Raw genomic sequence first — 57,671 nt, 5'->3', positions numbered from 1 at the left:
GGCAGCGTCCCGCCGAGGTTCCTCGTAGGATCTTTGGAGCGGCAGCTTGCCCGAGTAGCGTCCATGGTACCAGCAGAAACGTCTTGGAGGACGCGGGTAAGTGGAATGCCCTGAAAACGATAGCTTTGCGTGCGGAACCGTCGGGCGGAAGACGGAAAAGCGAAATCCGGCGGGGAGGGAAGGCCGGGTTTCGCTCGAGAGATGGTTGAAGTTGGTGCTCCTCTGGGACGGACGGCGCCTCAGAGGAGCATGAGCCAGGGCGCTAGCTGCGGGCAGCGTGGCGACCCGCGTGACGGCCGAAGGTAACCGAACGGCCAGCCGCGTTGCCAGCGGCATTGCCCAGATAGGTAATGCCCAGATAGCAGCCAGAATTGTCGCCGGCAGCATAGAGGCCGGGAACCACGTTCAGATCTTCATCGAGCACCTGCATGTCCTCGTTGATGACCAGGCCGTCCATGGTGTGCGAGCCCTGCTGGGCAAAGCGCGCGGCGTAGAAGGGGGGCTCGTCGATCTTCGACATACGATAGGCCATTTTGCCGAAGTCCTCGTCAACGCCTTTCTCCGTCAGCTCGTTGTAGCGATCCACCGTGGCCACGAGCTTGTCCGCAGGGACGCCGATCTTCTCGGCCAGCTCCTCAATGGTGTCGGCGCTTACAATAAGGCCGCTTTCAATCTGGGGAGCCATGATCTCTTCCACCATGTCGACGGTGAACAGGGGCGCCAAGCCGTTGTCGTAGGGGAAGTAGCGGTGCGCGCCGTAGACGTTGAACTGCTCGGCATCTTCTTTCCACGAGGCGTCGAACACCTGGATGGCGGTGTGGCCCGGCTGATACTGCAGGGCGTGGCCCAGGGTGTCGAAGAAGGAAGACTCGTTCATAAAGCGCTCGCCGTTGAGGTTGACGCGAAGGTAGGGCAGCGGGCCCAGCCAGAACGTCTCGGCAGTGTCGTGTGCTTCGGCAACGGTCTTGTCCGGCGGAACGAGGCCCTGCTCCCACGAGCTGACGCTGTGAGCGGGATCCATGGCGCCGCCAGCCCACAAGCCGGCCTTGATGCCGTCACCGTTCGTGCCCGGCCAAGTCCAGTTGTAGACGGTCACCTTTTCGATATCGGGCTGAATGGCGGCCATCATGTCGGGGTTGCCCAGGTAGCCGCCACAGCACAGGATGACGCCCTTCGCGGCATTGAACTGCACGTAATCGCCGTCGGCGTTCTGAGCAATAACGCCCGTCACGCGGCCATCCTCTTTGATGCACTTGATAAGCTTGGTTTCCCAGCGGCAGTCGACGCCGATGCTCTCGGCATAGGGGTTCAAGATGTACTGGCCGTTGTTCTCGGTACTGCCCATCTCAATGCCTTCGGTGCCCCAGTCCACGCCGACGCAGCAGCTGAAGCTGCGCTCTTGGCCGGCCGGAGGATTCACCAGCTGGTGCTTCATCTTGTAGCCGGCTTCCTCAATGCGGTCGGCGTACCAGTCCAGGGTCTCGCCGCTCTCATTTACCCACACGTTGAACAGACGCTGGTTGGAAAAGCCCGAGGCCTGCTGCCACATATACTGCAGCATCTCGGTGGGGTCGAGCGGGGAGTTGTTCTCCTTCTGGATGCGGGTGTTGTAGGCGGCAAGGTCGTCGCGCACGCCGCTGCCCGAGTCCTTCGCAAACTGCTCGAGCATGACGGTCTTCGCACCCTCCTCGGCCGCGGCGCAGGCAGCGAACAGGCCCGAGCAGCCACCGCCGCACACCACAACATCGGCGTCGACCACTTCTACAATGGCGTCCGCGGCAATGTCGGGCTCGGGCTCAAGCCAGCCATTCGAGCCCGTAGAGGCCAGATTGTCGGCGTCCTTCACTTCGTCGGTGGACGCGGCGGTTCCCTGGGGTGCGCAAGCGGACAGCGCTCCCAGGCTGGCGGCACCAATGGCGCCGAGGCCTGCCGTTTTCAGAAACGAGCGACGCGTAGGATTGAACTGCATTTCCATGGTGTTCCCTTCCCTCCGGTTCTTGGCGATGCTTTTTGCATCTGCCGTCATCCTAGGCGGGAGGAAAGGGTCGGATCTAACCCCAAAGTGCACCATTCGGAGGGGTGGGCATCATCTGGTACAAAATGGGTAAGAAGCTACTCCAAGGCTCTGATCAGGAATTTTTCGAACTCTCTTGCTGTACGAGAGTGAGAAGTTCCTGTTTCGAATGAACGCCCAACTTCTCATACACATGGGCGATATGTTTGCGTACGGTGTTAGTGCTCACGAAGAGCTCCTCGCTGATAAACGTAGAGCTGCGCCCTTGGGCCATAAGGCTAAACACTTCGCGTTCCCGGGGCGTCAGACCGTGGTCCTCGGCCAGACGAGTCACGCTTTCCGCAATGAGTTCCTCCAAGGCCCGACGACTTCCTTGAGGCTCCAAAGCGAGCGCGTCATCTTGCTCGGCAGGGCCTTGGACGCTGTTGAGCTCTTGGGGGCTGGCCAAGCGCCCTTGCGAAGCACGGCCGATTTCGTCGGCGGGGTTTCCCCAGAAGAAGCGGTTAAGGTGCGGCTCGGTTAGCAGCCAGATAGAGGCGATCACGCACGCCACCGATAGAAGTGATCCAAAGAGCGAAATCGGCAGCCCGAAGCTCGCCAGTATCACGTCGTCGGCGTTCAAGGCTATGCCCAGGAGGGAGCACAGGCGCATGAGGAGGTAATAGCCGCCGAACAGGCGCAAATGATTCGTGCGCGAATAGGAGGCCAAGTCGGCCAAAGCCAGGAAGGTAACGAATTCGAAGAGGCTGAAGGCAATGGTGCAGACGGCCCGCGGCGCCAGCGCGCTCACGCCCAGGAGCGCCATAAGGAAGAAGCCCACCAGCACCAAGGTGTCGACGCTTCGGAAGGCGGTGGCATAGGACGTCCCGCGGCCGAAAAGCACTACCAGGCCGAAAAGCAGCGCCGCGGCGAAGTGAGTAAGGAAGGTGAACGAGACGAAGGCGGTGGGGCTAATAGAAGGATAGAACGCCAGGGGGTTGAGGAACGAAACCCCCACACAGATGATGCCCACGCCCACGAGAACGGAGGCGGATGGAGAGAAAGGGCGTTGGAACGAGGTGGTGCCGGGGGCAGGATCCTGCTCTGCTTGTTGCCAGTGAAGCCTTTCGGCGCCGGCCGCGCAGCCCACGCCTGCCACGGCGGTGATGCCGGCAAGCATCCAGCTGAGCGTCGAGGACAGGGTAAAGATAGGGGCGCATGCCGATTGGATGAGCACCGCAGCGAACACGACTAAGCCGAGTGTGCGTGGCGGCAGTTCGGCAAGAATCTCGAGATTGATGACCTTGAGCAGAAACGACGCGAGTGAGAGCAGGACAAAACCCAGGGCAAACAAGGCGGCGGCGCCCTCGGCGCCGCCTGCTACGGCAATCACGGCGCCAAGAAGCGCGATAACCATCAGGGCGATAAGCAGGGTTTTTCGTTGCAAAAGAGACTTGATGCGAGGACCGAGGGCTAGGAGAACTCCCGCAAAGACGGCTTGCGAGGCCAGCAGAAGCAAATAGCTGCTCAGGGCCTCATTTCCCCACGAGAAGAGCTGGTAGCCCAATAGCTCTTCAGTAGTAATGGCACACACAAGACTGGCCATGGCTAGCCAGGTGAGGGGGCTGAAGAGAGCTCGGTCTCTGGTAGGCGCTGATGAAGGCATAGTGGCTCGACTCCTCGGAAGCGGCGCACGCTGGCAGTGGGCCAATCGGCGAGGTTGGCGTGTCTATTGTAGCGAAGCTTCGCTCGTTTGGCCGCATTTGATCCGTTTTGGAGCCAACCTACTCTCCGTCCAGCTGCTTTCAGGGGGACGGCGTTTCGAAATGGAAAAACAAAGCCCGCGGGGCAAGTGCGTCGCACCGCTTCCTCTATAATTGAGGGCAAGTTGCCGTAGAGCCGGCGCTTAAAAGAAACCATTGCGGCCGAGGAAGGAAGCAACCATGGCTGATATTCATTTCGGAACCGACGGCTGGCGCGCCATTATCGGGGAGGACTTCACCCCCGACAACCTCAATAGAGTCATTGACGCCGCCGCTCGCGTGTTCAAGGAGGACGCCGTGGCTGCGGGTCGCGATGCCGATCATCCGGGCACGCTCATTGTCGGTCATGACTGCCGCCAAGACGCCCATGCCTATGCCCAGCTGGCCGCTCAGGTGGCCGCGGGTCATGGCTTCAACGTGCTGCTGACGGAAGATTATTGCCCCACCCCCACGCTGTGCTGGTCGGTGGCTCACAACGACGATGCGGTGGGAGGCATCATGCTTACCAGCTCCCACAACGCTGCGGAGTACCTGGGCGTGAAGCTGCGCATGGCCGATGGCGGTGCCAGCCCGGCCGAGTTCACCGATCGCGTGGAGGCGGTGCTCCCGTCTCAGCCCACGGACATCCTCGGCCCCTTCACCGAGGTCGATCTCATGACCGACTACCTGGCCGCCTTGCGCAAGTTGGTGGATGTCGAGGCCATTCGCGCCGCGAACCTGCGCGTAGTGGTCGATCCGCTCTACGGTGCCGGCCGCTTGTATCTGGCGGGGCTTCTGCGCGACATGGGCGTGGAGGTGTGCGAAATAGACAATGCCGAAGACCCCACCTTTGACGGGCTGCACCCCGAACCCATCCAGCCCTGGGTCGACCGCGGCTTGGCGAAGGTGAAGGAACTTGGCTACGACGCCCTGTTCGTGAACGACGGCGATGCCGACCGCATTGCCGCCGGCGACTCCCAGGGCAACTTCGTGAATCCCCATCGCATCATTACGTTGCTTACCAAGCACATGGTCGACCGCGGCGAAACCGGCCGCGTGGTGTCCACGGTCACGGCCTCGGCCATGCTCGACCGTATGTGTCGTAAGCTGGGGCTGGAGCTGGTCAGTACGCCCGTCGGCTTCAAGTGGATCTATGCCGAAATGGAAAAGGGCGGCGTCATGATCGGTGGCGAGGAATCGGGCGGCATCGGCCTGCCGGGGCACGTGAAGGAGCGCGACGGCCTGCTCATGGCCCTGCTGCTCACCGAGTGCATGGCGCAGTCGGGCAAGGATCTGGGCACCTTGGTGGAAGACATGCTCGAAGAGGTGGGTCGCATGGAGTTCGCCCGTCGCGGCCTCTCTATCACACCGGAGCAGATGGCCCGCTTCCGCGCCGAGACCGTGCCCACGTTCATGGTCGAGGAAATCGGCGGCAAGCGCGTGCTGGACGTCGATCGACGCGACGGCGTGAAGCTGTTGCTGGAAGGCGACGCTTGGGTGATGATGCGCCCCAGCGGCACCGAGCCCTTGGTGCGCGTCTACGCCGAAGCGGCTACCACCGAGGAAGTGGAGCAGCTGCTGGACGCCGCCGAGCAGGTGGTCACCAGCCTGTAGGCCGCCGCTATACCAGCTTCTTAAGAAGTGCCCACGCCCGCTGCTTGTCGGCGGGCGTTTTCATGAGCGCCTCGAAATCCTCGAAGGCCACCACTGTGCGCCCCAGCACGCGGTTCTTGTCGTTCAAAGCCACGGGTAGCCGGTAGGCCGTGGAAACCAGTTCAGCAGCGAAAGCGTCGACCACCACCAGGGCCACGGGATCGAGCCCCTCCACGATGGTGCGCACGTCTTCGGCGCCCAGGGCACCCTCGGGAGTTTCGATAACAGCCACGGCCAGAGGCGCTTCGCCGAACTCCAAGGAGGCGGCAGATTTTTCCAGGGCCGTGAGGGCCTCCGTGCTCAGGGGCTTCTCGGTTACCACCAGCAAGGTGGAAGCTGGCGTGCCGGTCAGGTGCGACTCGTACAGGGTGAGCACCGACTCGCCCGTCACCTCAAACATGTTACTTTTCACGGAATAAATCACACCCTATCTTGCACCGGAAGGCGGTTCGGGTTAAAACATCCTTACTAATATAGTAGCAAACCTGAGGAGGCATCCCATGTGCACCAACGGAGTGAACACCGGTCAGTTGGAAATGATGATCGACCAGATTGACGACCATATCAAGCTTGAGCGTCGCTGGGCCCACAACTTGGCGCACACCGCAGCCGACGCGGGTTTTGCCACGGTGGGCGAGAAGCTTCACGCCGTTCAGCATCTGCTCGACGACGTGCGCGCTGCCCTCGACGAGGCCAAGGATGCCATCGACGACGATGCCGTGGACGCCACGGGAGTGACCGTTGAGCTCGTGTAAGCCGCGCCCTTCCAGCAACGATCTGGTGCGTTTCTCGGTGGCCATGCCCGAGGGGCTGCTCATCGAGTTCGATCAGCTGGTAGCACGCCGCGGTTTGGCGAAGAACCGCAGCGAGGTCGTGCGCGATTTAGTGCGCGACGCACTGGTTGAAGAAGAGTGCGCCACGCCGGGCTCGCTGGTCATGGGCACGCTCACCATTGTCTACGACCATCATTCCAACGATTTGCAGGAAAAGCTGCACACCATTCAGCACGACTACTTCGACACCATTATCTCCACCATGCATGTGCACGTGGACGAGCACATGTGCTTGGAGGTGGTGGTCATGCGCGGAGAAACGGGCCTCGTGCAAAGTGTGGCCAACCTCATCTTGGGCACCAAGGGCGTGAAGAACGGCAAGCTGGTGCTTACCACCACGGGAAGGTTCATGTAAATCCTCGAGGCGGAGCCGGCGGGCATGCCGATTCGCTCAAACAGTCCTCGCTTGGTGAAACAGCCCACTGGGCTGTTTCAGTCGCTGCGGAACTCGCTCGGTCGGCACACCCGCCGTCTCCTTCGCGGGTTTGTGCTGGTTATAACAAGGAAGGTTCATGTAATGGCAGATGAGAAGGTAATGCTCGGCCATGGTTCGGGCGGCTCGATGATGAAGCGCATCATCGACGAGGTGTTCTTCGAGGCCTATGGTAGCGACGAGCTGCTGCGGGGCGACGATGCCGCGGTGCTGCCCCCGCTGGCTCCCGACGAGCGCTTGGCCTATTCGACGGACAGCTTCGTGGTGACGCCGCATTTCTTCCCCGGCGGCGATATCGGCCGCTTGGCCGTGTGCGGTACGGTGAACGATGTGGCCACTTCGGGTGCCCGTCCGCTCTACCTCTCCTGCGCCTTCGTCTTGGAAGAGGGCTTTCCCATGGACGATCTGCGCCGCATCTGCGCCTCCATGGCCGAGGCGGCCAAAGAAGCCGGCGTGCGTTTCGTCACGGGCGACACCAAGGTGGTGAATCGCGGCCATGGCGACGGCATCTATATCAATACCAGCGGCGTGGGTGCCGTGCCCGAGGGCGTGAACTTGGGCGGCGCGCAGATTCAGCCGGGGGATGTGGTGCTGGTCACCGGCACGCTGGGCGACCACGGCATCACTATCATGAGCTGCCGTGAGGGCTTGAACTTCTCGGCGGACATTGAAAGCGATGCGGCGCCGCTCAATCATCTTATCGCTGCGGTGCTGGAGGCGGCTCCGCACACGCGCTGCTTCCGCGACCCCACGCGCGGCGGTCTGGCTTCCACGCTCAACGAGCTGGCTGCTCAATCGAACACCGACATCACCATCGAGGAAGACGCGGTGCCCGTGCGCGACGCCGTGCTCGGTGCCTGCGAGATGCTGGGCTACGACGTGATGCAGGTGGCCAACGAGGGCAAGATGGTGTGTGTCGTGCCGGCCGATGAGGCTGAAGCGGCCTTGGCGGCCATGCATGAAAGTCCTTATGGCGTCGAGGCGGCGATCATCGGCACCGTGGCGGCGGCCGACGAGACCCGCGGCCCCAAAGTGTTCCTGCGCACCGCCTTCGGCAGTACGCGCATCCTGGACATGCTCGTCGGTGAACAACTGCCGCGCATCTGCTAGCTATCGCTTATCAAGCAATCCTTGGTTTTTGACAAGCCCTCCCCTCGCTCTTTCGAAGACGATGGGAGGGTTCTTTTTTGGGAAAGATGAGGCTTTCATACTAAAGTAGTGATGCTTTGACCTGGAAAATCATTACTAAAGGAGGTTGGTAGCGGCTGTTGCCGAATCCCATACTTTGCTCGAAGCCTTGTTGCGTGAGCACGCAAGAGGCGAAAGAAAGACAAGATGAAAGGGATGGGATAAACGTGGAAAGCAAACTGAATCGTCGTGATTTTCTCAAGGGAGGCCTTGCTCTTGGCGTGGCTGGAATGGCGAGCGGTGCGTTAGCGGGATGCAGTCCCCAGGCTCCCACAGCTGGACAGACCTCTTCTCCGGCAAATGATTCGTCTCTTATGACGCTTGATAAGTTCGAAACCGAAAAATGGTCGTTCGAAATTCCTCCTGAACCCATTGCCGATAGTGACATTGCGGAAACCATCGAGTCTGAGGTGGTTGTTGTGGGCGGTGGTATGTCGGGCATGTGCTGTGGCTGCTCAGCCTCAATGGCAGGCGCCGACGTAGTTGTTGTTACGGCAAGCTCCAAGCCCATCGGACGCGGAGGATCGAACAACGCTATTGGCTCGAAATACCAAAAAGAGATGGGCGTCGACTACGATCCCCAAAAAGCGCAGGAGATCGTCAAGGTGGAGCAGTTGATCAATAGCTTCAACTTGGACACCAAAAAGTGGGCTACGTGGGTTAACCGCTCCGCTGAGTTCATGGACTGGCAAATTGACATTATGGCCGAAGTGGGGCTTAAGCCTTGCTTGGAGAATGCCTATGTGGACCCCGATGGAATCACTTCTTGTCCTCCGTCCGCACATAATTTCTGGAACGAGGAGACTCCGAACGGTGCTTTGGAGGGTGCTCCCCAGCAGGCAGCAGGCTATGCGAGCAAAATTGAGTCAACTGGCGGCACGATCTATTACAGCACCAAGGCTCTTCAGCTGGTTCGAGACGATGACGGGAAGGGACGCGTCTCCGCCGTTATAGCCCAGGACAAGGATGGTAAGTACATAAAGTATGTTGGCACGAAGGCCATTGTGCTTGCTACGGGAGACTTTTCGAAAGATCGTGACATGATGGCTCGATACTCCCCCGAAGCCTATGAGATTTTCAAGGATAAGATCACCTGGGACAACATTGATTACGATGCGGGCCTTGTCTATGACGGACTGTATCCCGGCGACGGACACAAGATGGCTTTGTGGGTTGGGGCCGCTTGGCAAAAGAACACTACCTGCTTCTGCAATATGCACATTTGGCCCACCTGGCCTAACCCCGAAGGCTTGGACAGCTTTTTCGGCATCAACATGGACATTTATGGCGAAAGATTCATGAACGAGGATTCCAACATCGCGCATATTCTCAATGTTGTACGCCATCGACCCCAGGAGAAGATCTTCTACGTGTGGGATGCGGACTATGCGAACATCCGCGACGAATGGAATCTTGGCAGCTGCTACAAAAATGTGAACGGCATCCCGTCAACGCCTGCCTCGGCTATGCCGGAAATGTGGGATGGCAACGTTGAGCAGGGAACCATGATCAAGGCTGACACCATTGAAGATCTTCTGGCTCAATGGGACGATATCGACCAAGAAACGGCAAAGAAAACCATCGAGAACTGGAATCGTTATTGCGAACAAGGCTACGATGAGGAATTCCAGGACGTGGAAAGCATTCTGGTTCCTGTTAAGACCCCGCCGTTTTATGGCGCGAAGACAACGCCTACGGACTACACCTTCCTTACGGTGCTCGGTGGTCCGCGCACCAACAGCAAGCTGCAAATTTGCGATGAGAACGATGAGCCCATCGAAGGTCTTTATTGCGTAGGCAGTATGATCGGCGACTTCTATGGTTCGATCTATTCGTTCTACGTGCCGGGATTGAATCTTGGCTCGGTGTGCGGGGCCCTTCCGTATGTTCTTGGCCGACAGCTGGCAGGCGTAGAGTAGGTTTCTTTCCTAGGGCCATCAGTAGCGTACTCCCTCCCTGCGCTATGATGGAAGGCAAGGACGTTGGGCCGTCAGACGGCCCAACGTCCTTAATGAGAGGGGGATGGCGTGTCCGATAAGCGCAGGGTGTCATATTTCGATACTACCTCGGTGGCGGCGATGGTAGGATTCGGGCTGTATTGGGCGTGGATTGACCTGACGCTTTTTAGCAGTCCGCTAACGTTTGGGGGCGTCGATCAGTCGATTTTGTTCTCTCGCTATTCTTCCCTGGTGTGCCTTCCTTTTGCGATTGCGTTCTTTGCGATTGTGCTGAACTTTTGCCAAGACTTTGGAGCTCGGTCCTTGCGGCAGCGTCTCATTGTAGGAGCGATTTCTTTGGCTGGAGCGAGTGGGAGTTTGCTTCTTGCGTGGGGAGCTCAGCAGAGCGAGGCCCTCTTTGGTGTTGGGCTGGCCATCAATGGGCTGACCATGGGTGCCATGACGCTTGTGTGGGCCGAGGTGTACGCGCGCGATGGTCAAAATCGGGGAAGCGTATGGGTGCCCGGCTCTATTGCTTTCTCCTGTGTGGTCTATCTGATTGTTATGAACCTTACGGGTGGTCTCCGTGTTGCGGTTCTCGGAGCGATGCCCCTTCTTAGCATGGGGGCTGCCTGGGTGTTGTCTCATCAGGAAGAGGACAATCCAGATTCCGTAAATCGAGCGGCAGAGTACGATCTGATGGATCCGGTACCTCGAGGGTTGTTGGCCTCGGTGCTTCCATGGCGGTTCGCGTTGCTGCTGGTGAGCTACAGTGCATATTTTGGCGTGATAATGTTTCTCTACGCTACGCCAGGAGCTAGTGCGAGCGGAGGAAGTGACGGTGCTCGATTTCTTGCGCGAGGTGCTACCTGCCTGCTTTTCTTCGTGGGCATGAGTGTGTTCGGCTGGAAACCGCGCATTGCCTACAAGGCGTCAATCTTGGTTATTATCGCGGGGTTTCTGTTTCTCCCGTTTCTCTTCAATGGCTACGGATATGTGATTGAGATAATCGCGCATATTGGCTACGGCTGTTTTGATTGCATGATTTGGGCCGTGCTGTTTGGCCTTGTCAAGAGCCAACGCGCATCGACAACAGTTGTAACAGGGCTGGTGCGCATTTTGACCGCGGCGGGTACGTTCGTGGCGGCTCTTGCGGTTATTGCTCTCACGGTGTCTGTCAGTCTTACCGCCGAGCAGATGACGGCACTTTCCTCTTCGCTGGTTTATCTTATTGTTATTATTTTGATGCTGGTGCTTAACGACGGGCGCCCTGATGCCCTTTGGGGAGCCCTTGACGAGGCTGAGCCTTCTCGCGAGGAGAGTCGCAGCTGGGCTATGGTAGAAGAGTTTGGCGTGAGGCATGGCTTGAGCGATCGAGAGCGTGAGGTGCTTCATCCTCTCGTGCAGGGGAGGAGCATGCCGGTGATTGCCGAGGGGTTGAGCATTTCGTTAAATACCGTCAAAAGCCACGTTCGCCATATTTATCAAAAAGTTGCGGTCGGCAACAAGCAGGAGCTCATCGATCGACTTGAGGAAGAAGCCCCGGGGCGCTGATCGCGCATCTGCTAGGTACCGTTTACCGGCGGATTGGGCAGGGGTGAAAGCGGGTGGATGCCGCCCCCTGAAAAATTCTTCATTCCTGCTTGCGCGGCGATGCTTTCATGGTATCTTGCGCAATGTAGTTGGAGGGGCCCTGCGCCTACCGCTTCATTAGACGAGGAAATCATACCGAGAACAAAGGAGCTTCCCATGTCTCATCCGGTAATCGAAGCTGACGAGTGCATTGGCTGCGGCATCTGCGTCGACGCCTGCCCCCAGGAAGTGCTCGAGGTTGTGAACGGCGTTGCCGAGTCCGTCAACGACGAGGCCTGCATCGCCTGCGGCGACTGCGTCGAGGAGTGCCCCATGGGCGCCATCCCCGAGATCGTCGAGGACTAACCAGTCTCTCAGCTTATGGTGCACCCTCGCTTCGGCGGGGGTGCTTTTTTATGGCTTCAGGCGGCTTTCAGCTTGGACAAGCTTTTCTGAAGAATTCGTCGCCACCATGCCTTAAGAGGGGGCCAACCCCTACACTACTGCGAGTACCTCACGCCGCTATTGGTGGCATCTCAATCTTGAACAGGGACTTTGTGCCCGAAGGAGCATTCATGACTGAAGAAAAGACAAACACACAAGAAGCGGCAACCCCGGAGACCGCTGCGCCTGAGCCCCGTTCTACGGGGGCGGTTTGGGGCCTTATCGCTGGCGCTTTCGTCCTCATGTTGGTGTTGTGCCTGGGCACTACGCTTGGCATTTCGGCCTTGATGGGGCCCGATCAAGCTGCGGTGAACTCCGAGGTGGAGGCCGAGTCGCCCGACGCGGCCAACGACGGCGCCACGGCTACGGTGGACGCCAACGCCGTTGCTGCTACGGTGAACGGGCAGAACATTATGGAGCAGGACATCACGGACTACATTGCCGGCTTCCGCCAGGATTCCGGCCTGGAAACCGACGAAGCTTGGGGAGAGTGGCTGGCTGCCTATGGGTACACGCCGGAAACCGCCCGTCAGGATATTCTCGACAGCTTTGTCTACGAGCAGCTGTACAACCTGGCTGCCCAGGAGTTCAATATCGAGGTAACGCAGGACGACATCGACAGCGCGCTGGCCGAGTTGAAGTCCATGTACGAATCTGACGAGGAGTACGAGGAGGATCTGGCCGCCTACGGCATGACCGAGGAGTCCTATATCCAAGACAGCCTCATCCCCATGCTCCTTGAGCAGAAGATCATGGAAGTGGCTTTGGGCGACCAGATCACCGAAGACCAGGACGGCACCCTCTTCATGGCGTGGCTCGAGGATTACAAGCAGCAGAAGGGCGTGACCGAGAATCCCATGCCCCAGGGTCTGCCCTACGACATCGACATGACGCCCTATCAGAGCGCGGCTGAGGATGGCTTCAGCCTTGGCGACGGAAGCGACTACACCATCGAGGGCGCCGACGCCGGCACGGACGATATGGTGTATCTGGACGAGGACGGCAATGTGATCGACCTTGACGAGCTGGAGCTCGAGGAAGACGGCGACGCTGAATAGAAGATATTCTTCCAGCTACGTACTCAAGCTTCCTGAGGGCGCTCTCACCAGAGGGCGCCCTTTTTGTTTGGGATGGAGGCTAGCGAGTGTGATTGAAAGAGAGCGAACAGGTGTTCTCCATAGTTTCTTCATTCATGAGTATAAAGGTACTAAATGACCTGATGATGGCAAAGTTTTTCTCCTTTCGCCCAGGTAACGGCTCGTTTTTCTCGCTGTTACAAGCTCTCCGTGCTGTCAGGATTCTTGAGTGCGGGGGCCTAAAGTGCTCCCTGGTGACTCTCTATCATCTAAGGCTATGCAGATAACTTGACAGCCATAGACTTAGATTTTATACTGTCATCCAACATCAGCACTATGCAAGTAATTCTGTGAAAGCGAGGCAGTACACAATGAGCAAGATTCTTGGCATTGACTTGGGCACCACGAACTCCGCCATGGCCGTCATGGAGGGCTCCGAGCCCGAAATCCTGGTGAACGCCGAGGGCGACCGCACCACCCCGTCCGTCGAGGGCTTCCGCAAGGACGGCGAGCGCGTGGTAGGCAAGGCCGCAAAGAACCAGGCCGTCACCAACCCTGAGAACACCGTTTCCTCCGTCAAGCGCTTCATCGGCCGCTCCTTCGACGAAACCCCCGAAGAGCAGAAGACCGTGTCCTACAAGGTGCAGAAGGGCAAGGACGGACGCGCCGTCATCGACATTGACGGCAAGGACTACACCCCCGAGGAAATCTCCGCTATGGTTCTTCAGAAGCTGAAGACCGACGCCGAGAAGCAGGTGGGCGAGCCCATCACCCAGGCGGTCATCACCGTCCCGGCCTACTTCAACGACGCTCAGCGTCAGGCCACCAAGGACGCTGGCAAGATCGCCGGCCTCGAGGTTCTGCGTATCATCAACGAGCCTACTGCTGCGGCTCTGGCCTACGGCCTTGACAAGGTTGACCACGACGAGAAGATCCTCGTCTTCGACCTGGGCGGCGGCACCTTCGACGTGTCCGTGCTTGAGCTGGGCGACGGCGTGTTCGAGGTAGCCTCCACCGCTGGCGACAACCACCTGGGCGGCGACGACTGGGACCAGCGCATCATCGACTGGATGGCCGACAAGTTCCTGGCCGAGAACGGCATCGACCTGCGCAAGGACCCCATGGCCCTGCAGCGTTTGAAGGAAGCCGCTGAGAAGGCCAAGATGGAGCTTTCCTCCACCAGCCAGACCAACATCAACCTGCCCTTCATCACCGCTGACGCCTCTGGCCCGAAGCACCTCGACCTCACGCTCACCCGCGCTGAGTTCGAGCGCATCACGAAGGACCTGCTGGACCGCTGCAAGAAGCCGGTCGAGCAGGCGCTGAAGGATGCCGGCCTGAAGATGGGCGAGGTCGACGAGGTTATCCTGGTCGGCGGCTCCACCCGTATGCCGGCCGTGCAGGAGCTGGTGAAGCAGCTCACGGGCAAGGCCCCGAACATGTCCGTGAACCCGGACGAGGTAGTGGCCATGGGCGCTGCCGTTCAGGGCGGCGTGCTTGCCGGCGACGTGCAGGGCATCCTGCTGCTTGACGTTACCCCGTTGTCCCTGGGCGTTGAGACCATGGGCGGCGTGATGACCAAGATGATCGAGCGCAACACCACCATTCCTACCCGCAAGACGGAAATCTACTCCACGGCGGCCGACAACCAGACCTCCGTTGAGGTGCACGTCCTGCAGGGCGAGCGCGAGATGGCCGCGGGCAACAAGACGCTCGGCCGCTTCCAGCTTACCGGCATCCCGGCTGCTCGCCGTGGCGTGCCGCAGATCGAGGTTACCTTCGACATCGACGCCAACGGCATCGTGAACGTGTCCGCTAAGGACCTGGGCACGGGCAAGCAGCAGCAGATCACCATCTCCGGCTCCACCGCCCTGTCCGACGACGAAGTCGATCGCATGGTGAAGGACGCCGAGCAGCACGCCGAAGAGGATGCCGCTCGCAAGGAAGAAGCCGAGGTGCGCAACAACGCCGACGCTCTGGTGAACGCCACCCAGCAGACGCTGGATGAGTTGGGCGACAAGGTGCCGGCCGACGCCAAGACCCAGGCCGAGGAGGCCATCGCCGAGACCAAGAGCGCTCTTGAGGGCACCGATCTCGATGCCATCAAGGCTGCTACCGAGAAGATCCAGCAGGCCGGCTACAAGCTCGCCGAGGTTGTGTACTCCACCGAGGGTGCCGCCGCGGGTGCTCAGGCCGCCGCTGCCGAGACGGCTCCGGCCGATGACACCATCGAGGCCGACTACGAGGTAGTCGACGACGAGAACGAAGGGAAGTAAGAACGATGACGACGCCCGATAAGGACAAAGTCGCCTCTTCTACCCCCGCCGATATGGAGGCTGCCGCTCAGGCGGCGGCCTCCGTGGCCGCCAGCGAAGGCGCGCACGACGCTGAAGTGGTCGCCGACGCCGAGGTCATCGAGGCCAACGAGGCCGGCCAGCTTGACGACGAACTCGAGCGCGCCGCCGCCGACGCGGTAGCCGGCGTCATCGAGGAGTCCGAAGTGGTGGCCGCCGCCAAGGCCGAGGCTGCCGACTGGCAGGACAAGTACGTGCGTCTCCATGCCGAATGGGACACCTACCGCCGCCGCATGGGCGAGCAGCGCGAGGCCGAGAAGGCCCGCGCCACCGAAAAGCTCATGGAGAGCCTGCTGCCGGTGCTGGACGATTTCGTCCGCACGGTGGACTACGCCGAGCAGAACGGCGAGACCGGTTTGCTCGGCGGCGTGAAGGCCGTGCAGACGAAGCTGGTCGACACGCTGGCCAAGGGCGGCCTTCAGGTCATCGATCCGGCCGGCGAGGCCTTCGACGCCTTGGCTTGCCAAGCCGTGGGAACCGTGGACGACCCCAGCGTTCCCGACGAGACGGTCTCCCAAGTGTACCAACTGGGATACCGCATGGGCGACAAGGTGCTCAGGCCCGCCATGGTAACCATTACCACGGGCGGCCCGAAGCGGGAGAAGCCTGAGGACACGGAAGAGTAAGACTGATCGGGGGCGCACTTTCATGGTGCGCCCTTGTATTCGATAGATGAAAAGTAACGGAGGTGGAACGAATGGCGTCCACGCCTGATTATTACAAAACGCTAGGCGTTCCGCGCACCGCCACGGCCGACGAGATCAAGAAGGCGTTTCGTAAGTTGGCCCGCAAGCATCACCCCGACGCCGGTGGTGATGAGGCCAAGTTCAAGGAGCTCAACGAAGCCTACGAGGTGTTGAGCGACGACAAGAAGCGCGAGCTTTACGACCAGTACGGCACCGCGAACGAAAACCAGATTCCCCATGGATGGGGCGGTGGCCAGGGCTTCAACGTCGAGGACATCTTCGGCGGAGGCGGCGGCTACGGCGGTGGCGGCTTCGGCGGCAGCTGGGCCGACATTCTGGAGAGCATTCGCCACGGCGAAGGTGCGTTTGGAAGCAACTGGGACTTCGGCGGCGGCTTCGGCGGTCAGCCCCAGCCCCGCAAGGGCCAGGATATGAACGTCACGCTCAACGTCACGTTCGACGAGGCCTTCAACGGCACGGAGAAGAAGATCACCGTGCGCATTCCCGGCAAGAGCGAGGCCGATACCCATACGGTGAAGGTGCCCGCCGGTGCTGTGGACGGCGGCCGCGTGCGCCTGAAGGGCCAGGGTGCCCCGGGCGACAACGGCGGTGCTGCGGGCGATCTGCTCATCACCACGAAGATCGACGCCCACCCCTACTTCAGCCGCGAAAAGGCCGATGTGGTAGTGGAGCTGCCGGTGAACGTGGCCGAGGCCGCCCTGGGCGCCTCGGTAGTGGTGCCCACGCCCGACGGCAAGAAAATCAAGGTGAAGGTGCCCGCCGGCACCCAAGATGGCAAGGTACTTACCATCAAGGGCAAGGGCGCGCCCGATCTGAAGAACAAGGGGCAGAACGGCAACCTGAAGATCATCGTCAAAGTTGACGTGCCCACCGACATGAACGACGAGCAGAGAAAGGCCATGGAGGACTTCCTCGCAGCCAGTGAGGAGGAGAAGCGCCCATGGCAATAGACGATAGGAACCGGCCCCTGTACATGATCAGCATTGCTGCGGAGCTGGCCGGCGTGCATCCTCAAACCCTGCGCTCCTACGAGCAAAAGGGCCTGGTCACGCCCCAGCGCACCGGCGGTAACACCCGCATGTACTCCCAGGCCGACATCGATCGGCTCAACCTGATCAACGAGCTTACCAGCGAGGGCATCAACCTCGCCGGCGTCACCCGCATCCTTGATCTGGAGGGCCGACTGAACGACCGCGAGGCCGAAGTGGAAGATTTGCACGCCCGCGTGCGCCGCTTGGCCGATCGCGTCCGAGAACTGGAAACCCGCGCGACCATCGGGGCCATCGTCCACGTAGCCCCCACCCGTCGCTTACCATAAGGAGACATATATGAGACTAGACAAGTTGGCGGTGACGGCGCAAGAGGCATTTCAGGCCGCCATGGGCGTGGCCGGCGATGCCGACGCCGCCGTCATCGAGCCCATTCACTTGCTGAAGGCGCTGCTCGATTCCGACGAGAACAATCTTGCCGCCATCATCAAGCGCATCGGCGCCGATCCGGTCTGGCTGTCGCAGAACGTCAGCGACGAGATTGCCAAGATGCCGAAGCAGACTGGCGCCACCCCCATGGCCATTCCCGGCCAAGACCTTATCAAGGTCATCGATAACTCGGTGAAGATCGCCGAGAAGCTGGGCGACTCCTACGCCACCAGCGAGCACCTGCTCATCGCCCTGTCCGAGGACAAGGGCGCTGCGGGTCGCATCCTTACCACGGCCGGCGTTACCCGCAAGAACATCGAGGCGGCCTACGAGAGCCTGCGCGGCGACACCCGCGTTACCTCGCAGACCGACAAGACGGAGTTCGAGGCGCTGGAGCAGTACGGCGAGAACCTTACCCAGAAGGCCCGCGAGGGCAAGCTGGATCCGGTCATCGGCCGTAACGAGGAAATTCGCCGTACCATCCAGGTGCTGTCCCGCCGCACCAAGAACAACCCGGTGCTCATCGGCGAGCCTGGTACTGGTAAGACGGCCATCGTGGAGGGGCTGGCCCAGCGCATCGTGGCCGGCGACGTGCCCTCCAGCCTGAAGGACCGCGAGATTGTCTCGCTGGATCTGGGCGCCATGATGGCCGGCGCGAAGTACCGCGGCGAGTTCGAGGACCGCTTGAAGAACGTGCTGCGCGAGGTGAAGGAAGCCAACGGCAATATCATTCTGTTCATCGACGAGCTGCACACCATCGTGGGTGCCGGTGCCGGCGGCGATTCGTCGCTCGATGCGGGCAACATGCTGAAGCCGGCTCTGGCCCGTGGCGAGCTGCGAGCCATTGGCGCCACCACGCTGGACGAGTACCGCAAGTACATCGAGAAGGACGCCGCTCTGGAGCGCCGCTTCCAGACGGTTATGGTCAGCGAGCCCACCGTTGAGGACACCATCGCCATCCTGCGTGGTCTTAAGGAAAAGTACGAGATTCACCACGGCGTGCGCATCACCGACGGTGCCATCGTCAGCGCGGCCGAGTTGTCCGATCGCTACATCACCGACCGCTTCCTGCCCGACAAGGCCATCGACCTCATGGACGAGGCGGCCAGCCGCCTGCGCATCGAGATCGACTCCATGCCGGAAGAGGTGGACGCCGCCGAGCGCAAGCTCATCCAGATGCAAATCGAGGAGCAGGCGCTCATGAAGGAGTCCGACGACGCCTCCAAGGAGCGTCTGGAGAAGCTGCGCCACGACATTGCCGCGGCTCAGGAGTCCCTCGACGCCCAGAAGGCCGAGTGGCAGAACGAGAAGGACGCCATCGTCGATGTGCAGAACCTCAAGGCCGAGCTGGAAAGCGCTCAGCTTGACGAGGAGCGCGCCACCCGCGAGGGCAACCTGCAGCTGGCTTCCGAGATTCGCTACTCGCGCATTCCGGGCCTGCAGCAGCAGCTGCACGCCGCCGAGGAAGCCGTGAAGCTGAAGCAGCAGGACGGCGCCATCCTGAAAGAGGAAGTCTCCGAGGAGGAGATTGCCTCCGTGGTGGCCGCCTGGACCGGCATTCCCGTGGCCAAGATGATGCAGGGCGAGATGGAAAAGCTCGTCGACCTGGAGGAAGTCCTGAAGGGTCGCGTCATCGGCCAGGACGAGGCTGTGGGCGTGGTGGCCGGTGCTATTCGCCGCAACCGCGCGGGTCTGTCCGACCCGAACCGCCCCATTGGCTCGTTCCTGTTCCTGGGTCCCACCGGCGTGGGCAAGACCGAGTTGGCAAAGACGCTGGCCGAGTACTTGTTCGATTCCGAGAAGGCCATGGTGCGCATCGACATGTCCGAGTACATGGAGAAGTTCTCCGTGCAGCGCCTGATTGGAGCGCCTCCGGGATACGTAGGCTACGACGAGGGCGGTCAGCTGACCGAGGCCGTGCGCCGCAACCCCTACTGCGTGGTGCTGCTCGACGAGATGGAGAAGGCTCACCCCGACGTCTTCAACATCTTGCTGCAGGTGCTCGATGACGGTCGTCTGACCGACGGTCAGGGCCGCGTGGTGAACTTCAAGAACACCATCATCATCATGACGTCCAACATCGGCTCGCAGATCATCCGCGAGCACGCCGCCGAGGGCCGCGCCTTCGACGAGGCCGAGGCCACGGGTGGCGAGACCATGGGCGAAATGGCCGAGAAGATGATGAACATGACGCCGGAGCAGGCCGCCAAGCGCATGCAGGAGTTCACGAACAAGATCCAGGACGCCCTGTCCGCCACGTTCCGTCCCGAGTTCCTGAACCGTATCGACGACGTGATCACCTTCAACGAGTTGTCCATTTCGGCCATCGAGCCTATCGTGGACCTGCAGCTCGAGGAAGTGCGCGACCGCCTGCAGGCACGTCGCATCACGCTGGACGTTACCCCGGCGGCCATGGAGCACTTGGCCATCGACGGCTACGATCCGGTCTACGGCGCCCGTCCGCTCAAGCGCCTCATCCAGCGCGAAGTGGTGGATCGCATTGCCGAGAAGGTCATCAACGGCCAGCTGCATGATCGCAGCCACGTGCTCATCGATCTGGATGCGGAAGGCAACTACACCGCCCGCATCGAGAACTCCATGAGCCTGAACGATGCCGACTACGATGCGCTGCTGAACGGCGCCCCTCATGAGGGTCAGAGCCCGAACGGCCATGACCTCTTGGAGGATCTGGACACGCTGAGCAATGGCGACCTGGGAGAGGATCCCATCGCCTAGTTGGCCATCACCTGACATACCCACTTTCACAGAAAGCGCCCGGGAGCCAAGCCCGGGCGCTTTTGTTTAGACAATCTTCGTCTTGTCTAGTTGGGCCATGAACCAGTTGTTGAGGCGGATGACGGGGCGGCGCAGGACGAGCCCCAGGATGAGGGACGGGATAAGGAAGGCGCTGAGCAGGCCGAGGCTGACGGCGAAGTGGTTGCCGTAGATGCCGGCCATGGCTCCTTGGAAGGCTTCCATGGAGTGGGCGAAGGGGAGCCACGGGTAGATGGCCTGGAACCAGGGGGCCGACATTTGCACGGGCATGAGGCCGCCGGCGCCACCCAGCTGCAGCACCAGCCCGATAATGGCGATGGCCTTGCCGATGTTGCCGAAGGACACCGTGAGCGTGTACACCAGATTGGTGAAGACCAAAGAGGTCAGGCAGCAGGCCAGCAGGTAGAGCCAGAAGTGCTGGCACTCTACGCCCAGGAAGAAGACGTTGCCCAGGCAGACAATGATGGCCTGCAGCAATCCCAGTACGGCGAAAACGCCGTAGCGGCCCAGATAGAGCTCGGCTTGGGTGGGGGCGTGGCCTACCTTCGCCGTGAGAGCAGCTTGACGTTTCGGGGACACTTGCACCGACATGAGGGCCACCATGAAGATGGCGCCGATCCACAGGCACAGCGACGTGTAGAAGGGGCTCATGGCGCTGCCGTTGTTGGCCATGGCGTACACCGGGTGCTTGACCAGCTGGGTGGGAGCGGCCAGGAACTGGGCCACGGCGTCGGGGTTGTTGCCGATGATGCGGCGCACCTCGTCGATGTCGCCGGTGTTGACGGCATGCTGCAAATCGTCGTGGGCCTGCTTGAGCTCCGCGGTTGCCTGGCGGAGCGCTTTGGCGGTCTTCTTTAGCGAGTCGCGGGCCTTATCGAGGCTCGTGGCTAGGGACGAAGTGGTGTTACCCAGGCTGGTAGCGGTGGTTTGCAGCGAGTCGGTCAGGCCCTTGGCGTCTTCTCCCACCGAGGCCAGGCTGGTGGAAAGGGAGTCGAGGCTCTGCTGCAGCTGGGCGCGATAGGTACCCTGCGAGGTGTCCAGCGCTTGGCGCGCCTCGTCCAGGGCTTGGTCCGTGGCGGTTTGGGCGCTCTCAAGGCTTGCCTGGTCGGTGTTCAGCTGAGAGGATGCTTGGCCGAGGGTGGTTTCCAGGGCGCCTAGCTGGTTCACCACCTGGGCCGCGGCGGTGGCGGTGTCGCTGTTGGGGAGCAGCTCTTCCAGCTTACGGCTCAGGTCCTCGTAGGCCTTCTTCAGGGTGGCCACGTCGGTTTGGCAGGAGGTGAGGACCTTCTGCGCCGCGGCTGGGTCCTGCTCCATGGTGGCGAAGGCGCTGTCGGTGGCGCTCTGCACGGCATCCAAACTCGACGAAGCGCTGGCCAGGGCCTGGTCGGCTGCGCTTGAAGCGCTGCTCAAGCCTTGGCTGGCGCTGGCAAGGCCGCTGCGGGCATCGTCGATGAGGGGCGTAACCGAGGTGGGGGCCGATCCGGCGTCCTTGAGCACCGTGGCCGACGCCTTCACCAACGCCGTGGTCGATCCGAGCAGTCCTACGTAGGAGCTTACTTGCGAGGAGGCCGATTCCAGCTCCTCCGTGGCGGTGTCCATGCGGGCAAGAAGCTGCTGCACGTAGCTCATCAAGCCTTCGCCGCTCATAAAGTTAGTCAGGCTCGACGTAGTGCCCAGGGCAACTTTGGCTACGGTTTCCGTAAAGGTTTGATCGATGGTTTCCTCGAGGTCGGTGGCGCCCGTAGAGGTGACGCGCTGGGCGATGGCATTTTCCTTCTCGTTGTCGTAGTACACAATGTCGGCATGCTTGATGTCGCTGGAGAAGACGGTCATCAGGTCCGCCGTGAACGAAGGGGGGATGACGATAGCCGCGTAGTAGGCGCCTGAACGCACGCCTTCCAGGGCCTCGTCTTCCGAGACGAACTCCCAGTGGAACTGGTCGTTGGCCCGCAGGGCGGAGACAATTTGCTCGCCGGTGTTGATCTTGGTGGGGATGAGATCGGACTGGTAGCCCTCGTCGCTGTTGGCCACGGCCACGCTGATGTTGCCCGTGTTCGAGTACGGGTCCCAAAAGCCCAAGGTGGTGAACCAGGCGTAAAGGGGCGGTACCAGCACCAGGCCTACCACCACAATGGCCGCAATGACGTTGCGCAGCAAATGCTGCATATCGCTGGCGAAGATGGCCCAGATCATTTTCACTGTTCGTCGCCTCCTTCGGTTGGCGACGATCCCAGTTGGCGCCGTGCCTCCTTCTGCAGGTCGGCGGTGCTCAAGTTGGCCAGGGCCAGTTGATGGGTAAGGCTGGCGTTCAAGAAGCTGATCACAATAAGGTAGATGTCGACGGCGATGATGCCGATGACCATGGCCACCAGCATTTCCACGCGCACATCGACGCTGGCATGGACCAGCACCATGATAAGGAACGTGATTAGCGGCTGGGCGAAAACGGCAATCCAGCCAATGCGGGTGAGCCGCGGATAGTTGCGCTTGAACCAGGCGGCGCGGACCAGCAGCTTTTCGCGGAACGCTTCAGTGTTGAGCAGGGCCTTCATGAGGGTGCGCGTTTTTAGGCGCATGGCACTCCCCAGGACGGCGGCCCGGGTGCGTGACGTAACGGGCTCGGCCTGGAACAGATCGGTGGCGCCCAGCTTCTCATCGAACATGACGTTCAGGTTGAAATCGGCCCGTCCGAGCCCCAGGCCAATAAGGAACCCGGCGGGCACGAAGAGAAGCCCCAACAGCAGCATGTCGCGCAGGTAGTTCAGACCGTAGAAGCCGCCGATGGCCTCGCGCATGGCATCGATGGAGTAGGTGAAGGGCAGCAGCGGGTGAATGGCCTGGAAGAACGCGGGCATCATCTCGATGGGGAACATGCCGGAGCTGCCGGGAATTTGCATGATAAGCAGGATGACGGCAATGGCCTTCCCGATATGGCGAAACGCGTAGGCCAGGGCGTACATGAGGTTGACGTCCACGAAGACGGTCAGCAGGCCGGCGCCGATGAAGGCGGCGGGGCTTTCGCACTGGATGCCCATAAGCAGGTCGCCGGCGCAGCAGATGAGTCCTTGGGCAAGTCCGATGACCACGTAGAACAGCCAGCGCCCGAAGTAGGCCTGGGTGGGGGTGAATTTCGGGAGGCCCGTGGGATCGACGCGCAGACGCACGATGGCCATCAGGATGAAGCCGGCCACCCACAGGGCCAGATTGGTGAAGAACGGTGCCACGCCGCTGCCGTAGTTCTTCACCGGGTACACGGGCACGGTTTTCAGGGCGACGGGCGAGGCCATGAAGGAGCCAATGTCGTCGGGGTTGATCTTGAGGTAGGTGGCCAGATCCTTGACGGTGGCTGAGTCTTGCAGGGCGGTCAGGTCCTTGAGGGAGCGATCGAGGTTCTTCTCCATGGCCGTGAGGGAAGAGGCGGTGGTGCCTAGGGAGGTTTCGGCGGTTTCCAGGGTGTTGTCAAGCTCCTTCAGCAGCGTTTGGCATTGGGCCAGCGACGGCTCGATGCCCTTGAGGGCGCCTTCCAGGGTGCCGCAGGCGCTGACCAGGTCGTCCAGGCTCGATGAAAGATTCGGAAGGACGGAGGATTGGAATTGCTGGGCGGTGCTTTGGATGGTGGAGGCGCCGCTTTGGGCCGCTTGGTCCAGGGCGCTGGCCTCCTGCTCCAAGGAGCTGGCCGTCGAGGAGAGGGACGAGCTCAGGTCGGTCAATGATTGGACCGTTTGCTCCAGCTGGGTGCCGGCTTCCTGGGCTTGGTTCACCGCGCTGGTTATGGTGGCGTTGTCGGGCGCCTGCTTTTCCAGGGCGGCGATCAGCTTCTTATTGGCCGCCAGCAAGTCCTTGGCGTCGGCTAGGGCGGCGTTGGTCTGCGTCTCGGCTTGAGAGACGGCGCCCTCCACGGAGCCCAGGGCCTGCTGGGCGCTGGTGGCTGCCGCGCTCAGTTTCAGGGCGCCGTCTACGGCGTTCTTCGCCACTTCGGCGCCGTAAGCGTTGGCTGCTGTTCGGGCATCGCTCAGTAGGGTTTGGGAATCGCTCAGGGCTTCGAGCAAGTGGGGCACGTCGTTTTGGGCACCGGTAATGGTGTCGGCGGCGTGGGACACCGAGGTGCGGGTAGAGGCGACGGTCTTCTGCAAAGAAGTGAGGGTGTCGCGGGTGTTGGCCACGGTGTCGTGGGCGGTTTTCAAGCCCGAGGCCAGGCTCTTTTCCGAGGCATCGCCCTTCTCTTCGGCATAGGCGCCGGCGTCCTGGGTGGTGTCCACCACCTTCTCGGAGACGGTTTTCACGAAGTTCTCGTCAATGGCCTTCTGCACGGCCTGGGCGCCGGCGTCGGTTACCTTGGGCGCAATGGAAGAGGGCTTCTCGTTGACGTAGTAATCCAAGGAGGGCTTGGTGAAATGCCCTGTAAAGACGCTGGCGAAGTCCTCGCTGAAATTCTCCGGAATAACCAGGGCGGCCCAGTAGCGGCCCTCGTATACGCCGTTGATGGCGCTTTCCGTATCGGTGAACTCCCAGCCCAGCTCGTGGTTGTCCTTCAGCTGGTCCACCACCTGGGCGCCCACGTCCAGCGAGCCGGCCACGGGGCTGTCGGCGCCCTGATCGTTGTTGGCCACCGCCACCTTCATAGAGGCGGTGTTGTTGTAGGGGTCCCAGTTGGCGGCCACCACGTACCAGGCGTAGGCCGAGGGGATGACGGCCATGCCCAGCACCACAATGAGGGCAATGGGGTTGCGCAGCACGCGTTTCACGTCCCGAAGAAAGATGGCGAAGATGACGCCGAGATATGCCTGCGCGCGCTTGAACACTTCGTGCCTCGCCCTGAGCTTGCTATGGATGATTGCTGGGAAAAATTATCCCAAAGCTCAGCGATGGACCGGGCCGTACCGTCGCTTTGTCAACGCCTTGTGTCCTGGCGTTAGGCGGGGGTCACGGAGAAGATTCGGCGTTCCTAGATTGCTTCGTAGACAAGCGCGCCGTCGTCGTCGGTGTGGCGGCGGGCGCGATCAGTGTCGACCAGATAATCCAAGTAGCCGAACAGGGTGGCCACTCGACGCGCCCGAACGCCGCGAGGTTGGCCCGCGAGGCCGCCGGGCCGGCCGGCATCGTAGGCAGCGGTGACGGCGTAGACCGTGGCGGGACCTTCCGCTTGCAAGACGGCCGCCGTCTTGTCCAGGGGACGCTGGTGGGCGGCGATGATGCGGTCGATCAGCTGGCTGATGTCATCGGTGCTGGTCAGGGCTTCATGATGGCTGAGCAGTGCCCGTTGGAGGCCTTCCGCCCGCAAGGAAGCCATGCTGCTTAGGTAGCTAGAAAGCAAATGCTGGTCGGCTTGCAGCTGCATAACGCCAGGGGCGCCGAAAATCAGGTGATCGCCCGTGAACAGGATTCCGCGCTCGCGGTCGATGAGACAGCGGTGCTCGGCTGTATGCCCAGGGGTGTCCAGCACCTCCAGGTGAAAGCCGGCGCGGTCGAAGGCATCGCCTTCGTTGACAGGGGAAACCGCGGGGGAGCTCTCGAAAAGCGGGTTGCCGTCGCCCAGCAGGAAGGCCGCGAATTCGTCGAGGGCCGCGTCACCCGCCGCACGGGCGCCGGTAATAGTGAGGAACTGCTGCACGGCCTGGGGGCTGAAGGACTGACACGAGCCGCGGTACACCCGCCGTGCCCCTTGGTGGAGTGCATAGGGCACGTTGCCCGCGTGGTCATCGTGAAGGTGGGTGAGAAATATCTCCGTGTTCGCCCAGGTGCCGCCCGTGGCTCGGGCAAGGTCGTCGAGGAAGGTCATGCCGCACAGGTCGTAGTGGCCGGTGTCTACCAGGAGACCGCCGTCCTGGGGGTTGCCCACGGCATACAAGTCGATGCGGTCGCAGAAGTGGAACCCGTCCAAGGCGAAGGCGGTGTGGAAGAGCCCTGGCAACTCTTCGACTGCTTCCAGTACGGGAGTGGCGGTCACCTGGGGATAGCGCACGGGCACGTAATGCACCGCGCCGGCGCAGTCGGTGTAGGAGCGATATTCCCCTTCGTGGGGCTGGTCGAGCCAGGGCATGAGGTTGTAGGGCGCAGCCATAGGTTCCTTGGTATACGGTGTCTTTGTGGGAAGCCGATGAAGCAACGGTGACACCTATTTTGCGCCTCTGGTCGATCAAGGGCAATGGCTATAATGGACGAACTGCCCCTTCGCCTAGACTAGGGACAAGCTAATGTCAGAAAGGAGGCCGTCATGGCCGATCGCACCGTTGAAAATGACAGCCAGGAAGTCCCGGAGATCCCCGAGGAGTTGGAGCGTGTACTGGTGTTCTCCCTGGACGAGGCCAAGGAGAAGATCAATAACGGCGAGGACCTGATTCCCTTCACGTCCCTTATTGTGAAGGACAACTTGTTCATCGAGTCTCATCCCGGCGATTCGGCCGAGGAGTGCTTCGCGGCCGCCGAGGCCAATGTGCGCGGAGCTCGCGGTGCTGGCGCCTATGCCTTCTGCTACGACGGCTATATCGAGACCGATGACGGCGTCAAGGACGCCATCATCGCCGAAGGCGGTGAGCCGGGTGCTGATACGGGCTACGCCGTGGCCTATCTCTACACCGTGGACGAGGAAGGTGCCTACACCTTCGAGTCCGAAGCGGCCTACATCGGCGAGGCTCCGAACTTCATGGAGCAGCTGAAGGAGCCGGTGGACTACGCCGACGAGGACATCGAGGAGAAGTACCTCGACGTCGACGAGGCCGACATCGAGGTCGACGAAGAGCCGGCCGAGTAACGAACACGACCGTGGCGCTCGTGGCGCTGGCTTGCCGGCGGCACGTCAACGCGCCCCGCGACGGGGTGCGGGCGGGTGCCGTCGCGGCAGTTTGAGCAAAGATGCAGTTGGATGATGGCATCTGGCTGAATAAGTGGGCCCTTGACCCTGCAGCGGTCAAGGGCCCACGGTGTTTTCGGATGCATTTCGCGGCACGCCGCTCATCCCTGTCGCAGGTGGCCAGAAGGGCTCCAAGCAGGCTCTCGGTTGCTCCTGTTTTCGCCTACCCTGCGTGGAGTGGTCAGGAAAAGTGCCGAGATAGCGTTATCGTGCGCCTGCAACGCCGTCGATCCAGTACTGGCGGTCGAGAGCCCTGCTCCTGATGGTCAAAAAGGTCGCGAGGTAGTGCCACTGTGCGCTCGCGCTATCCCTGGCCCAGTGCAGCGGTCATGGGCACTGCACCCGGTGGTCAAAATAGGCCCGAGGCGGGGCTTTTGCCCGAAACGCGGCGATTAAGGTCGAAAATCCATCGAGGCGGGGCTTTTGCCCGCCCGAAAGCGCCGATTGGATGGAAAACGCGCCCTAATCGACCAGGAGGTGGTCAATCGGGACGCGTTTTCCGATCCAAACCCCCGCCTCGAGCGGTTTTCGACCCTAAAAGCCCCGAATCGGGCAAAACCATCAACTTGAAGCTTGTTTTGACCACGGCATGTTTCGCGGGTGCCAGAGCGGGTGCGGACTCGATGGGGGCGGCAGGCAGGCGTGGACCCAGGGAGCGACTGGTTCGGGCCAGGCGATGGAAGTGAAAGCTGTTCACGAGCAGACCTGCTCCCTATCCCCGCGTCGCCCGTCCGGCTCGACTCCCTTGTAAGTACAGCGCGGGTTAATCTTGTGTTGGGGAGGGCGCCCGTCCTTTCCGCCAGCGGAATTTGGTAAGTGCGCGAACTAAAGATCGGCAGGGGGGTCGAACGATTCGACAAGGTCGATGAGCTCCTGCTTTTTATGCACGTTCAATTTGGCGTAGATACGCTTTGAGTGCATGCGCACGGTGTTTTCGGAAATGATCAGCTCCTCCGCAACGCGCGCTACGGTTTTGCCGCGGGCAAGGTGACCCATCACCTCTGCCTCCCTCGCGCTCAAGCCGAAAGCCTGTTGCACGCAAGCTACTTGCTTCGAAGTGCGATCTTGATAGATGGGCTCATGATCCTGTGGTGGCGAGGGAGGGGTGAAGGAAGCGGTGGCCCCGGCAGAGGTACTGCTGGGAGGGGCGTCCTCTTCCGAGGATTGGTGGCGTGCGAGGGGCCGTCTGGCTGCAAGTGGCGCGGACCCGTTTCCCGCCAGCGGTAGTGACGCCGGCGGGATGAGCTCGACATCGGGAAGGGGCGCTCGACCAGCGCTAACAGCGTGGCGAAAGCCTCCCTGTCCGAAGAAATACATGAAGCCAAGCAGATACACGGCCCCTAAGGCAACGACGGCATAGGTGCTCATACCGGGGATGGCCGGCTGTTCAGCGAGGGCCGCTCCGAGAAATCCTGCATCGTGAAGTGTGTAGACGATGCCACCGAACAGGCCGTAGACAAACAGCGGACTCGTTCCTCGATCGCGCGATAGCTGGGCGCATTGGATCATCATTAACATGAGGGCTACGCTGTAGGCGGCGTACAAAAGGGCCGACAGCCACCGGGCATAGGGCGCGCCCAAAAAGGGTAGCAGCAGGAAGCCGGTAATCACCAAAGGAAACACCACTCGGAAGAGTGCAACTACGTTCAGCCGCACTCCCTTGCCCCGCCACAGCGCTAGAAAGGCGATAGCGGCAACAAAAGAAGCGCCCATGGAGAGACCATTGACGAACGATCCTACCGTAGGATCTTCGATGGCGAGGGCTCGCACCAGGCCCGAACAGAGACCAAGCGACCCAATGCAGAGCGCGGGCCTCATCAGCATAAGGGCTGTTTGTCGATAGACGAGAGGGTTGGAGCGCGGGTCGTCTTCGAACATTGGTTGTTCGAGGTTGATTGTGCGGCTCTTAAGGGCAATGGCCAAGGCGAAAAACGGGGTGATAACCAAAGGAATGAGGTATACCGTAACAGCGCGGGGAATGAGATAGAGCGCAAAATAGAACAACGAGGCGATGGCAGTACCGAGGATGAGGTCGCGGTCGCCGGCATCGGAGTCTTGGCTGGCAAAAAGACGTTGCCACAAAAGGTAAAACCCGGCCGAGCCGACTCCGATAAGCGCGCCTGCGCCTATCATGAGGGGGACAACCCAACCGTCAAGGTACATGGCGGCAATCAGAAGACCCCACCCGGCAAGATAGGGCAGCGAAGACAGTCGCACGATGAAGCGACGAACAGCGCGAGGAAGAAAAAATGCCTCAAGTACGCTGGCAAAAAATACCAGTGCAAACATAATGGACTGAGCTACCGAGAAGCACAGAAGGAAAAGAGGCTCTTGGAGTTTGAGGGGCAGGAAGGGGAACACGCCTCCCCAGGTGCCTACGGCGTTCACGGCAAGAAAGGCAGCATAGCCGAAAGAAGTGGCGTTAGGCTGAAGGGCTCCAAGCCACGGTGTGCTGCTCATAGATGCTCTCCTTTTCTTGTTTCTCTCGTGCTAAGTATAGAGGGGGCGAGGCCGAAGCAGAGAGCGCAACGACAAGATTGGCGAGGGCTGCATGCCTACTTTGACCTGGGAAAATGCAAAATGTACACGTTTTATGTAACACGGTTGGCCTGACTCTTGCCTACAATTTCACCCGATTCGCGACGTGGAGCCACGCAGTCTGCGTCGCGAATTGTGAACAAAGAGGAGAAGCAAGGAGGAGAAGATGGCCCAAGCAACAAAACACGCTGTTTCTCGCCGTTCGTTCATGAAGGGGACGGCCGTCGCCGGTCTGAGCACTGCCGCTCTGGGCGGCGCAACGCTGTTTGGCTGTGCCCCACAGGCCGAAGAAACCGAATTGGCTAATACGAGCGCTCCCACGGTTCCCGTGGACGACAAAACCACATGGGGCTTCTGCGCCCTGAACTGTCATGGTCGTTGCTCGCTTAAATTCCACGTTACCGATGATGAGGTAACCTGGGTGGAAAGCTGCGGCACGCCCGATGCCGACTTCGACGAGCCTCAGCCCCGTGCCTGCCTGCGCGGTCGCACTTACCGTCGTTGGATGAACCATCCCGATCGTTTGAGCTACCCCATGAAGCGTGTGGGCAAACGCGGCGAAGGTGCTTTCGAGCAAATTTCCTGGGACGAGGCTACCACTATTATTGCTGACGAGCTGCGTCGCATTATCGATACCTACGGGAACGAGGCCATCTTCTTCCCGCAGATGTCGGGCGTGGCCACCTCCATGGATTCCATGAGCAACAACTCCCTCACCCGTCTGATGTGCATGCTCGGTGGTTATTTAGGCTACTACGGCGACTACTCGACGGGAGCAGCCCAGTTCAGCGCCATGTACATGTACGGCATCAACTGGTACGGGCTCGGTTCGCCGCTCAACGTGGCCGAGGATGCCAATCTTATTCTCATGTTCGGCAACAGCCTGGCCGAGACGCGCCAGGGCGGCAATATCGCCCACTACGACTGGACGCACTTGCGCGAAAACACCAACGCGAAGATCTACAACATCGACCCGCGCATGAACTCAGCCATGTACGGCCATTCCGACGAGTGGATTCCCATCAATCCGGGCACCGACGCCGCGCTGGTGGCTGCTCTGGCCCACGAGCTCATCGAGAACGATTGGGTCGACCTCGACTTCCTTCATGAGTTCTGTGTTGGTTTCGACGAGGAAACCATGCCTGAAGCCTATAAGGGCAAGGCCATGTCCTACCGGGATTACATCATGGGCACGGGCTACGACAAGGTAGAGAAAACGCCGGAGTGGGCCGCCAAAATCACGGGCATTCCGGCTGAGCGCATCGCGTCGCTCGCCGAGGAGCTGGGCACGACGAGCCCGGTGTACATCGCCCAGGGCTGGGGCATTCAGCGCCGCAGCAACGGCGAGCATGCCTCGTGGGCCATCATGACGCTGCCCTGTCTTCTGGGTCAGGTGGGTCTTCCCGGTACCAATTCCGGCTCTCGAGAGGGCAAGAACGGCATTATGCTGGGCTCGGTGGCCCCGGGCGAGAATCCGGTGACCACGAAGATTCCCATCTTCTCTTACATCAACGCCATCGAGGATCCCGACTCCATGACCGCCACCAAAGGCGGCGTTCAGGGAGCCGATAAGCTGTCGGTGGGCATCAAGTGCATTATCAGCTGGGCCGGCAATGCGCTTACCAACCAGCACAGTGACATCAATCACTCCCACGACGTGCTGGCCGACGAGACGAAGTGCGAGTTTATCCTCGGCATCGACACGATGCTCACTGACTCTATGAAGTACGCCGATATCCTGCTGCCCGACCTGTTCCCCTTCGAGCAGGTAGGCATGAGCAACAACGGCGGCGTGAACGCTCATATCGTGGCCAGCCAGCCCTGCACTTCGGCAAAGTTCGAGCGCAAGACCTGCTATGAGATTGCCAGCCTCATTGCCGAGAAGATGGGCATCGGCGACGAATACACCCAAGGCGGCAAGACCGTCGACGATCTGATGCGCGAGGCCTATGCCACCACGCTGGAGGCCGATCCTGAGCTGCCGACCTACGATGAATTTATGGAGCAGGGTTTTGTCGTGCGCAAGGGTGAGAAGACCAACCCGCTGGCTGCCTATCGCGAGGATCCCGTCGGCGCGCCGCTGGGAACGCCTTCGGGCAAGATCGAGATATTCTCCGAGAAGCTGCTGGCCGATGTCGAGGGCTGGGAGTTCCAGGAGGACGACACCTTCGCCGACCTGGGCACTCCGGCGCCCATTCCCGTGTACATGCCCGAATGGTACGGCGTTGAGACGGTGACGGAGGAGTATCCGCTCATGTTGTCGGGCTTCCATGGCTCGGCGCGCATTCACTCCTCTTTCGGCAACGTGGAGCTTTTGAAGGAGCTGAACCCCCAGGAGCTGTGGATCAATCCCTCCGATGCCGCCGAGCGCAGCATCCAGCAGGGCGACACCGTACGCGTGAAGAACTCCTTCGGCGAGATGGAGCTGGTGGCGAAGGTGACGCCGCGTATTGTGGCCGGCACCGTGGCCTGCGCTCAGGGCGCGTGGCACGACGCCGACATGAACGGCGACCGCGTGGACAAAGGTGGCAACATCAACACGCTGACCACTCAGCGACCTACGCCAGTGGCGAAGGCGAACCCCCAGCACACTAACATCTGCCAAGTGGTCAAGGCCTAAGGGAGGGACGTACTATGGCTCAATACGCTTTCTATTTTGACAACGCACGCTGCACTGGCTGCAAAACCTGCGTGCTAGCTTGCAAAGACAAAAAGAACCTGAACACGGGCGAGGCCTATCGGCGCGTGTACGAGTATGCCGGCGGTGCTACTGAGAAGTCTGCCGATGCCTTCGCCACTACCTGCTTTGCCTACACGGTGTCGGTGGCGTGCAATCATTGCGACAGCCCGGTCTGTTACGCCAACTGCCCGCAAGGCGCTATCGAGAAGGATCCCGAAACCGGCTTCGTGTCTTCCGATCCCGAGAAGTGCATCGGGTGCGGCACCTGCGCAAATGTGTGCCCCTATGGTGCGCCCCACGTAAATGAGGAGACCAAGAAGTCGGTCAAGTGCGACGGCTGCGCCGACTTGGTGGCCGCTGGCGGTAAGCCGGCCTGTGTGACCTCGTGTCCGGCGCGCGCTCTGAACTTCGGTGAGGCCGACGCCATGGCAGCGCTGGGCGAGCGCGCCGATATTGCGCCGTTGCCCTCGGTCAGCGAGACGACGCCGAACCTGTTCATCAAGGCAAGCGCCGATGCGCGTGGAGCCGACTCGTCCGACGGTGAAGTGGCCAACTCGGCTGAGCTGGCTTAATCGGAGTTGTACTTCTGAAGCATGCCCAGCGATGGCTTGCTGGGAAGTCGGGGTCATTGATAAAGCCCTCCCTTCTGGGAAGAGCCGCCAGTTGTTCGACTGGCGGCTTCCCTTCTTTCGGAGGGGAGGGTTAGAAGCTTGTGGGGGCTACGGCAGGTTGCCGAGCTCCTAGGAAGCAACGATGATCCTTTGGGTAAGAAGATGCTTTGATCTGCACAGACTGAGCGTTGACGGAAGGTCAGGGAGCCCATCGCTTGGCGATCCTGAAGTATACTGAAGAGGCACGAAAGGGGAAGACGCAATGGAGCCGATGGCTTTCTATCTCGACGGCACGCGCTGCACTGGATGTCAAACCTGCGTGTTCGCCTGCCGTGACTACCATGGTTTGGATATCGGTTTCTCTTATCGCAAGGCCGTCGACTACGTGGTCGGTCAGACCGAGCGCACGCAGAGTGGTTACCATCAAACGACGTGCGCTGCCTATGCCGTCTCTTTCTCCTGCAATCACTGCAATCGACCAGCCTGTGCTGAAGTGTGCCCTACAGGCGCCATGCATCGCGACGAAACGTTTGGCTTTATGCAGGTTGATGCCCGAAAATGTATTGGGTGTGGCTATTGCCATCTTTCGTGCCCCTACGGGGCGCCAAAGGTCGATCGACATCTTGGCCGCTCGGTGAAATGCACGGGTTGCCAGGAGCGCCTTCTGGTTCAGAAACAGCCGGTGTGCGTCGAGGCCTGCCCCGCTCGGGCGCTTTCGTTCGGGCCTCGTGAGGAATTGGGGCGTCGGGCTCCTCGTGCCGATTGTGCTCCTTTCCCACCCTCCTCCGAGACCGAGCCCAACTTGTTCGTAACGCCTAGCCCCCAGGCTGATTCTGCAGAGATGCCGGCGGGGCGGGTCGAAAATGCTGGCGTCTGGAAAAGTTTATGACTGGTTTTTCGCTTGCTCTTGAAGAGATTACGCTCGTTCTGTTCACAACGCTGGCGCCCGCTGGCGCCGTGGCGTACATCCTGCTGGCTCTTGCTTCTTTCGGCGCGGACCAGGATGCCTCACGACGCATTCAGCGATTTTTACTGGCGCCGCTCATGGTGGTGCTGGTGGGTCTTGTGGCTTCCGCAACCCATCTAGGCAATCCTGAGAATGCGCTCTATGTGCTTTCGCGCGTAGGACAGAGCCCTCTTTCCACCGAAGTGGCCACCGCCGTAGTGTTTCTCGGCATTGCAGGTGTGCAATGGATGTACCAGTATGCTGAACGATATCGGCGGGGGTTCTCTCGAGGTCTGCTTGTTGCGGCTTCGTTGGCGGCTTTGGGTATGGTGGTGGCCATCGCGTTTGCGTATGCCAGTAGAACCGTCCTTAGCTGGAATACCGCGTATGTTCCTTTGCTGACGGGCTTGAACGCCGCGATGGCGGGTCCTCTTTTAGCTCTGGCTGTGCTCGTATGGGCTCAGAGGAAAGCGACCGCAGGGGGATTTGGCCGCGCCTTACTTGTTGGATGCATTGCTGCGCTTGGTTTAGGTGTCGTGGTGTATCTGATGCAGGGTGAATGCCTTGCCGATCTGGAAAATACGTACATTACCGCCATGCAGCTCGTGCCGCACTACAGCTGGTGCGTGGTCGCCTACGGTGTCTTGGGGGCTACCGCGTGGGGGCTGGATGCGGCTGCCATTTTTCGCCGCTGTCCGCTCCCTCAATGGGCGGCGATATGCGCCTGCCTGCTCGCTTTGTTGGCGGTTTTTGTCATGCGCTGTTCGTTCTATGCCATGCACCTTACTGTGGGAATGGGCTGGTGATACTGCGGTTCGAAGTGCAAGAAGGATCTTGGGGGAGAAAAAGAATGAGGCGGCGAAGAGGGGTACTTCGCCGCCTCGGAGGAGGGGGTAATGCGGCTTGAGGCCGCAGTCTGCTCACAAGGGGTATGAAGCAGAACGGAGCGAAGCAGGGGAACTTCGAAACTCCGTGGTTAGAATTTTATGATGAAGGTCACCTTTTGGGACATTTCCCCATATAAACGGAGGTATTTCAGCGGTAGAGGGCGCTCCAACGGAGGAGAGTCTCCGCTCGCCCCGACTCAGCTTCCGCTCGCCCTGGGACGGGGTTTTCGCTGAATCAACGGTTGCGATCCTCTGGAAAGGCCCATCTTCCGTTAGGATGGAATCAAACATCGATCCCTCGAGCAAAGGATGGTTGCCATGGCGGATATCGCGCTGCGCTTCTTCAAGGACATGCTGGTTCTTTCCTCTCCGGTGGCTGGTGCGCTGCGCCGTCACGGCGTGGAGGGAGAGCGTGAGCAGATGCTGGCGCTTCTGCTGGAGTCCGAAACCATCGAGGAGGCCTATCGCCTGGAAGCGGTGGCCGGCCCCCAGTGCTTTGTTGCCGACACGGCCGAGTTGACCCCTGCTCGTTTAGCGGCTTTGGGTATGGACGGCCGCGGCGAAGTGCTGGCAGCTACGGCCCTAGAGGCGGTGGAGTCCTTCACGCCTCAACACGTGTTGGTGGAGCTGGGCCCTTGCGGGCTGCCGCTCGATCCGTCGTCGAAGAGCTCCTTGGTCGAAAACCGCGATCAATACGCGCGGGCCGCCCAACTCTTCGAGGGGCGCGCCTTCGATGCCTTCTTCTTGAATGGCTTTACTACCTGCGATGACCTGAAGTGTGCGCTTATGGGCGTGCGCAAGGTAAGCGATGCCCCCATTTTCGCCTCGGTTGATATTCAGGAGGACGGCATGTTGGCATCTGGTCGCGGCACGCTGCGTAAGGCGGTGGAGGTTATGGCCGAGTTCGGCGCCGCGGTGGCGGGCTTCGCCACGACGGCGCGTCCCGCGGTGGCGGCCGAGCATGCGGCCGAGGCGCGCGAGGCGCTGGGGGCCATGGGTGCCGACTTGTGCTTGCTGGTGTCACTGGTGGTGAAGGAGCGCGATGTGCGTCAGCAGGCTCCCACTGATGAGAACCCCTACTACTGCGCCGACACCATGACCGGGGCGGCTACGGTGCTGCGTGGCGCCGGTGTCCAGTTTCTCCGCGCCGCCGGCGACGCCACGCCTGCCTATACGGGCGTGCTTGCCGCCACGGTGGCGGGTCAGGACGTGGTCACGGGCCAGTAGCGCCTTTGGCTTCGCCCCGCCCCGCCGCATTTCAGGTTCCAGGAACGGCAGGTTCGGTTCCCCCATGCTTTAGGTTCCAGGATCCCGCCGTTTGGTTCCCTTTGGACAGTCAAAATCGGAGTCTTTGGTAACGGGTGGCCGCAAAAGGCCAGGTCGCGTCTTGGCCGATTCGGAGGAGCAGATACCAAAGCAGCCGCTTTTGGAACCTCTGGCTCCTTGGGCCGCTCCATCCCTCCGCGCGGGGCACGCCGCGTCTTTCCTTCGTCCCTCGTTTCCCGTTTGCGAGAAAAAGTTTTGGAGTTTTTCGACGCGTAAAAACACATCTTGTTCGATTGCAACCGAACACCTCTCCGAGTACTATATATATCCGCCAAGTGAAGCATGAACACAATATATTGTGTGACACTTGGTTAATAACCCGGTGGAAAGAATGCGGGAAAAGTATTCGGAAACACGGGTTTACCCCCCAAGTAATTGAGAAGTGCGGCAATGGGGAAAACATCGCCGCACTTCTGCATGTTGTGGTTCGGTTTCGAAAGAAAGGACTTTGGTCACTATGGTCAAGACCATCATCAAGCGCGATGGGCGCACCGCAGAGTTCCATCCCCAGAAGATTGCCGATGCGGTGGAGAAGTCGTTCCAGGCCTGTGCTGCCATGCAGGATCGTGCCACGGCCGAGGAAATTGCGCAGAAGGTGGTCGACAAGCTGGAGAGCGGCGCCATCGAGGGCACGCCCACGGTGGAGGGCGTCCAGGACCTGGTGGAGGAAACCCTCATCGAGTCCGGCTTCGTGCAGACGGCCAAGGCCTACATCCTGTATCGCGCCGAGCGCAATCGCGTGCGCGACGTGAACTCCCGCCTCATCCAAACGCTGAAGGACATCACCTTCTCCAAGGCGGCCGATTCCGACATGAAGCGCGAGAACGCCAACATCGACGCCGACACGGCCATGGGCACCATGCTGAAGTACGGCTCCGAGTCCGCCAAGCAGTTCTACGAGATGTGCGTCATCGACCCGCGCTTCGCCCGTGCCCATCGCGAGGGCGACATCCATATCCATGACATGGACTTCTACACCCTGACCACCACCTGCTGCCAGATCGAGCTGCGCAAGCTGTTCAAGGGCGGCTTCTCCACAGGTCACGGCGTGCTGCGCGAGCCCAATGACATTTCCAGCTATGCGGCTCTGGCTTGCATCGCCATCCAGTCGAACCAGAACGACCAGCACGGCGGCCAGTCGGTGTGCGATTTCGACTACGGCCTGGCCGAGGGCGTGCGCAAGACCTACCGTCGCCTGTTCAAGAAGCATGTGGCCGAGGGCGTCGACCTGCTGTCCGACATTGCCGACGACCGCGAGTTCGTCGAGAACCTGCTGGCTCAGATCGAGCAGTCCACGGGTGTGGTGGCCTCGCTGGCCATGGACCCCGAGTTCCGCGCTGCCGTGGTAAGCGGCCTTGAGGCTGCCGGCATCGATGCTGCCACCGCTGAGCGCGTGGTGGCCTATGCCGAGAAGAACGCCTCCCGCGACACCGACCGCCAGACCTTCCAGGCCATGGAGGCCCTGGTGCACAACTTGAACACCATGCATTCCCGTGCCGGCGCTCAGACGCCCTTCAGCTCGGTGAACTACGGTATGGACACCAGTCCTGAGGGCCGCATGGTCATCAAGAACATGCTGCTGGCCACCGAAGAGGGCCTTGGCTCCGGCGAGACGCCCATCTTCCCCGTGCAGATCTTCCGCGTGAAGGAAGGCGTGAACTACAACCCCGAGGATCCGAACTACGACCTGTTCAAGCTGGCCATGCACTGCTCGGCCAAGCGCCTGTTCCCCAACTTCAGCTTCCTGGACGCCCCCTTCAACGCGCAGTACTACAAGGGCACCCCGGAAACCGAGATTGCCTACATGGGCTGCCGTACCCGCGTTATGGGCAACGTGTTCGATCCCTCCAAGGAGGTCACGCCCGGCCGCGGCAACCTGTCCTTCACCTCCATCAACCTGCCCCGTCTGGCCATTCGCGCCAAGGGCGACCTGGACCTGTTCTTCGATCTGCTGGACTCCAAGCTGCAGCTGGTCACCGGTCAGCTGGACGAGCGCTTCGAGATTCAGGCCCGCAAGCATGTGTACAACGCGCCGTTCCTCATGGGCCAGGGCGTGTGGATCGACTCCGAGAAGCTGCTGCCCTCCGATGAGCAGCGCGAGGTGCTGAAGAACGGCACGCTCACCACGGGCTTCATCGGCTTGGCCGAGGCTCTGGTGGCTCTGACGGGCCAGCATCACGGCCAGTCGGCCGAGGCGCAGCGCCTGGGCCTGGAGATCGTGGGCCATATGCGCAGCTACTGCGACCGCATCTCCCGCGAGCGCGGCATGAACTACACCCTCATCGCCACGCCGGCCGAGGGTCTGTCCGGCCGCTTCGTGCGCATGGACCGCGCCCGCTACGGCGTCATCCCCGGCGTCACCGATCGCGACTACTACACCAACGGCTTCCACGTGCCGGTGTACTACGACATTTCCGCTTTCGACAAGATTGCCAAGGAGGCGCCCTACCACGCGCTTACCAACGGCGGTCACATCAGCTACATCGAGCTCGACGGCGACCCGACGGACAACCTGGAGGCCTTCGAGAGCGTTATCCGCTACATGAAGGACTGCGGCATGGGCTACGGCTCGGTGAACCATCCGGTCGACCGTGATCCGGTGTGCGGCTACAACGGCATCATCGAGGACGTGTGCCCCAAGTGCGGCCGCACCGAGGCCGAGCACCAGCAGCCCTTCGAGCGCATCCGCCGCATCACGGGCTATCTGGTAGGCACGCTCGATCGCTTCAACGACGCCAAGCGCGCCGAAGAGCACGACCGCGTAAAGCACGACGTGCCCGCAACGGACGAGGCCGCTGAGTAGCGGCGCCGTCACCCGCCATCCCGCACAGCACGCAGAAGAGGGAGCCTTCGGGCTCCCTCTTTTTGTGCAGAAAGCTGGGAACCGTTCGGTTCTGAAGAAACGGCTTCCCAGCGACACCCTCTATTCTAGAAACATAAGGTCATCGCTTGAACAGTGATATCATATACGATACTATAAGGGGGCGTATATGGGGAGTATCGAGAAGCTGCTCGACAAGATGAAAAGAGCGAGCGGTCCGTTGCCCTTCGACGAAGTGGCGAAAGTATGCGATCACTTTTTCGGAAGTCCGCGCATGCGAGGGTCCCATAGGATCTATCAAATGCCGTGGCGGGGAGACCCTCGCATCAACATCCAGAACAGGCACGGAGAAGTAGCTGCCTATCAGGTTAAGCAAGTCCTGAAAGCCATTGAGCGGTTGGAGGAAGAGCATGCCTAAACCAGAAGATTATGCCTATCGGGTATGGTGGTCTCAGGAAGATGGAGCCTATATCGCAACCGTGGCGGAGTTCCCCTCGCTCTCTTGCGTAGAGGAAACTCAGGCCGATGCGTTTTTCGGCATTGTCGATATTGTGGGGTGCGTGCTGGAAGACATGGCCGCTGCGGGGGAGACCGCCCCGGCTCCTTTTGCCAGCCGATCTTACTCGGGAAAGTTCGCTCTGCGTATGCCGCCCGAGAAGCATCGTCAGCTTGCCATCGAGGCAGCCGAACAGCATGTGTCGCTCAACCAGTTGGTAGTTTCCCGACTGTAGAGGTACGTTTCTCTCGCACCGTCGAAATTTCACTTTCCCTTTACATTCGCCTTACATGGTTCTCTCACGGGTTCCTTAGACTGCTGTCTCGCTGAAACAGTCAACGTGCGCCCCGATGCGTCTGGGCGAAAAGCGAGCGGCGGCGTCGAGGCGCCCCGGTGAAGGAGAAGCAGTGCAGGAGTTGATGCAGATCGGACTGGGCCTTCTGGGCGGTCTGGCCATTTTTCTCTACGGTATGAACCTCATGAGCGGCAGCTTGCAGGATGCTGCGGGCGACCGCATGCGCTCCATTTTGGCGGCGGTTACCAAGAACCCCGTGATCGGCGTGTTGGCCGGCGCCGTGGCTACGGCCGTGCTGCAAAGCTCCAGCGCCACCACGGTTATGACCATCGGTTTCGTGTCGGCGGGCCTGATGAAGCTGCGCCAGGCCATCCCCATCATCATGGGCGCAAACATCGGCACCACCATTACGGCGCAGATCATTGCCTTCAAGCTGTCCGACTACGTATTGGCCATCGTGTTCGTGGGCTTTGTCATCATGAGTTTGGCGAAGCAGCAGAACATCAAGCTGGGCGGCCGCGCCGTCTTCGGCTTCGGCCTTTTGTTCCTGGGCATCGACACCATGGGCGGCGTCATGAAGCCTTTGGCCACGAACCCGGTCTTCACCGATATGATTGCCGAGGTGGTGGGCGTGCCGTTGCTGGGAGTGCTGGTGGGCACCTTGATGACGGTCGTGGTGCAAAGCTCCAGCGCCACCATCGCGGTGCTTCAGAACTTCGCGGCTCAGCCGGGCATCGACGGGGCCAGCATCATTGGCCTGCACGGCGCCATTCCCATTCTGCTGGGCGACAACCTGGGCACGTGCATTACGGCGCTCATGGCCGCCATCGGGCAGTCGCGCGACGCCAAGCGGGTGGCCCTGGCCCACTGCATCTTCAACCTGTCGGGGTGCTTGCTGTTCGTGTGGCTCATCGGTCCCTTCGCCGGGGTCATCACGGCCATCACGCCGGGGCCCGAGTTGGAGGTCATCGCGCGCCAGATTGCCAACGCTCACACGCTCTTCAACGTGTCTATGACCCTGATCTGGCTGCCCCTGGTGTCCCTTATGGTGCGCATGGTTATGGCGCTGCTGCCCGAGAAGCCGCGCCGGCCTCGTGATCCCTTGCGCGATCGCGAGACGCCTTGGATGCCCGACGGCGCTGCGGCCTAAAAGAGGACGCCCGTCCCAGAAGTTCATCAGGAACGTCACGCTTACTTCGGGGGCGGCCGTGTGGCCGTCCCCCTCGTCGTACAATAGGCGATGGCAGCAACTGAAGGAGATCCATGGCCGATCAGCCCCTCATATTCTACGTGGAAGACGACGAGCACATTCGCGACTTGACCAGCTACGCCCTACGTCAGGCCGGGTTTGCCGTGCGCGCCTTCCCCGACGGCTCGGACCTTATGGAAGCATGCCGCCAGGAAGCCCCTCAGGCCGTGCTCCTCGACATCATGCTTCCCGGCGTGGACGGACTCGAGCTGCTGCGCCAGCTGCGCGCCGATGCAGCCACCGAGAACATTCCCGTCATGATGCTGACGGCGAAGGGCACCGAGTACGACGCCGTGTGCGGCCTTGATGCCGGTGCCGACGACTACCTGGCGAAGCCCTTCGGCATGATGGAGCTTATCTCGCGGGTCAACGCACTGCTGCGTCGGGCCGCGCGCCCCGCGCCATCGGCATCGCCGGTCCCCGCGTCCGACAGGCATGAAGCCTCGTCGTCCGATCGTCCTTCCTCTGCCGATGTCCTGCAGAGCGGCCCCATCGAGCTGTCCCTGGCGGCTCATCGGGTGAAAGCCCAGGGCCAAAAGGTGCCGCTGACGGTCAAGGAATTCGATTTGCTGCGCGTGCTCATGGAGAACGAGGGCCGCGTGCTAACCCGCGATCAGCTGTTGGAAATGGTGTGGGATGTGCTTTATGCCGGCGAAACGCGCACAGTGGACGCCCATGTGAAAACCTTGCGACAGAAGCTGGCTGCCGCGGCTCCAGGAGCTGAGCAGGCCATTGCCACGGTGCGCGGCGTGGGCTACGTGTTCCAGGGGGAGAGCCAGTAATGGCGCCCTTGAAGGAGGCCATGAGCCTCTCGGGGCGTATCTTCCGCAGCGTGCTTGCCTTCGCCCTGGTGGGCATTGTGCTGTTCTCGGTGGTTATCACGGGCATCTTCTATATCTCCCTTGAGCACGATGCCTCGGCGAAGCTGCTGGCCCAGGCCCATCGCGCCGCGGCGGTGCTTGACGAGGAGCCTGTCGACGCGCGGCCGGCTGTGCTTGCCGAGCAGTTCGACGGAGCGGTGCGCTATACCCTCATCGATGCTAACGGCGCCGTGCTGTTCGACAGTGCCGCCCCCGCAGATGGTGCTTCGTGGGAGAATCACGCCGACCGCCCCGAAGTACGCGCGGCGTTAGAAAGTGGCGAAGGGGCCACCAGCCGCCACTCCACGACGCTCAACGCCGATACCCTTTATGCGGCGGCCCCGTTGTCAAACGGCTCGGTGGTGCGTCTTGCCGAGACGCGCGCCTCGCTTATTGCGTTCTTCGCCACCGACTTAATGATGCCCGTTGCCTTGGCGCTGCTGGCGGCCGTGGTGCTGGTGTTGGTGCTCTCGCGCCTGCTGACGCGCCACTTGATGAGACCCCTCGATAATTTGGACGTGTCATCGCCGCTGGACAATGCGGCCTATGCCGAAATGCAGCCCTTGCTCGAGCGCATCGATTCGCAGCAGCGTACCTTGCGCGCCCAGAACGAGGAGCTGGCCCGGGCGGAGAGCCTGCGTCGCGACTTCTCGGCCAACGTATCCCATGAAATGAAAACGCCGCTCCAGGTTATTTCCGGCTATGCGGAATTGATGGCCAACAATATGGTTCCCGCCGAGGAGGTGCCGCGCTTCGCCGGGCTTATCTACGAAGAATCCCAGGCTATGCGCGCGCTCATCAATGATGTGCTGGTGCTCTCGCGTCTCGATGAGTCTTCGGGCGATATCGCCCAGACCGGCCCCGTCAACCTGGCGGCGGTGGCCGATCACGTAGTGCACCGATTGGCCGCGCCTGCTCACGAAGCCGGCGTCGTGGTCTCGCTTGAGACGGTGCCTGTATGGGTAGAGGGCAGCGAGCTCTTGCTGGAGCAGATGATCTACAACCTGGTGGAGAACGCGGTACGCTACAACCACGAAGGCGGCGCCGTGCAAGTGCAGGTAACCGAGGAGATGGCCGAGGGCGCAGCGCTTATGGGCGAAGAGGGAACGGCGCAAGGCCGCAGCAGTGCGCGCGGCCCCGAAGCCGGTGCGGCGCTCGGCGACGGCGACGCTGCGGTCTCGGCAACGGCCGCAGCGCACCCCCCGCGGGAAGCCGTCGTGCGTGTAAGCGACACAGGCGCGGGCATTCCCCTTGAGGCCCAGGAGAAGATCTTCGAGCGCTTCTACCGCTTGGACAAAAGTCGCTCCAAGGAAACCGGCGGCACGGGCTTGGGGTTGGCCATTGTCAAGCACGCGGCCCTCTATCACGGCGGCGAAGTGAGTCTGGAAAGCGAAGAAGGCCAGGGCACCACCTTCACGGTGCGGCTGCCCCTGGCTCCTGAGGAGCCGTTATCGTCCTAGGGGCAAGAGTTTGCTATGATGCTGAAGAACAAAATGGGGCGAGGGGTATGTTCTTTGGTTCTGAAAAGCAGTGAAATCAAAATCTGGGCCGGATCGGCCTGCCTGTGGGCATGGCTTGACGCCCTGTTCATGAGCGCCTTCTTCCCAGCGTCATCTTCGACGAGCCTGATGGCCGAAGGGGCGTCCATCCTGGTTTTCGGCCTCAGCGCCGTAGGGTTTCTGGTGGCGCTTCTCGTTCCTCAGAAGTTTAACGAGGCCTTGCGAGGGCGCGGGCTGCCCTGGCTGGGAGGCATGGGCGGCACCCTGGGCGCCCTGGCCTTTGTGGGCGCCAGCGTGACGGGTTCCTATGGCCTCCTTCTTGTCGGTGGCGTTTTGGCCTCGCTCTTCATGGCGGTGTTTCAGCTTGGCTGGGGCGCCGTGTACTGTCATGACGGCGCGAAGAGCGCCGCGCGCTTCGTGGCCGGTGGCTTTGCCGGCGCGGTGATCATCGACATTCCGCTCCTCTTCATGTTCCCGCTGGCGGCCGCCTTGTTCTACGCGCTGCTGCCCCTTGTTTCCTGCCTGGTATTTTGCTCCCTTGACCCAGAGCAGCGTTCCTACGAGACGGCTCTGCCCTATGCGCCGTCCTCGGATCGCGCAGCTCGGTCGCCGTTCCTCACGAGCTGGTTGGGGGTCGGCGTCTCGCTCTTCTGCGTGGCCGGCCTTGTGCTGTTCAGTTTCGGCTACCTGCAGCACTTGGTATCGTTCTCCTCGGTGGCAAGCGGGGGAACGCCGGGCGGCGTGGTGGTGCAGTTCGTGCGCGGCTTTGCGGCCATTGCGCTGTTCGCGGTGGTGTGCCTTGCTCCCCGGAAGGCGAATGTGGCGTACCGCGTGGGCTTGCTGGCTATGATTGCCGGCTTTATGCTCATGTCGTTCCTGTTTGGCACCGGCCAGTTCTGGATTGCCGGCGCCGTGGTTATTGCGGGCTACACCACCTTCGACTTACTGCTGTGGGTGCTGTTCGCGCAGATTGCCCATGCGCGCTCGCACAGCGCCTTGCAGACCATAGCGGCCACGCGCTTGTTGGCAGTGGTGTGCTATGTGGTGGGCGCCGTGGCGGGTATCGTGCTGGTGGGCAATGACGGAGTGCGCCACGGCTTCGTGTTGCAAGAGACCAATCTCATGGGCTACTTGGTGGTCATTGCCACGGTGGTGTTGCTGAGCAGCAAGGACATGTGGCTCCTTTCGGGCATGAGCGTTGCGGAGCCGGTAAGCGAAGAAGCCAAAGAGCAGCGACTTGCCGCTTGGTGGGAGGAGAAGGGTCTGACGCCCCGCGAGCGGGAAATTGCGCTGCTGCTGGTGGGCGGCCGCACCCAGCCTTGGATTGCCGAGAGCCTGTGCATCTCCGAGAACACCGTGGGAACCCACGTGCGCCACATCTACCAAAAACTGGAGGTCCACGACCGCCAACAGTTTCTTGACCTGGCATCCGAGGAGGTCAAAGCCCCCTCACCCGAATCACGTGATGTCGTTATTTCCGTCACGGAAGACAACTGATATTTCCGAATCAGGTATTTCACGGGTTGGCCGACGGTTGACCCTTGCTCAATGATAGGCGGCGACGAAGCGAGAGTTCGTCGACCAGATGCCGACGGAGGCATTTGGCTCCAAGCATTCATTGGGAAGGGGAGACAGTATGAGTATGGATCGCCGCAGCTTTTTGAAGGGGGCGTTCGTGACGGGCGCCGCCGCAACGGCCACCGTGGCTCTGGGCGGGTGCAGCCCGTCGGCGCCTACCGAGGCAAGCGCGGGCAGCCAGAATCTTGCCAGCACGGGCAAGCACAGCTGGGAAGAGGCGCCGGAGCCGATCACGGATGTGGCTGAGACGCTCGATTACGACGTGGTAGTAGTGGGCGCCGGCCTGGCTGGTGTGAACGCTGCCGAGGCCGCTGCGCGCAACGGCGCGAAGGTAGTGGTCATCGAGCGCAACACCGGCATTTCTATCCGCGGCGTGGACGTGGGCCACTTGGGCAGCAAGTTCCACAAGCAGAACGGATTCGACCTGGATCCGCGCGTGGCCGCTCGTTTTCTGCATCAGGCATCGCACCAGACTACGAACTACGACCTCATCTATGTGTGGGCTTCCCGCTCGGGCGAGGTGTTCGACTACATCGACGAGCTGGGCGCGCAGAACGGCGTGAGCATGGTGCCCGCGCTGTCCGGTACCGCCAAGTACGGCAATTGGTCCAAGCTGCCTGACCACTGGCGCGTCTATCCCGACGCCGTGTCGTTCGTGCGCGGCGGCGAGACCTATGACATGCGCGACGACGGGCAGCCGGTCAACGTTACCCTGGGCGAGCTGGTGTACAACTCGGCCACGGCCAATGGCGCCGAGTTCGTCTTCGAGGCGCGCGCCGAGCAGCTGGTGGGCGATGCGGCTGGCGGCATCACGGGCGTAATTGCCACCACCAAGGACGGCAAGCACGTGCAGTACAACGCCAAGAACGGCGTCATCCTGGCCACGGGCGACATCGGCGGCAACCAGGAGATGATCGACGTGTTCTGCCCCATCTCCAACCGCTCCGATGCCAACGTGTACGCCCCGGCCGGCTACAACAACGGCGACGGCATTCTCATGGGCGCTTGGGCTGGTGCTGGCATCTCCAAGAGCCCGGCGGCTCCGATGATCCACCAGTTCACCCTCGACACTCTTGAGTTCAACCTCACCTCGTTCATCATGTGCTGGCTGGCCGTGAACGCCAATGGCGAGCGCTACGGTGCCGAGATGCCCTTCGAGCCCATGCTCACCAACGCCCGCATGAACACCCCGGGCAACGTGGCCTGGTCCATCTTCGACGGCGATTACGAGAAGTACCTCATGCAGCAGCAGCCCGAGCGTTTCGATCGCTTCATGGACGGTCTGGATGCTGTCATGGAGAAGTGGCTGGACAACGGCATGCTGGTGAAGGCTGACACGCTGGACGATCTGGCTCAGCAGCTGGGCATTCCTGCCGACACCTTCAAGGCGACGGTGGAGCGCTACAACAGCATGGCCGCCAACGGCGAGGACATCGACTTCGACGTGCCCCAGCAGTTCCTGGCCCCGGTGCAGACGCCGCCGTTCTACGCCACGAAGAACGTGTGCAGCACCTTGACCATTCCCTTCGGCCTCCATGTGAACGCCGATTCCCAGGTTATGACCGACGACGATCAGCCCATTGCCGGCCTGTTCGCCATTGGCAACGTGCAGGGCGACTTCTTCGGCAATGACTACCCCGTGCACTGCCCCGGCGTGAGCCACGGCCGCTGCGTCACCTTCGGTCAGCTGGTGGGCTCTGCGCTGGCTCAGGGCAAGACCATCTCCGAGGTGCCCTTCGCCTAGGCCCTAGCAACGAAACAATCCCTCCGACACGTCGAGCGCGTCCCTCCCTCCCTGGCGCGCTCGATGGTGTTTTTAGGGGAGGATGATGTTTACCAGTTGGAAGGCTTTTCCAGCGAGAAGGTGGTGGGCTGCCACTCCACGATGGCGCCGGCGCGGCGCGTGGCCGGCACGTCGATGAGACGCTGGTTTGAGGAACCGCACCACTTCAGCTCAAGAGACTTGAGGGATTCGACGAAGGGGCCGTCCACCAGGACATCGATATGCTCCAGCAGATGCTTGACGGCAGCGTCGTTGCGACGGGCCAGGTCTTCGTACAGATAGCCCGTATAGCACCAGATGCCGTAGCCGCGCTCTTTCAGCGCCTCAGCCAGAAGACCGCAGGGGCCCGGCTGCTCGAAGGGCTCGCCGCCCGAGAGCGTGACGTCGTGCACGAGGCCGTTGGCCTCGATGTCGGCCAGCAGGGCCGGCAGCCCCAGCTCGGTGCCACCGCAGGCCGGCTGGCTGTCGGGGTTGTGGCACCCGGGGCAGCCGTGGGAGCACCCTTGCACGAATACGGCATAGCGCAGGCCCGGACCGTCTACAATGGAGTCGGGTTCGGTGCCGTACAGGGTGATGGTGGCGGTTTCGAAATCCTCAACGCGGCGGCCCAAGGCCTCGTCCGCGGAGGAGCTGTTGTTTTGCGTAGTATCCATGGCGCCATTGTAGCCCAGGGCCCGACGCGCAACGGTGAACTGTTGCCGACCCACAAAGTCGGCACGAATGGCGGATGCTCCCCGTGATGGCGAGCAACGATAACCCAACAGCTTACAGAAGCGGCCATGTCAAGACTTCACGGCGCCGCTGTTTTGCGTATACTAAGGGCAAGTCCTGTTCCCGCCCATCTTTGCGATGGACCGACGTTTTTACATGAGGGAGCTTTAGAAGCTGGTGAAACGGAGATTCGTATCCGTTGATACGAAAGCCGGGAAGCCAGATGCGAGCACCCACCTTTTGAGGTGGGTTCATCCTCAGGCGGGGGCAGGATTTTCTTATGCCTGCGCAGGCTTTTCCTGTTGAGTGCCTACCGGGGCGCTCGTCTCCTCGCTCTTTCCCGTATCGCCTTTACTGCCGTTGTGCTCAGAACTGGGGGCGCTGTCCGCAGTAGAAGCACTGGCTTGCGGTGTGGGCGTCTGAGGCACGGGCACTAGCACGCCGGTTTCGTCGGTGGGCACCATGACTGGGGCCGTACCGTGGTCTTCCCCGTCAGCGGTCAGCGAGCTCATGGCCTCTTCGATAAGGTGATTGTGCACATAGGGTGCCACGGCGCGAATAGCGGCATCGGTGGCATTGCTGGCCTTGCTGGCATCGGTGATGGTGAAGCTGAGGGTGCCTTGGAAGCCCTTATCGGTAATGGCGCTGAAGGACACACTCGGCCTCTTCTTGATCTTGCTTACCCGCGAGACGGCCTTTTCAGCTGCGTCCTCGATGTGATGGGCCGTGGCGGTGAGGCGCTCGCTGTTCGTGGTGACCACCAGGTTGATAGACACGTCGTTCAGGGGCGACAGCTTAGCCACGGCGGTGGAGGTCATCAGCGAGTTCGGGATGTTAATGTGGTTGCCCGAGCTGTCGATGATGGAGGTGTAGCGCCAGGTGACGTCCTGCACCACGCCGGATACCCCGCTGGGCCCCATGCGAATATTGTCGCCGGGCTCCACGCTGCGCGACACGCTGACCTGCAGGCCGCCCAGCAGGTTCGATAGCGTATCTTGAAAGCCCAGGGACACGGCGATACCGACAACGCCCAAGCCGGCAATCATGGCGTTGATGTTCACGTTGAAGCAAATGGACAAGATGCAGGCAATGCCGAATATCCACACCACGGCACGCACCAGGTTGATGAAGATGGAACTTGAGGGCAACAGCGTGGTCTTCTTCAGGATGCGGCGCATGAAGGCTACGGTCACGCGGCAGATCAAGAACGTGATGGCGCAGATAATGACCACGCCGAGGAAGGTGTTGAACCAGTCGGCATGGACGAACTTGTCGAATATGTTGAACCAATCGGGCATAGCTCCATTATAGAAGCGGCCCTCCCGTCAAAAGGGGAGGGCCGCCGTTTTCATCGTTTTGTTGCAGAAGAAGCGGGCTTAGGCGTTATCGCCTTCGTCCTGACTGTCCTGATTGCCGTCGCCCGTGCCGGGGTCAGTGGGCTCCGGATCGGGAGTAGCGGGGCCGGAGCTCACCGTGATGGTGATGGTTGAGCCCGGTTCGGCCTTGCCGGTTTGGCTCTGGTCGATGACCGTGCCCTCGGGGTCATTGCTGGCTGCGCGCTGGGTTTTCACCGAGAAGCCTGCGTTCTGCAGCGCCGTGGTGGCGGTGCTTTCCGACTGGCCCACCACGCTGGGGATATCGGTCTCATTGGAGCCCAGGCTGACCGTGATGGAGACGGTGCCGCCGGGCTCGATGGGATCGTTCAGCGGATTCTGCTTGAAGACGGTGCCCTCGGGCTTGTCGGAGTACTCCTCGTTCACGTCGACCCCGAAGCCGGCGTTCTGCAGCTCCTGTTTGGCCTGGTCGACGTCCATGCCGATAACGTTGGGGGCCTTGGTGGTCTTCGGACCGCGGGACACTACGTACTCGATGGTGCCGCCGGCGGGAACCTTCTGGCCCTCGGCGGGGTTCTGGGAAATGATGAGGCCTTCGTCGACGGTGTCGGAGTACTGGCTTTCGGACTGGGCTACGTTCAACCCCTTCTTTTCGGCCACTTCCTTAGCCTGATCAGGGGTCATGCCCGTAATCTTCGGGGCGTCCACCTCTTCGTCGCCGCCCGAGATAAGCAGATTGATCTTCGATCCCTTCTCGGCCTCGCCGCCGCTGGGGTCCTGGCTGATGACGGTGCCCTCGGGCACCGACTCGTCGAGCGGATAATCCTTGGTGCCCACCTGGAAGCCCTCTTGGCGAATGGTCTCCTCGGCCTGCTGTTCCGTCATGCCGACAACATTGGGCACGGGAACCATTTCCTTGTCACCGGCGCCGGCAAAGGCCCATACCAGGCCGCCGATGATGGCAATGGCCAGCACCGCGGCCACAACCGCGATGATGACCGGCTTCTTGGTACTTTTCTTGCCACCCTGATCGCGGAAGTTCGTAGTTTGGAAGCTGCCCGTGGCCGAGGGGGAGGAACCGCTGCCGGCCACGTAGGGCATCGCCTGGGTGCTGTCGGCCAGGGGCACCGGCGCGGGGGCCACGGCGCCCATGACGCGGGTCTGCGCCTCGGTAAAGCTGTTGCCGCGCCCCAGGTTAAGGGGACGGCCGGCCAGATAGTCGTTCAGAGCCAGGCGCATATCGTTGGCCGTGGCAAAGCGATCGGCCGGGTTCTTGGCCAGGGCCACCATGATGATGTCCTCGAGGGCCGGGTCAATGTCGGGGTTGATGGCGCTGGGGGGCTCGGGGTCGTCCTTTACCTGCATCATGGCCACCGAGACGGCGTCGGGGCCGTCGAAGGGCAGCGTGCCTGTGGCGGCCTCGTAGAGCACCACGCCCAGCGAGTAGATGTCGCTGGCGGCGGTAAGGTCTTTGCCCTGGGCCTGCTCGGGCGAGATATAGTGGGCTGTGCCCAGCACGGCCGAGGTTTTGTCGTTCACGGAGTTCTTGGCGCGGGCAATGCCGAAGTCCATCACCTTCACGTTGCCATCGGGCTGCACCATGATGTTCTGGGGCTTGATGTCGCGATGGATGATGTCCTGATTGTGGGCCACGGTAAGGGCCTGGCACACCTGGGAGCCAATTTCGGCTACCTTGCGCTGGTTGATGGCGCCGCGCTGCTGAATGGCGGTTTTCAGATCCGAGCCGCGCACGAACTCCATGACGATGAAGTAGGTGCCGTCCTCGTGGCCCCAGTCGTATACGTTGACAATGTAGGGGCTTTGGAGGTTGGCCGCGGCAGCGGCCTCCTGACGGAACCGCTGGGTGAAGGCCGGGTCGGCCGCGAACTGCGGCAGCATGACCTTTACGGCCACCACGCGCATCAAGGTGTTGTCCTGGGCCCGGTATACCTCGGCCATACCGCCGATACCGATGCGGTCTTTGATTTCGTAGCGGCCCGCGAGGACCTTGCCCGTCATTGTTCCCTGTCCGGTCACCTTGTTACTCCTTAAAGTTCCATACTTTGGTGGGTTTGCAGTCTGTTTTCGATGCGAACTCGCGTGAGTCTGATCATTGTACTACAGCGCTCCTATCACTTCGAGAGCCGTTTCCAACACGTCGTGTGCGGCGGCGGCACCGGCGCCCGACTCGCCCCGCTCGATGGCCACGGCCACCACGACCTTCGGGTCGTCGGCGGGTGCCAGGCCCACGAACCAGCTGTCGTCCTCGCCGTCGCCGCGCTCGTGGGTGCCCGTCTTGCCGGCCACGGCCACGCCGTCGATGGCGGCCCGCGAGCCGGTGCCCTCGGTGACGACGCCCTTCATGATTTCAATCTCGCGGGCGGCGGTGTCCTTGTCGATGGCCTGCTTCAGCTTGATGGCCAGCGGATAGAAGCTGCGTTCGCCGTTGGCGTTGTAGACGCCGTCGACCAAGTAGGGCTGCATAAGGGCGCCCTCATTGGCAATGGCGGAGCCCACCATGCACATCTGCATGACCGTGGCCTGGGGGCCGGCCGGGCTCTCGTGCTCGCCCACCGGCTCGCCGCAGGCGGCCCAGGCCGTTTCCCAGGTGGTCATTTCCTCGGGGTCGGGCATGAGCGACGTGGCCAAGGGCAGTGGGAAGTCGATATCTTCGTTGAAGCCGAAATTGCAGGCCATCTGCACCAGCAAGTCGGCGCCCAGCTGAACGCCTACCTGGCCGAACACGGTGTTCGATGAGTACCACATGGCCATCTCCAGCGTAATGCGCCCGTAGTTGCGCTTCTTCACATTAGTCACCGGGGCATTGCCGATGTCCAGGGTGCCCGGCGAGTCGTACATGGTGTCGGCCGTGGCCACCCCGTCCTGGAGGGCTGCGGCCAGCGTGACCATCTTGAAGGTGGAGCCGGGGGCGTACAGTGCCTGGGTGGCACGGTTGAACAGCTCGGAGGAGTCGTTGCTGTTGTCGGCAGCGGCCGTCAGCAGCGATTCGTAATCGGCGGCATCGAAGGTGGGCGAGGAGGCCAGGGCCAACACGGCGCCGGTCTCGGGGTTCATGACCACGCAGGCGCCCACTTGGCCCTCCAGCACGTTTTGGGCCGCCCGCTGGATGGTGGCGTCGATGGTCAGCGTGACGTCGTTGCCCTTGGTCTGAATGCCGGCCAGGGAATTCACCACGTCGGAGAAGCTGGCGAAGTTCTGCTCGCCGCGCAAGGTGTCATTGTAGGCGGCCTCGATGCCGGCGGAACCGAACTTCTGCGAGGTATAGCCCACAATGTGCGCGGCCAAGGTGCCCGCGGGGTATTCGCGCTTATAGGTGCCGTCCTCCTGGCGCACCGACTGGGCCAGCACCGTGCCGTCGATGGTGGAAATGGTGCCGCGTTCCATAGTGGCCTCGCGGGCCATGGTGTGGTTGTTGCTGGGCAGGTTCTGGTACTCGGGGGCCTTGATGACCATGATGTAGGTAAGGTTGGCCACCAATACGCCGAAGAGCACCGAATAGATGATCATGGTGCCGGTCAGGCGCTTGCCCAGGGCCACGCGGCCCAGCACCGAGTTCGCGCCATGGGAGCCGATGGTGCCGGTCTGGCGCATTTCGGAATCGACGCCGGTGCCCTCGTCGCCGCAGCGCAGCAGGCAGCCCACAATAATGAAGCTGGCAATAAGTGAGGAGCCGCCCTGGCTGATGAAGGGCAGCGTGATGCCGGTCAGGGGGATGAGACGGGTAACGCCGCCCACAATAATGAAGGCCTGCAGCACGATGATGGAGGTAAGGCCCACGGCGGTGAAGGAGCTGACGTCGCTCTTCGCCCGGGCCGCCGTGACGACGCCGCGAATGGCGAAGCACAGGTACAAAAGCAGCACGCCGGCGGCGCCCATGAGGCCTGTTTCCTCGGCAATGACCGGGAAGATGAAGTCGCTCTCGGCGACGGGAATGCCGCCCTCGGCAATGGGGTTGCCGCCCATGCCGCGGCCGATGCCCTGGCCGAACAAGTCGCCATCGGCCAGCGAGTAGATGGACTGCACCAGCTGGAAGCCGGCGCCCTGGGCGTCGGCAAAGGGATCCTGCCAGATGGCCACGCGGGCCTGCACGTGGCCCATGAAGGAGTACAGGGCCACGGCGGCAATGGCGGCCAGGCCGATGGACACCACCAGATACAGCTTCTTGCCCGTGGCCACGTACAGCATGATGACGAACACCGAGAACAGCACCAGGGCCAGGCCCAGGTCCTTCTCCAGCACCACCACGACGAAGGCCAGGGCCCACATAATAATGAGGGGCAGCAAGGTGGGCAGGCTCGGCAAATGGAAGGGACCCACCTGCCACGTGAACACCGACAGCATCTCGCGGTTGGCTGCCAGATAGGCGGCAATGAAGAACACAATGAGGATCTTGGCTATCTCGCCCGGCTGGAACGAGAAGGGGCCGATGGACAGCCACAGCTGGCCGCCGCCGGACTCGTGGCCGATGACGGGCAACATGGGGGAGAGCAAGAACAGAATGCCCACCACCATGAGGGTGTACTTGTAGTTGGCCAGCTTGTCCAAGTTGCGCACCAGGGCCAGCACCACGATCATCACCACGACGCCGGCAAAGAGCCATACCACCTGGCTTAGGGCCTTGTCGGGCAAAATGCGGGTGACGAAGGCAATGCCAATGCCCGACAGGGCGAAGGCAATGGGCAGCAGTGCCGGATCAGCGGCGGGAGCCAGCTTGCGCACCGCCAAGTGGGCCACCAGGAAGCTTCCGAAGATGCCCAGCGGCACCGCCAGGGTTTCCACCGACAGCGTCTGGCCGCCGGTAACCACCAGCATGGCGAAAAGCACGATGACAATGGGCGAGGCAATGAGCAGGAGCAAAAGCTCGATATTGCGACGGGACATAGGCGCCTCCTAGGCCGTCGTCCCGGCGGGGGACGGGGAGGCGGCTTGGTCGGCGCCGTCGGCGTTCTCGTTATTGGCGGCCGCGGTGCCGGCGTCATTGGAACCGTCGTTTGCATTGTCGGGCTCGGCGGCACTGTCCGGGTTGTCGGCGGCTGCAGCTGCCGCTGCCTCTTCGGCTGCTTGGGCCTCGGCCTGCTGCTTGTCCGTGATTTCCGCCTCATAGAGCTTGATCAGGTTGTTGGCCTCGTCGATGCCGTCGACGCGAATGCCCTCTTCCCGCAGGCGATTGGCAGTGCCGGGCTGCAAATCATCCACGGCGATATCGGTGACGCGGTCGAGGGTGGAGAACGTAAGGCCGAACAAGTCGCCGGGCACGCCGCGGTATACGGCCACGTTCCCGTTGTCGTCGGCCAGATAGGCGGAATTATCGACCAGGTAGTTGAGGCCGAAACCGGCCCCTACGAGGATGGCTGCCAGCAGGGCAATCAGCATGATGGCCGTGGCGCGGGTGCGACGCGTAATCTTGCGGGTGCGCTGTTCGGCCAGGCCGGTGACGTCCACCACGATAACCGTGGTGTTGTCGTAGCCGCCCAGGGAGTTGGCCTCGTTGACCAGCTGCGCCGCGCAGCGCTGCGGATCGGCGGCGCTGTTGAGGATGTCCTCGATGCGGTCGTCTTCCAGCATGGTGCACAGGCCGTCCGAGCACAGCAGCAGGCGGTCGCCCGTTTCCACGTTGAGCTCGAACAGGTCGGGCTCGGTGCGCGGGTCGGAGCCCAGAGCGCGGGTAATCACCGAGCGCTGGGGGTGGACGCGGGCCTCGGCCGGCGTAATTTGGCCGGCCTCGATCAAGTCGGTGACCAGGGAGTGGTCCCGGGTCAGCTGCTGCATGCGCCCTTGGTGCAGAAGATAGGCGCGGGAATCGCCCACCTGGGCAATGACCAGGCGCTCTTTATCCAGAATGGCCGCGGTGCAGGTGCAGCCCATACCGGCGCGGCCCACGCCTTCGCGGGCGGCCTTGATGATGGCCAGATTGGCCTCTTCGACAGCCTGGCCCAAAGCGGCGGCATCGGCCGTGCGGGGGGCCCGCTGGGCCACTACGTCCACGGCAATTTCCGAGGCCACTTCGCCGGCGGCATGGCCGCCCATGCCGTCGCACACCACGTAGAGCGGCGGCGCCACAACCAGAGAGTCCTCGTTGTGCTCGCGCACGCAGCCCACATCGGTGCGGCTGCCAAAGGGGGTTTGGACCTTTCTCCGTGAGCGCGCCATTATTGGAACCTCACGCGAATGTCGACGTCACCGATGGTGACCAGGTCTTTGTTGCGCAGGGCCACGGGCTCATGAATGGGGCGTCCGTTCACGGCGGTGCCGTTCTTGGATCCCAGATCTTCAACGAAGAGATTCTGGCCCATCAGCTGGAAGCGGGCATGGCGTCCGGACACGTAGCCGGCGCCGATGACAATGTCGGCTCCCGGGGAGCGTCCCACGATAACCGGCCCGTGCACAGCAATGGACACGCCGCGCAGCTCTTTGGGCCCGTGCTCTACTGACACGTTCCAGGTGCGCTCCTTCTTGCGCGACCCCTTCACCAGACCAACGCCCGTACGCATGAGGGCGAACAGGAACAGGTACAGGAGCGCGACGAAAAGCAAGCGCGCGACCAACAGGACAAGATCGATCACGGGATAACCTCCTAAGCCGAAAAGACCGGCTAGATGAGCTGGAACTCGAGGTTGGTGGTGCCCATGACGATGCGATCCGCATCGTGCAAAGCGATGGATTTGATCTGGCGTCCGTTGACGATGGTGCCGTTAGTGGAACCCAGGTCGGTAAGGATCCAGGCGCCGGATTCGTCCTGGCGAATTTCGGCGTGGACGCGCGATACGTTGATATCGGGAATGACGATGTCGTTCTTGGACTCGCGGCCGATGGTCTCGGCGCGGCCCGGCAAGGTGAAGGCGCGATCGTTGGTGATGTCGTAAATGTAGGCCTGGCGGGCGTCGTTCTCGTCGACGTCGTCGTAGCCGTCGGCGGCCGCGTCGAACATCATGGTGTGGGGCTCGTCGGCGCCGGCGTCTTCGTAGCCGTAGTCGTCGTAGGCCTGCGGGGCCTGGTAGGCCGGCTCTTGGTAGCCGTAGCCGCCAGCGGGCGCCGGGGCCGGGGCGGGCGCCACGGGACGGCCGCTTTGGGAGCGCATAAGGCCGTAGCGGGCGAACTCTTCCTGACGCAGCTGCTCAACCAGCGGGGAGGCCACCATCTCGGCAATGACGTCGAACTTGCCGTGACGCAAATCGTCGTCGACGATGAAGCGAACCAGGGGGTGTCCGTCCATGACCAGCCCGTGCTCGGCGGCTTTGGCGGACAGGTAGGTTTCGGTTTCTCCGGCCAGCGTGGGGTAGTAGCCCAGAAGGCGACGATCATCGTCGGGGTTGACCAGAACCGTATAAAGAGTGGGGGCATATTGCTTGCCTGCGCCGACCATCTTCTCGCGGCGCATCTGCTTCTCGGCTTTTTTGGCAATTTGGACGGGGGACAGCGGTGCGGCTCCCATGCGGTCGGCGGCACCCTCCACCGTGTCTTCCATTTTGCCTTCGAACCTTGAGAGGAGTCCCATGTGATTCTCCTTGTTTCTACCGTGTTTAAGCTGCGTTCAGTTGCACAACCGCATATTTTGCCATAAACCCTGCGCCTTTCTGTCAACAAGCCGCCAACCTTACGCAATCGTCACAGCGGCAGGGCCAGGGCCGCCCCGCCGCCCGTGCACGCTTCCGGCATCCCGCTCCGGGCACGCGCCGCTCCGCTGGCTCGGCCTGCTGGAGGTCCCGAGATCGGGCAGTTTGGTTCCTTTCCGGCTGCCAAAATGGAAGGGTTTGGTAGCGAGTGTCCAAGAAAGCCCAGGTCGCATTCTGCTCCTCCCGACTGCGTGGGAACCAAACTGCCCGATCTTGGAATGTAAGCGGCGTAAGGATGGAAACGGGTTGATAGCAGGTCAATTGATAAGGGTGGAGGTCGGCTTATGCCTTGGTAGCATGAGTGCGCGAGGAGGTGCCCCATGGCTACATTTCAGGACTTTGTAAAGCTGGCGAAGATCAGCATACAGGACAAGACGTCCCATAAGCGCATGAACGAGATTCTGCGCATCATGCACCAGTACCACGTGCTGGCCGGTTTAACGCCCGAGCGTGCCGTGGAGGTGCTGCAAGCTTTGGGTCCCACCTATGTGAAAATTGGCCAGCTGGCCTCCAACCGCTCCGATCTGCTGCCGAAAGAGTACTGCGACGCCTTCGAGAAGCTGCGCGACGATGCTGATCCCATGCCGTTTGCCACGGTGGTCGAGCAAATCGACAAGGCCTACGGGGCCTCATGGCATACGGTGTTCGCCTCCATCGATCCCGATCCGTTGGGTGCCGCCTCCATTGCCCAGGTGCACAAGGCGGTGCTGCTCGATGGCACGGTGGTGGCGGTCAAGGTGCGCCGGCCCGGGGTGGCCGAGTCCATGGCCGAGGACATCATGCTCATGAAGCACCTCATTGCCACGGGCGAGCTGGTCAGCAACAGCCATCGCGACATTCTGCTTTCCCTGGAAGGCTTCGTGGAGGAAATCGAGCGCACCACGGCCAACGAGGTGAATTTCACCATCGAGCTGAACAACTTGGTGCGCTTCCATAAAGAGATGGAAACCGAAGAGGGGGTCACCTCGCCGGTGCCCTATCCCGCCTACTCCACCGATTCAGTGCTGGTCATGGAGTTCGTGCAGGGCGTTGAAATTTCCGACACGGCGAAGCTGCGGGAGCAGGGGGTGGACGTGGAAGCCCTGGCGCGCCGCGTGTGCCAAAGCTACGTGACCCAAGTGCTCGACAACGGCTTCTTCCATGCCGACCCGCATCCGGGCAATATTCTGGTGCGTGACGGCGAAGTGGTCTGGATCGATCTGGGCATGGTGGGCAGCTTAACGGCCTCGGAGCGCATGCTGGTGGGCAAGGTGTTCACTGCCGTGGCCACGAACAGCGCCTACTTACTTATGCAGGCACTGACGGGACTCGTCCATGTGGTGGGGCCCGTCGACCACGGCGCGCTGCTGGATGATCTGGCACGACTCCTTTCCGAATACAGCACGGCGGAAATGAAGGACATCAACGTGGGTATGGTGCTCACCGAGGTGGTGGAGCTGCTGCGCAGC

Annotated in this window: 43 protein-coding genes (1 of these 43 running past the window's edge); 28 read left to right on the top strand and 15 right to left on the bottom strand. The window is 61.5% G+C overall.

The annotated features are described in order from the left end of the window. Positions 1-262: 262 nt before the first annotated feature. The gene (locus tag PZH32_RS01145) at positions 263-1,975 is read right to left on the bottom strand and encodes an FAD-dependent oxidoreductase (RefSeq protein WP_275205798.1); all 1,713 of its coding nucleotides are present in this window, start codon (positions 1,973-1,975) and stop codon (positions 263-265) included. 154 nt (positions 1,976-2,129) lie between these two features. After that, positions 2,130-3,599, bottom strand: a complete 1,470-nt coding sequence (locus tag PZH32_RS01140) for a helix-turn-helix transcriptional regulator (RefSeq protein ID WP_275205797.1) — start codon at positions 3,597-3,599, stop codon at positions 2,130-2,132. Between the two features lie 337 nt (positions 3,600-3,936). On the opposite strand from PZH32_RS01140, the gene PZH32_RS01135 reads away from it, so the two are divergent. After that, positions 3,937-5,349 (top strand): phosphoglucosamine mutase, encoded by a 1,413-nt coding sequence (locus PZH32_RS01135; protein ID WP_275205796.1) that lies wholly within the window; start codon positions 3,937-3,939, stop codon positions 5,347-5,349. A 7-nt stretch (positions 5,350-5,356) separates the two neighbouring features. Here the strand turns inward: PZH32_RS01135 and PZH32_RS01130 are convergent, their stop codons facing one another. Next, positions 5,357-5,800, bottom strand: coding sequence for a hypothetical protein (locus PZH32_RS01130; protein WP_275205795.1), 444 nt, complete (start codon positions 5,798-5,800; stop codon positions 5,357-5,359). Positions 5,801-5,888: 88 nt separating this feature from the next. On the opposite strand from PZH32_RS01130, the gene PZH32_RS01125 reads away from it, so the two are divergent. The 12 genes from PZH32_RS01125 (at position 5,889) to PZH32_RS01070 (ending at position 20,086) form a co-directional block, all read left to right on the top strand. Then, positions 5,889-6,143, top strand: a complete 255-nt coding sequence (locus PZH32_RS01125) for a dynein gamma chain protein (protein ID WP_275205794.1) — start codon at positions 5,889-5,891, stop codon at positions 6,141-6,143. Continuing rightward, positions 6,130-6,576, top strand: coding sequence for a nickel-responsive transcriptional regulator NikR (gene nikR / locus PZH32_RS01120; RefSeq protein ID WP_275205793.1), 447 nt, complete (start codon positions 6,130-6,132; stop codon positions 6,574-6,576). Before PZH32_RS01125 ends, nikR begins: the two co-directional genes overlap by 14 nt. 162 nt (positions 6,577-6,738) lie before the next feature. Next, positions 6,739-7,764, top strand: coding sequence for a hydrogenase expression/formation protein HypE (hypE, locus tag PZH32_RS01115; RefSeq protein ID WP_275205792.1), 1,026 nt, complete (start codon positions 6,739-6,741; stop codon positions 7,762-7,764). Between the two features lie 194 nt (positions 7,765-7,958). After that, the gene (locus tag PZH32_RS01110; protein WP_275205791.1) at positions 7,959-9,761 is read left to right on the top strand and encodes an FAD-dependent oxidoreductase; all 1,803 of its coding nucleotides are present in this window, start codon (positions 7,959-7,961) and stop codon (positions 9,759-9,761) included. 108 nt (positions 9,762-9,869) lie between these two features. After that, positions 9,870-11,333, top strand: a complete 1,464-nt coding sequence (locus PZH32_RS01105; RefSeq protein WP_275205790.1) for a helix-turn-helix transcriptional regulator — start codon at positions 9,870-9,872, stop codon at positions 11,331-11,333. A 195-nt stretch (positions 11,334-11,528) separates the two neighbouring features. After that, complete coding sequence (locus PZH32_RS01100) at positions 11,529-11,717, top strand: 4Fe-4S binding protein (protein WP_275205789.1); 189 nt, start codon at positions 11,529-11,531, stop codon at positions 11,715-11,717. 209 nt (positions 11,718-11,926) lie between these two features. After that, positions 11,927-12,853 (top strand): SurA N-terminal domain-containing protein, encoded by a 927-nt coding sequence (locus PZH32_RS01095; protein WP_275205788.1) that lies wholly within the window; start codon positions 11,927-11,929, stop codon positions 12,851-12,853. Between the two features lie 389 nt (positions 12,854-13,242). Then, positions 13,243-15,147, top strand: a complete 1,905-nt coding sequence (gene dnaK / locus PZH32_RS01090) for a molecular chaperone DnaK (protein WP_275205787.1) — start codon at positions 13,243-13,245, stop codon at positions 15,145-15,147. A 5-nt stretch (positions 15,148-15,152) separates the two neighbouring features. Continuing rightward, positions 15,153-15,851, top strand: coding sequence for a nucleotide exchange factor GrpE (locus tag PZH32_RS01085; protein ID WP_275205786.1), 699 nt, complete (start codon positions 15,153-15,155; stop codon positions 15,849-15,851). 71 nt (positions 15,852-15,922) lie between these two features. Beyond that, positions 15,923-16,882 carry a DnaJ C-terminal domain-containing protein gene (locus PZH32_RS01080; RefSeq protein WP_275205785.1) on the top strand — a complete coding sequence of 320 codons (960 nt, stop codon included), beginning with the start codon at positions 15,923-15,925 and terminating at the stop codon, positions 16,880-16,882. Further along, a complete protein-coding gene (locus PZH32_RS01075; RefSeq protein WP_275205784.1) occupies positions 16,873-17,250 on the top strand; it encodes a heat shock protein transcriptional repressor HspR in 378 nt (125 codons plus the stop codon). Before PZH32_RS01080 ends, PZH32_RS01075 begins: the two co-directional genes overlap by 10 nt. Positions 17,251-17,260: 10 nt before the next feature. Then, positions 17,261-20,086: an ATP-dependent Clp protease ATP-binding subunit gene (locus tag PZH32_RS01070; protein ID WP_275205783.1), complete on the top strand. Its 2,826-nt coding sequence runs from the start codon at positions 17,261-17,263 to the stop codon at positions 20,084-20,086. Between the two features lie 66 nt (positions 20,087-20,152). On the opposite strand, the gene PZH32_RS01065 is transcribed toward PZH32_RS01070, so the two are convergent. The 3 genes from PZH32_RS01065 to PZH32_RS01055 all read right to left on the bottom strand — a co-directional run bounded on the left by PZH32_RS01065 (position 20,153) and on the right by PZH32_RS01055 (position 26,186). Next, a complete protein-coding gene (locus PZH32_RS01065) occupies positions 20,153-22,318 on the bottom strand; it encodes a YhgE/Pip domain-containing protein (protein WP_275206888.1) in 2,166 nt (721 codons plus the stop codon). A gap of 2 nt (positions 22,319-22,320) precedes the next feature. Next, positions 22,321-24,927, bottom strand: a complete 2,607-nt coding sequence (locus PZH32_RS01060; RefSeq protein WP_275205782.1) for a YhgE/Pip domain-containing protein — start codon at positions 24,925-24,927, stop codon at positions 22,321-22,323. A 143-nt stretch (positions 24,928-25,070) separates the two neighbouring features. Further along, a complete protein-coding gene (locus PZH32_RS01055; RefSeq protein WP_275205781.1) occupies positions 25,071-26,186 on the bottom strand; it encodes an MBL fold metallo-hydrolase in 1,116 nt (371 codons plus the stop codon). Positions 26,187-26,339: 153 nt separating this feature from the next. Here PZH32_RS01055 and PZH32_RS01050 point away from each other — a divergent pair, with 153 nt between their 5' ends. Beyond that, positions 26,340-26,876, top strand: coding sequence for a hypothetical protein (locus PZH32_RS01050; protein ID WP_275205780.1), 537 nt, complete (start codon positions 26,340-26,342; stop codon positions 26,874-26,876). A 924-nt stretch (positions 26,877-27,800) separates the two neighbouring features. Here the strand turns inward: PZH32_RS01050 and PZH32_RS01045 are convergent. Next, positions 27,801-29,264, bottom strand: a complete 1,464-nt coding sequence (locus PZH32_RS01045; RefSeq protein ID WP_275205779.1) for a LuxR family transcriptional regulator — start codon at positions 29,262-29,264, stop codon at positions 27,801-27,803. Positions 29,265-29,679: 415 nt separating this feature from the next. Between PZH32_RS01045 and PZH32_RS01040 the strand changes: the two genes are divergently transcribed. Together PZH32_RS01040 and PZH32_RS01035 are read left to right on the top strand one after the other, a co-directional pair. Then, positions 29,680-32,133: a DMSO/selenate family reductase complex A subunit gene (locus PZH32_RS01040; RefSeq protein ID WP_275205778.1), complete on the top strand. Its 2,454-nt coding sequence runs from the start codon at positions 29,680-29,682 to the stop codon at positions 32,131-32,133. Between the two features lie 14 nt (positions 32,134-32,147). Next, the gene (locus PZH32_RS01035) at positions 32,148-32,765 is read left to right on the top strand and encodes a 4Fe-4S dicluster domain-containing protein (RefSeq protein WP_275205777.1); all 618 of its coding nucleotides are present in this window, start codon (positions 32,148-32,150) and stop codon (positions 32,763-32,765) included. Positions 32,766-33,003: 238 nt separating this feature from the next. Here the strand turns inward: PZH32_RS01035 and PZH32_RS14120 are convergent, their stop codons facing one another. Next, positions 33,004-33,387, bottom strand: coding sequence for a hypothetical protein (locus PZH32_RS14120; RefSeq protein ID WP_343074498.1), 384 nt, complete (start codon positions 33,385-33,387; stop codon positions 33,004-33,006). On the opposite strand from PZH32_RS14120, the gene PZH32_RS14115 reads away from it, so the two are divergent. From PZH32_RS14115 to PZH32_RS00980, 11 genes are all read left to right on the top strand, one after another. Next, positions 33,298-33,693, top strand: a complete 396-nt coding sequence (locus tag PZH32_RS14115) for a 4Fe-4S dicluster domain-containing protein (RefSeq protein WP_343074494.1) — start codon at positions 33,298-33,300, stop codon at positions 33,691-33,693. The genes PZH32_RS14120 and PZH32_RS14115 overlap by 90 nt on opposite strands. Beyond that, a complete protein-coding gene (locus PZH32_RS01025) occupies positions 33,690-34,556 on the top strand; it encodes a dimethyl sulfoxide reductase anchor subunit family protein (RefSeq protein WP_275205776.1) in 867 nt (288 codons plus the stop codon). Before PZH32_RS14115 ends, PZH32_RS01025 begins: the two co-directional genes overlap by 4 nt. A 399-nt stretch (positions 34,557-34,955) precedes the next feature. Further along, complete coding sequence (locus PZH32_RS01020) at positions 34,956-35,864, top strand: homocysteine S-methyltransferase family protein (protein WP_275205775.1); 909 nt, start codon at positions 34,956-34,958, stop codon at positions 35,862-35,864. A 556-nt stretch (positions 35,865-36,420) separates the two neighbouring features. Further along, entirely contained in the window at positions 36,421-38,766 is a 2,346-nt protein-coding gene (locus tag PZH32_RS01015; protein WP_275206885.1) for an anaerobic ribonucleoside triphosphate reductase, read from the top strand. Between the two features lie 187 nt (positions 38,767-38,953). Beyond that, positions 38,954-39,202, top strand: coding sequence for a toxin HicA (locus PZH32_RS01010; RefSeq protein ID WP_275205774.1), 249 nt, complete (start codon positions 38,954-38,956; stop codon positions 39,200-39,202). After that, positions 39,195-39,515 carry a type II toxin-antitoxin system HicB family antitoxin gene (locus PZH32_RS01005; RefSeq protein WP_275205773.1) on the top strand — a complete coding sequence of 107 codons (321 nt, stop codon included), beginning with the start codon at positions 39,195-39,197 and terminating at the stop codon, positions 39,513-39,515. Before PZH32_RS01010 ends, PZH32_RS01005 begins: the two co-directional genes overlap by 8 nt. 172 nt (positions 39,516-39,687) lie before the next feature. Then, the gene (locus PZH32_RS01000; protein ID WP_275205772.1) at positions 39,688-40,725 is read left to right on the top strand and encodes a Na/Pi cotransporter family protein; all 1,038 of its coding nucleotides are present in this window, start codon (positions 39,688-39,690) and stop codon (positions 40,723-40,725) included. A gap of 113 nt (positions 40,726-40,838) precedes the next feature. Then, on the top strand, positions 40,839-41,606 hold the full coding sequence (locus PZH32_RS00995) for a response regulator transcription factor (protein WP_275205771.1): 768 nt from the start codon (positions 40,839-40,841) through the stop codon (positions 41,604-41,606). Continuing rightward, a complete protein-coding gene (locus PZH32_RS00990) occupies positions 41,606-43,144 on the top strand; it encodes a sensor histidine kinase (RefSeq protein ID WP_275205770.1) in 1,539 nt (512 codons plus the stop codon). The genes PZH32_RS00995 and PZH32_RS00990 overlap by 1 nt, the downstream gene beginning before the upstream one ends. Positions 43,145-43,198: 54 nt before the next feature. Further along, on the top strand, positions 43,199-44,680 hold the full coding sequence (locus PZH32_RS00985) for a helix-turn-helix transcriptional regulator (RefSeq protein WP_275205769.1): 1,482 nt from the start codon (positions 43,199-43,201) through the stop codon (positions 44,678-44,680). Positions 44,681-44,819: 139 nt separating this feature from the next. Continuing rightward, positions 44,820-46,505, top strand: coding sequence for an FAD-dependent oxidoreductase (locus PZH32_RS00980; RefSeq protein ID WP_275205768.1), 1,686 nt, complete (start codon positions 44,820-44,822; stop codon positions 46,503-46,505). Positions 46,506-46,594: 89 nt separating this feature from the next. Here PZH32_RS00980 and nrdG read toward each other — a convergent pair whose 3' ends face one another. The 7 genes from nrdG to PZH32_RS00945 all read right to left on the bottom strand — a co-directional run bounded on the left by nrdG (position 46,595) and on the right by PZH32_RS00945 (position 56,105). After that, positions 46,595-47,197: an anaerobic ribonucleoside-triphosphate reductase activating protein gene (nrdG, locus tag PZH32_RS00975; protein WP_275205767.1), complete on the bottom strand. Its 603-nt coding sequence runs from the start codon at positions 47,195-47,197 to the stop codon at positions 46,595-46,597. A gap of 336 nt (positions 47,198-47,533) precedes the next feature. Next, positions 47,534-48,553 carry a mechanosensitive ion channel family protein gene (locus tag PZH32_RS00970; RefSeq protein WP_275205766.1) on the bottom strand — a complete coding sequence of 340 codons (1,020 nt, stop codon included), beginning with the start codon at positions 48,551-48,553 and terminating at the stop codon, positions 47,534-47,536. A gap of 78 nt (positions 48,554-48,631) precedes the next feature. Beyond that, positions 48,632-50,608, bottom strand: coding sequence for a Stk1 family PASTA domain-containing Ser/Thr kinase (gene pknB, locus PZH32_RS00965; RefSeq protein WP_275206884.1), 1,977 nt, complete (start codon positions 50,606-50,608; stop codon positions 48,632-48,634). 99 nt (positions 50,609-50,707) lie between these two features. Beyond that, on the bottom strand, positions 50,708-53,491 hold the full coding sequence (locus PZH32_RS00960; RefSeq protein WP_275205765.1) for an FtsW/RodA/SpoVE family cell cycle protein: 2,784 nt from the start codon (positions 53,489-53,491) through the stop codon (positions 50,708-50,710). Positions 53,492-53,500: 9 nt separating this feature from the next. Continuing rightward, positions 53,501-54,760 carry a Stp1/IreP family PP2C-type Ser/Thr phosphatase gene (locus PZH32_RS00955; protein ID WP_275205764.1) on the bottom strand — a complete coding sequence of 420 codons (1,260 nt, stop codon included), beginning with the start codon at positions 54,758-54,760 and terminating at the stop codon, positions 53,501-53,503. Continuing rightward, complete coding sequence (locus PZH32_RS00950) at positions 54,760-55,173, bottom strand: FHA domain-containing protein (RefSeq protein ID WP_275205763.1); 414 nt, start codon at positions 55,171-55,173, stop codon at positions 54,760-54,762. Before PZH32_RS00950 ends, PZH32_RS00955 begins: the two co-directional genes overlap by 1 nt. Positions 55,174-55,202: 29 nt before the next feature. Then, entirely contained in the window at positions 55,203-56,105 is a 903-nt protein-coding gene (locus tag PZH32_RS00945; protein ID WP_275205762.1) for an FhaA domain-containing protein, read from the bottom strand. A gap of 438 nt (positions 56,106-56,543) precedes the next feature. Between PZH32_RS00945 and PZH32_RS00940 the strand changes: the two genes are divergently transcribed. Then, positions 56,544-57,671: the 5' portion of an ABC1 kinase family protein gene (locus PZH32_RS00940; RefSeq protein WP_275205761.1), read on the top strand. The gene runs 525 nt beyond the window's last position; 1,128 of the gene's 1,653 nt are visible here — the first part of the coding sequence; it begins with the start codon at positions 56,544-56,546; the stop codon falls past the right edge of the window.

Origin of the sequence: Adlercreutzia equolifaciens (assembly GCF_029076695.1) — a bacterium.
GTDB lineage: Bacteria > Actinomycetota > Coriobacteriia > Coriobacteriales > Eggerthellaceae > Adlercreutzia > Adlercreutzia equolifaciens_A.
The sequence above is the reverse complement of the archived record's forward strand: the minus strand, read 5'-3'. Positions and strand labels throughout refer to the sequence as shown.

Bases quoted from the DNA above. Each gene is read 5' to 3' on its own strand.
- PZH32_RS01145 (WP_275205798.1), bottom strand. From the start codon at position 1,975: ATGGAAATGCAGTTCAATCCTACGCGTCGCTCGTTTCTGAAAACGGCA.
- PZH32_RS01140 (WP_275205797.1), bottom strand. From the start codon at position 3,599: ATGGCCAGTCTTGTGTGTGCCATTACTACTGAAGAGCTATTGGGCTAC.
- PZH32_RS01135 (WP_275205796.1), top strand. From the start codon at position 3,937: ATGGCTGATATTCATTTCGGAACCGACGGCTGGCGCGCCATTATCGGG.
- PZH32_RS01125 (WP_275205794.1), top strand. From the start codon at position 5,889: ATGTGCACCAACGGAGTGAACACCGGTCAGTTGGAAATGATGATCGAC.
- hypE (WP_275205792.1), top strand. From the start codon at position 6,739: ATGGCAGATGAGAAGGTAATGCTCGGCCATGGTTCGGGCGGCTCGATG.
- PZH32_RS01100 (WP_275205789.1), top strand. From the start codon at position 11,529: ATGTCTCATCCGGTAATCGAAGCTGACGAGTGCATTGGCTGCGGCATC.
- PZH32_RS01095 (WP_275205788.1), top strand. From the start codon at position 11,927: ATGACTGAAGAAAAGACAAACACACAAGAAGCGGCAACCCCGGAGACC.
- dnaK (WP_275205787.1), top strand. From the start codon at position 13,243: ATGAGCAAGATTCTTGGCATTGACTTGGGCACCACGAACTCCGCCATG.
- PZH32_RS01085 (WP_275205786.1), top strand. From the start codon at position 15,153: ATGACGACGCCCGATAAGGACAAAGTCGCCTCTTCTACCCCCGCCGAT.
- PZH32_RS01080 (WP_275205785.1), top strand. From the start codon at position 15,923: ATGGCGTCCACGCCTGATTATTACAAAACGCTAGGCGTTCCGCGCACC.
- PZH32_RS01075 (WP_275205784.1), top strand. From the start codon at position 16,873: ATGGCAATAGACGATAGGAACCGGCCCCTGTACATGATCAGCATTGCT.
- PZH32_RS01070 (WP_275205783.1), top strand. From the start codon at position 17,261: ATGAGACTAGACAAGTTGGCGGTGACGGCGCAAGAGGCATTTCAGGCC.
- PZH32_RS01065 (WP_275206888.1), bottom strand. From the start codon at position 22,318: ATGATCTGGGCCATCTTCGCCAGCGATATGCAGCATTTGCTGCGCAAC.
- PZH32_RS01055 (WP_275205781.1), bottom strand. From the start codon at position 26,186: ATGGCTGCGCCCTACAACCTCATGCCCTGGCTCGACCAGCCCCACGAA.
- PZH32_RS01050 (WP_275205780.1), top strand. From the start codon at position 26,340: ATGGCCGATCGCACCGTTGAAAATGACAGCCAGGAAGTCCCGGAGATC.
- PZH32_RS01045 (WP_275205779.1), bottom strand. From the start codon at position 29,264: ATGTTTGCACTGGTATTTTTTGCCAGCGTACTTGAGGCATTTTTTCTT.
- PZH32_RS01040 (WP_275205778.1), top strand. From the start codon at position 29,680: ATGGCCCAAGCAACAAAACACGCTGTTTCTCGCCGTTCGTTCATGAAG.
- PZH32_RS01035 (WP_275205777.1), top strand. From the start codon at position 32,148: ATGGCTCAATACGCTTTCTATTTTGACAACGCACGCTGCACTGGCTGC.
- PZH32_RS14120 (WP_343074498.1), bottom strand. From the start codon at position 33,387: ATGGCAATAGCCACACCCAATACATTTTCGGGCATCAACCTGCATAAA.
- PZH32_RS01025 (WP_275205776.1), top strand. From the start codon at position 33,690: ATGACTGGTTTTTCGCTTGCTCTTGAAGAGATTACGCTCGTTCTGTTC.
- PZH32_RS01020 (WP_275205775.1), top strand. From the start codon at position 34,956: ATGGCGGATATCGCGCTGCGCTTCTTCAAGGACATGCTGGTTCTTTCC.
- PZH32_RS01015 (WP_275206885.1), top strand. From the start codon at position 36,421: ATGGTCAAGACCATCATCAAGCGCGATGGGCGCACCGCAGAGTTCCAT.
- PZH32_RS01010 (WP_275205774.1), top strand. From the start codon at position 38,954: ATGGGGAGTATCGAGAAGCTGCTCGACAAGATGAAAAGAGCGAGCGGT.
- PZH32_RS01005 (WP_275205773.1), top strand. From the start codon at position 39,195: ATGCCTAAACCAGAAGATTATGCCTATCGGGTATGGTGGTCTCAGGAA.
- PZH32_RS00995 (WP_275205771.1), top strand. From the start codon at position 40,839: ATGGCCGATCAGCCCCTCATATTCTACGTGGAAGACGACGAGCACATT.
- PZH32_RS00990 (WP_275205770.1), top strand. From the start codon at position 41,606: ATGGCGCCCTTGAAGGAGGCCATGAGCCTCTCGGGGCGTATCTTCCGC.
- PZH32_RS00980 (WP_275205768.1), top strand. From the start codon at position 44,820: ATGAGTATGGATCGCCGCAGCTTTTTGAAGGGGGCGTTCGTGACGGGC.
- nrdG (WP_275205767.1), bottom strand. From the start codon at position 47,197: ATGGATACTACGCAAAACAACAGCTCCTCCGCGGACGAGGCCTTGGGC.
- PZH32_RS00970 (WP_275205766.1), bottom strand. From the start codon at position 48,553: ATGCCCGATTGGTTCAACATATTCGACAAGTTCGTCCATGCCGACTGG.
- pknB (WP_275206884.1), bottom strand. From the start codon at position 50,608: ATGACGGGCAAGGTCCTCGCGGGCCGCTACGAAATCAAAGACCGCATC.
- PZH32_RS00960 (WP_275205765.1), bottom strand. From the start codon at position 53,491: ATGTCCCGTCGCAATATCGAGCTTTTGCTCCTGCTCATTGCCTCGCCC.
- PZH32_RS00955 (WP_275205764.1), bottom strand. From the start codon at position 54,760: ATGGCGCGCTCACGGAGAAAGGTCCAAACCCCCTTTGGCAGCCGCACC.
- PZH32_RS00945 (WP_275205762.1), bottom strand. From the start codon at position 56,105: ATGGGACTCCTCTCAAGGTTCGAAGGCAAAATGGAAGACACGGTGGAG.